Source organism: Rhizobium sp. GN54, from assembly GCF_021026345.1.
Taxonomy (GTDB): domain Bacteria; phylum Pseudomonadota; class Alphaproteobacteria; order Rhizobiales; family Rhizobiaceae; genus Mycoplana.
Genome location: NZ_JAJNCZ010000002.1, coordinates 114,777 through 171,122, shown reverse-complemented (window position 1 = coordinate 171,122; position 56,346 = coordinate 114,777). Strand labels below are relative to the sequence as shown.

Genomic DNA, 56,346 nt, shown 5'->3' with positions numbered 1-56,346 from the left:
GCTGCGATCTGTTCGTCGGGGAAGGCCGGCAGGCCGCCGGGATGGCCGGGATTGGCGATCTCGATGCCGATCGAGCATGAGTTGATGTCCGCCTCCCCCTTCCACTGGCTCCTGCCCGCATGCCACGCCCGGCAGTTCTCGGGCACAAGCTGCGACACGCGCCCGTCCTCATGGACGAAATAGTGGCTGGACACCTGGCTCTCTTCCGAACGGAGCCATTGGAGCGCCCCGTCGGCGCTCGGCATGCCGGTATAGTGCAGGAGGATCATGTCGGGCCGGCGCCCGCCGGCGCGCTCGCCATGGTTCGGCGACGGCGTCACCGCAGCACCCGGATAGTCAGCAGTGAATGCGGTCATGCCGCAACGCGCTCTTTCTCGATTTCGGCATAGGCGGCGTTGAGGACGGCCATGCGGTCGTTCGCGATCCGCTGGAATTCGGCCGGTACCCCGCGCGCGATCAGCGTGTCGGGATGGTTCTCCGAGGCGAGCACGCGATAGCGCTTGCGGATGGTGGGGAAGTCGTCCTGGGGCGACACGCCGAGCACCTTGTAGGGGTCGCGTCCGTCGACATGGACATGGCGCGCGGTGATCTGCTCGAAGCGCTCGACGGCCATGCCGAAGATCTCCGCCACCCGCGACAGGAACGCCATTTCCTTCTCGTGGATCAGCCCGTCCGCCTTGGCGATGTGGAACAGTCCGTCGATGATGTCTTCGAGGATTGGGCAGTTCCGCTCGCAGGAAACGCAGAGCGCCGCCATCTTCTCGGCATAGGCCTCGTAGCCGGCGACGTCCTGCCGGGCGAGATTGTAGAGGCGCGCGACATTGGCGGCCTGGTCGGCCGGAAACTTGAACACGTCGCGAAACGCGTCGACCTCGGCCGTCGTCACGATGCCATCGGCCTTCGCCATCTTCGCCGAAAGCGCGATCATCGCGACCGAAAACGCGACCTGGCGCCGCGTTTCCGGGTCGCCTTCCAGAAGCGTCCGCACGGCTTCGACAACGCTGGAGAGAGCGTTGCAGGCCGCGTCGGCGACCATGCTTAGCAGTCGATCCCAGATGGAAGGCATCAGCATCGGTCCGTGTGTGAGAACATAAAGTGATCTTGACCAGACATCTGCGGCGAAAGCAAGTCACCGCATCGTCATTTCCTGCTAGCATAACACAATTTTGATGGCCCTCAACAAGTGGACGCATTCCAATTCTTGATCGACCGATCACGTCATTCGAATTGACGCGGCCGCCGGCGGATGCGAGCACGGACGCCGAACAGTAGGCATTCGGGGGAAAATACGGTGCGCGTCCTGTCCAATCAGACGGCCGGCATGCTTTTGGGCCTGCTCGGCGTGACCATCTTCGGGGCCACGCTGCCGATGACGCGCATTGCGCTCGAAGGCTTCAGCCCGCTCTTCATCACCGTCAGCCGCGCCGCGATCGCGGCCACTGCGGCCGGTGCCGCCCTCGCCATCCTGCGCCGCCCCTTCCCGCGCGCCCACCTGCCCGCCCTCGCCGGCGTCGGCCTCGGCGCCGTCTTCGGCTTTCCGATCTTCTCCTCGATCGCCATGCAGACCATTCCGGCAAGCCATGGCGGCGTGGTGCTCGGCATCCTGCCGCTGCTGACATCGATCTTCGCAGCCCTTGTCGACGGCGAGCGGCCGGGCGCGCTGTTCTGGCTCTGCGGCGTCGCGGGCTCGGCTCTGGTCGTCGCCTTTTCGCTGCGCGAGGGCGGTTTCCATCTCGGCCCCGGCGACATCTGGCTGTTCTTTGCTGCCATCTCCGCCTCCTTTTCCTATGTCCTGTCCGGCAAGCTGGCCCGCGTCCTGCCGGGCTGGGAGGTCATCGGCTGGGCGCTCGTGCTCTGCGCACCGCTGACATTTGCCGGCACGATCCTGTTTGCCGGCAGCGGCATCCACGGCCCCGGTGCAGCGGAAAATGCCGCCCTGCTCTATCTCGGGCTGATGTCGATGTTCGGCGGCTTCATCTTCTGGAACGCCGGCCTGGCGCTCGGCGGCATCGCCCGGGTGGCGCAGATCCAGCTGTTCCAGACCTTCGTGACGCTGGCGGTCGCCGCGCTCCTGCTCAACGAGGCCGTCGGTCCGGAGACGGTCGGCTTCGCGCTCGCCGTCGCCTTCGTCGTCTGGCTCGGCCGCAAGGCGAAGATCGCCCGCGCCGTTCCCGCCGGCAGCCGCGCCTGATCGGCCAACTCCATCCGAACGCATCATTTCGTCATCCGCGACGGATAAAACCCGATCTGTGATTCCCCTGCCGGGGAATCTGGGCTAGACATCCGCCGACTGACCGGATCGCTCGGCGAGGAGGTAACATGACCAAGCAGAAAGTCGCGATGCTCACCGCAGGGGGCCTTGCGCCCTGTCTCTCTTCCGCAGTGGGCGGGCTCATCGAGCGCTATTCGGACATCGCGCCGGACATTGAACTCGTCGCCTACCGCTCCGGCTACCAGGGCCTGCTGCTCGCCGACCGCATCGAGATCGGCAAGGACATGCGCGAGAAGGCGTACCTGCTGCACCGCTACGGCGGCTCGCCGATCGGCAACAGCCGCGTGAAACTCACCAATGCGGCCGACTGCGTCAAGCGCGGCCTCGTCAAGGAAGGCGAAAACCCCTTGCGCGTCGCAGCCGAGCGCCTCGCCGCCGACGGCATCACCATCCTGCACACGATCGGCGGCGACGACACCAACACGACCGCGGCCGATCTCGCCGCCTATCTCGGCGCCAACGGCTACAACCTCACCGTCGTCGGCCTGCCCAAGACCGTCGACAACGACGTCGTGCCGATCCGCCAGTCGCTCGGCGCCTGGACGGCCGCCGAAGTCGGCGCCGGCTTCTTCGACAACGTCTCCAACGAGCAGAGCGCCGCTCCGAGGACACTGGTGGTCCACGAGGTCATGGGCCGCCATTGCGGCTGGCTGACGGCCGCGACCGCCCGCGCCTACATCCAGAAGACGTCGGCCGACGAATATGTCGAAGGCTTCATGATGAACGAGGCGCTGAAGAACATCGACGGCCTCTACCTGCCGGAACTGGCCTTCGACCTGGACGCCGAGGCCGACCGGCTGAAGAAGGTGATGGAGAAGAACGGCTTCGTCACCCTGTTCGTCTCCGAGGGCGCCTGCCTCGATGCGATCGTCGCCGAGCGCGAGGCCGCCGGCGAGACCGTCAAGCGCGACGCCTTCGGCCACGTGAAGATCGACACGATCAATGTCGGCAACTGGTTCTCCAAGCAGTTTGCCGCCCTCCTCGGCGCCGAGCGGGCGATGGTGCAGAAGTCGGGCTACTATGCCCGCTCCGCGCCCGCCAACGGCGACGACCTGCGCCTGATCCAGAGCATGGTCGACCTTGCGGTCGAGAGCGCGCTGAACAAGGTCTCCGGCGTCACCGGCCACGACGAGGGGCAAAACGGCAAGCTGCGCACCATCGAATTCCCGCGCATCAAGGGCGGCAAGCACTTCGATACCGGCGCCAAATGGTTCGGCGAGGTGATGGACGCGATCGGCCAGAAGTGGAAGCCGGCCGGCTGAGCCGTCTTCCCGGCCCGGCGCGCGCGCGGTCGCCGAAACCTGTTGACGGGGCGCCGCCCCCGTGGCTTGCTCCCCCGACGCGACCGCCTCGGGGGAGTTTTCATGTCGTTCGAACACTGGCTGGCCTTTGCCGCCGCATCCGCCATCATGCTGGCCATTCCCGGCCCGACCATCCTGCTGGTCATCTCCTATGCGCTCGGCCACGGCCGCAAGACGACGGGTGCGACGGTGGCCGGCGTCGCGCTCGGCGATTTCACCGCCATGACCGCCTCCATGCTGGGCCTCGGCGCGCTGCTGGCGACCTCGGCCACGATCTTCACCGTCCTGAAATGGGTCGGCGCCGCCTATCTCGTCTGGCTCGGCATCAAGCTCTGGCGCGCGCCGGTCGCAAGCGCCGGCGCCGCGGAGGGGGATGCTGTACCCGAGGAGCGGCCGTTCCGCATCTTCGCCCATGCCTATGTGGTGACGGCGCTGAACCCCAAGAGCATCGTCTTCTTCGTGGCCTTCCTGCCGCAATTCCTCGACCTGTCGCGGCCGGTCCTGCCGCAGATGGTGATCTTCGAGATAACCTTCCTGGTGCTGGCGACGCTGAATGCCACGACCTATGCGCTGATGGCGTCGGGAGCCCGCGGCACCATCCGCAAACCGGCCATCCAGAGGGCCGTCAACCGTGTCGGCGGCTCGCTCCTGATCGGCGCCGGGCTGCTGACGGTAGGCCTGCGCCGGGCCGCCGCCTGACCGGCGGCACAGCCGGCGGGTTGCCCGAACCCTGACGATAGGTTAATGGACGAAACACGGTCGAAGCGCCGTTGATTTGCAGCCGCGCCCGAATCCCTCGGATTTCAGGGCCTCCAGGCAAGACGAGAGCGACTGATGGCACACAGATTCCCGATCCGCGGCAGGCATGTTCTTTCCACGGGTTGCGCGATGGCGATGCTCGCCATCGGCGGCTGCGCGAGCGTGATCCAAACGCCGGCGGAAGAGATGGCGGCGGCCCGGACCGTGATGCCGATCGCCAAGCCCGGAACGGAAATGTCCGCCTACGCCCTGCCGGCGCCGGTCGCGGATCCCACGGCGACCGCAAACGGCGGAGCGCAGGCCCTTGCCGCGGTGGTGGAGACGACGCGAGAAACCGGTGCCGAGGCGGCGATCGCCGCTGCAGCGGCGCCGCAGGCGGCGGAGATCCAGGCGAGCGCCGTAGCGGCCGCGGCGTCCTCCGATCCCGGCTCCGCAAAGTTCATGCCGGCCTCCTTCGAGGCGGCGGTGATGGAGCCGGGCTTCGACACCGGCGAGCCGGAAGGCCTCGAACAGCTCGTCGCCACCCACCAGATCGTCCCCGTCGCCAAGCCCGCGTTCCAGGCCACCGCCTTTGCCGCAAGCCCGATGCGCACGGCGCCGTCGCAGGACAGCCAGACCTTCCAGAAGTCCGGCACCCCGATCGATGCGCTGGTCACGAAATATGCCGCCATCTACGACATCCCCGAAGTGCTGCTGCACCGGGTGATCAAGCGCGAGAGCGGCTACAATCCCAAGGCCTACAGCAAGGGCAATTACGGCCTCATGCAGATCCGCTACAACACGGCCAAGGGCATGGGCTATACGGGCACGCCGGACGGCCTGTTCGATGCCGAGACCAACATCAAATACGCTGCGAAATATCTGCGCGGCGCGTTGATGGTGGCCGACAACCAGCATGACGGCGCCGTGCGCCTCTATGCGAGCGGCTATTACTACACCGCCAAGCGCAAGGGCCTCCTCGAGGAGACCGGCCTGAAATAAGGCCTCGCCCCTCCCTCAGTCCTCCGTTGCAAGCGCGTCGACGACCCCGCGCACCAGTTCCTGCGGCCGGTAACCGAGCCTGGAAGGCGTGAGCCCCAGCCGGACCACGGCGATGTTGCGCGACGGGACGACCGCGATCGCCTGGCCATCATGGCCCAGCATCCAGAAGGTATCGTCCGGCAGGCCGTAGCGGGAATCGGGCTCCCGCCCCGGCCCGTCGATCCATGTCTGCGCCTGTCCGTAGGCGCCGCCGGATGCTGATGACGGCGTTCCCATCGCCGCCACATATCCCTCCGGCAACAGCCGCATGCCGTTCCATGTCCCGTCGTTCAGAAGCAGTTGCGCGAACCGCGCCCAGTCGCGCGTCGTGGCATACATGTAGGACGAGCCGACGAAGATGCCGGTCTCGTCGGTCTCCATCACCGCGCTCTTCATGCCGAGCGGCGCAAACAGCGCCGCCGCCGGATAGGCGAGCGCGCGCCAGCGGTCCCCGAGCGCGCTCATGAACACGCGCGAAAGCAGGATCGCCGTCCCGCTCGAATAGCTGAACGTCTCGCCCGGGCTGGACGACAGCGGGAACGAGGCCGCGTACCGGGCCATGTTGGGCTCGAGAAACAGCATTCGCGTGACGTCGGTGACCTCGCCGTAATCCTCGTTGAACTCCAGGCCGCTCTGCATCGCCAGGAGGTCGGCGATCGTGATCTTCGCGCGCGCGTCGCCGTTCCATTCCGCAAACAGGTTCGCCTGCGTCGGCGACAGCCGGTGGTCCTGCATCAGCCGGCCGAGCAGGGCGGCGTTGACCGTCTTGGAAACGGACCAGCCGAGCAGTGGCGTCTCTTCGGAAAAGCCATCGCCGTAGCGTTCACCGACGAGCCGTCCGTTGTGGATCACGGCCACGCCGCGGACGCCGGGACCGAGCAGGGCCGGATCGGCGAGGACGGCATCGAGGCGCGGATCGTAGCTTTCGCCCTTCCCCTCCGGCCAGGGGCGATCGGCCGGCGGCGCGGCCACGGGCGGCAGCGGCACATCCGCGACCGTCTGGCGCGCGGTGACGAAATCGCCGTCGGGAACGCCCGTGCAGCCGAACCCCTCGCGGTAGGCCGCATGGCCCGGCGCGAAAATGCCGAGCAGCGACGCCGTCACCGTCTTGTCCTCGTGGTCCACCGACTGGCGCATCAGCCGTAGCAGCGGATGCCCCGGCGCCTGCACGTCGGTCGCAAGCACGTCCTGCGGGTCGCGCCCGGCGAGAAAGACGTTCGAGCAGACGATCTTGGCCGCATATCCGGAACCGACCCTGAGCAGTTCGGGCGGGCTGACGATCAGCCAGCTGCCGGCAACCGCAAGGAAGACCGCGCCCCCGAGCACTGTCCTTGCAACGATCCGCAGATACCGGCCCATGCGTCTCCCCTGGTCGGCGACCTTTTCGTCCGGCCGCAGACAATCAGGAATCGGCCGGCAAGAAAAGTCCTTTCCATGTCATGGGTTTGTCATGTGTTTGTCACGGCGGCCCGGCCGCGGCCCCGTCATGAAGGCTGGATGACAATGCACAGTTCCGGTCATCAAACTGTTGCGCGACGCAGATATCTCCCCCGAAAGCCCTCGAAGGACGGAACGGTGTCATGAGCGAACTCGCCAGGAATGCAGGCTACGGACGCAACGAGAGACTGAAGTCGGCGCTGCTGCAGCACCGCGCGCTTTCGCTCGAGGGCCTGTCGGAACGCCTGTTCGGCCTGCTCTTCACCGGCCTCGTCTATCCGCAGATCTGGGAGGATCCGGCCGTCGACATGGAGGCCATGGAGCTCTGCGCCGGCCACCGCATCGTCACCATCGGCTCCGGCGGCTGCAACATGCTGGCCTACCTGACGCGCGCGCCGGAGAGCATCGACGTCGTCGATCTCAACCCGCACCACATCGCCCTGAACCGGCTGAAGCTCGCCACCTTCCGCCACATGCCCTCGCATGCCGACGTGGCGCGTTTCCTCGGCGGCGACAACATGGCCTCCAACCGCGAGGCCTATCAGCTGTTCCTCGAGCCGCGGCTCGAGGACGCCACCCGCGACTACTGGAACGGCCGCGACATGCGCGGGCGCCGCCGCATCGGCGTCTTCAACCGTAACATCTACCGCACCGGCCTGCTCGGCCGCTTCATCCTGCTCGGCCATGTGGTGGCGAGGCTGCACGGGCTGGACCCGCGCGACTTCGTCAAGTGCCGGTCGCTGCGCGAGCAGCGCCAGTTCTTCGACACCCGCATCGCCCCCCTCTTCGATCGTCCGCTGATCCGCTGGATGACCTCGCGCAAGGCCTCGCTGTTCGGCCTCGGCATTCCGCCGCAGCAGTTCGACGAACTCGCCAGCGTCAATGACGGCCGCTCGCTTGCTCCGGTTCTGCGCCAGCGGCTGGAGAAGCTCGCCTGCCATTTCCCGCTGAAGGAGAACTACTTCGCCTGGCAGGCCTTCGGTCGTCGCTATCCGTCGCGCTACGAAGGAACGCTGCCAGACTACCTGCGGGCGGAGAACTACGGCGCCATCCGCGACAACGCCGCCCGCGTTCGCGTCCACCACGCCAATTTCACCGAGCTTCTGGCCGCCAAGCCTGCCGCCTCCGTCGACCGCTACGTCCTGCTCGACGCGCAGGACTGGATGAACGAGGAGCAGCTGAACGCGCTCTGGACCGAGATCACCCGCACCGCGGCCCCCGACGCCGTCGTCATCTTCCGCACCGCCGCCGAAAAGAGCATCCTCGACGGTAAGGTCTCCTCCCGCCTGCTCGACCTCTGGACCTACGAGCGCGACCGTTCCGCAGCGCTCGGGATGAAGGACCGCTCGGCCATCTACGGCGGCTTCCACATCTACCGGAAGAAGCCCTGATGCGCCGGGAGCATCCCGCGCTCTCCGCAGCCGTGCCCGATGATATGCCCGACACGGCCCATGCCGAGAGGATGGACCGACAGTACCGCTACCAGCGGCACGTCTACGACCTGACGCGCAAATACTATCTCTTCGGCCGCGACCGGCTGATGGACGGGCTCGACGCGCGCGCCGGCCAATCGGTCCTCGAGGTCGGCTGCGGCACCGGCCGCAACATCGCCTGCATGGCAAGGCGCTACCCCGATGCCCGCTTCTTCGGCCTCGACATCTCCCGGGCGATGCTGGAGACGGCGGAGAAGAAGTTTGCAGCCACCGCCGGCACGCGCCCGGTCCTGCGTGTTGCCGACGCCACCGCCTTCCGGGCGGCCGAGTTCGGCGAAACCGGTTTCGACCGCATCGTCATCTCCTATTCGCTGTCGATGATCCCGGCGTGGCGGGACGCCGTCGAGCGGGCGCTCGACGCGCTCAATCCCGGCGGCTCGCTGCACGTGGTCGACTTCGGCCAGCAGGAACGGCTTCCCGCCGCCTTCCGCCGTCTGCTGCAGGGCTGGCTCGCCCGTTTCCACGTCACTCCGCGCCCGGATCTCATGAACGTGATCGCCGATGCGGCCGCGCGGCGTGGCGCAATTGTGGCTTCCGAGACGCCCTATGGCGGCTATGCCTGGCTCTCGATTGCGAAAATGCCCGGATAGCCGGCCTCCGCGGGGTCCGCGGCCCCTGCCCGATTTTGCTCGTCTTTCTATGAAACCTCTTGGGCGCTAAGGGGTTGTAACCGTGTCGGCTCCAAAGGGGTCGTGTCGACACGTTCGAAGCAGAAGGAAGACAACCATGAAATCAATCGCGCTCGGAGCGGCAGCACTTGCGATCGCAGCCTCTGCGACCGGCGTGCTCGCCGCCGACATGGCGCCGGTCGAGGCCCCCGTCGCGCCCGTCATCGAGGAAGTCTCCGGCATCTACGACTGGAACGGGTTCTACGTCGGTGCGCAGACCGGCTACGGCTGGGGCGATGCCGAGGTGGACGACGCCGGCATCTCCGAAAGCCCCGGCCTCGACGGATGGGCGCTCGGCGGCTACACCGGCTACAACTACCAGACCGGCCCCTTCGTCATCGGCCTGGAAGGCGACGTGAAGTACAACTGGAACGAGGACAAGTTCGACCTCGGCGGCATCCCGATGGAGCTGAAGAGCGACTGGAGCGGCTCGCTGCGCGCCCGTATGGGCTACGCCTTCGACCGCACGCTCGTCTATGCGACCGGCGGCTACGCCTTCACCAACGCCGAGCTGCGCGACCGCGAGACCGGCGACAGCGACAGCAAGACCTTGAACGGCTGGACGATCGGCGCGGGCTTCGAGCATGCCTTCACCGACAACTTCATCGGCCGCGCCGAGTATCGCTACACCGACTACGGCGATGCCGACCTGATGGGCGTGAACACCGACCTGAAGAGCAGCGACGTGATGCTGGGCGTCGGCTGGAAGTTCTGACCCGGACGCCTGCCCGGCCTTGAAATGCCGGACAGGCAGGGCTCGCACTTGCGCCGGGCATCGCCGATGCGCGGCGCAAGTGCCGTTCCGCCCTTTACCGAGCCCTGCCGGTGAGGCAGTATCGCCGCGCATCTTCTGCGCCGCGTCCGAGGGGGACGCGCCAAACCCGGGACACCCATGCGTCGGCTTCTTCTGGCTCTCCTGCCCCTTGCCCTTCTCGCGGCATCGTGCTCCACGACCGACTACGACTTCGTCTCGACGGCGCCGATCAAGCCGCGCTTCAAGGACAGCGATCCGCAGGATTTCGGCTACCGCACCCCGCATCATCACGAGGTCCATGGCATCGACGTCTCCAAGTGGAACGGCGACATCGACTGGCCGACGGTGAAGGCGTCGGGGGTCTCCTTCGTCTTCATCAAGGCGACCGAAGGCAAGGACCGGATCGACGGGGCCTTCGACGCCTACTGGCGCGGCGCCCGCGCCGCCGGCATCGCGCATGCGCCCTATCATTTCTACTATTTCTGCTCGACGCCGGACGAACAGGCCGACTGGTTCATCCGCAACGTGCCCAAGGCCGCAGTACAGCTGCCGCCGGTGCTCGACGCCGAATGGAACCCGCTGTCGCCTACCTGCCGCAAGCGCCCGCCGCCGGCGGAGGTCCGCGCCCTGCTGCAGCGCTTCCTCGACCGGCTGGAGGCGCATTACGGCAAGCGGCCGATCATCTACACGACCGTCGATTTCCACCGCGAGAACATGGTCGGCGCCTTCGGCAAGTATCCGCTGTGGCTGCGCGCCGTCGCCGATCACCCCGAAAACGTCTATGGCCGCAAATGGCATTTCTGGCAGTACACCAGCACCGGCATCGTGCCCGGCATCAAGGGCGACACCGACATCAACGTCTTTGCCGGCTCGCACCAGAACTGGAAGAGCTGGGTGGCGCAGGTCTCGCGCTGAGGGCCGCGGGAAGCGGGATTGACGAGGCATCCCGCCCCGCTCACGGCAGAGTGATGCGACCGGCGCGGGCACGGCATTTTTGCTTCTTGCTTCTGTCACATTAATTTGAGAAGCGGGGGCAACCGAATGAAAGGATCCCCGCATATGCAACCGCGATTCCTGCCGATTGGCGCCCTGGCGGCGCTTTTCCTCTCAGGCACGGCGCTCGCCCAACAGGCTCCGGCCCAGTCCCCCGCACAGGCAAACGCACCGGCCGTCGCCTGCGGCGGCGATCTCCCGGCCTTCCTCGACGGCGTGCGGGCGGAGGCGGCGGCCAACCAGATCCCGGGCGACGCCATCGACACGGCCCTTGCGGGTGCTGCGATCGACCCGAAGGTGCTCTCGCGCGACCGCGCCCAGGGCGTCTTCCGCCAGACCTTCCTCGAATTCTCGAAGCGGACCGTCAGCCAGTCACGTCTCGATATCGGCCGAAGGAAGCTGCAGGAACTCTCGAACGTCTTCCAGCGGGCCGAGCAGGAGTTCGGCGTGCCCGGCGCCGTCATCGCCGCATTCTGGGCGATGGAGACGGACTTCGGCGCCGTCCAGGGCGACTTCAACACGCGCAACGCGCTCGTCACCCTCTCCCATGACTGCCGCCGCCCGGAACTGTTCCGCCCGCAACTGATCGCGGCGATCCAGATGGTCCAGCACGGCGATCTCGACCCGGCGACGACGACCGGCGCCTGGGCCGGCGAGATTGGCCAGGTGCAGATGCTGCCGAGGGACATCATCGCCTTCGGCGTCGATGGCGACGGCGACGGCCACGTCAACGTCAAGAGCAGCGCCCCGGATGCGATCCTGACGGCTGCGAAGTTCATCCAGCACCTCGGCTTCACCAAGGGCCAGCCGTGGATCCAGGAAGTCTCGGTGCCCGAGGTCCTGCCCTTCGAGAGGACCGGCCTGCAGTCGGGCATGACCGCCGGCGACTGGTTCGCCCTCGGCGTCACGCCGCGCGACGGCAACACCGAATTCTCCGGCCTCGCCGCCTCGCTGGTGCTGCCGCAGGGCCGCAAGGGCCCGGCCTTCATCACCTATCCGAACTTCAACATCTACCTGGAATGGAACCAGTCGTTCATCTACACGACCTCGGCCGCCTATTTCGCCACCCGCCTCGCCGGCGCCCCGCCCTATCAGAAGGGCGAGCCGGAAGCGGGTCTCGACGACGGCGGCATGAAGGCGTTGCAGACGCGGCTTGCCGAACTGGGCCACGACGTCGGCAAGATCGACGGCATTCTCGGCTCGGGCACGCGGGCGGCGATCCAGAAGGAACAGCTCCGCCTCGGCCTGCCGGCCGACGGCTGGGCCACCCCGGCCCTGCTCGGCGCGCTCTGAACCGCCCCCGGCCGGAGCGGCCTTCCCGCTCCGGTCCCGGCAAGGCCGGCAATGCCTCTTGCCTTTCCTGCAGCGCCTCCCGCTTCACCGGGGCGCTGCCGCATCCGCCGATGCGACCGGATGCGGGATTCCCGTCGCTCGACACCGCACTGTCCCGGCGCCCATCGACCTCCCGTCGCCCCGATCCCTGATCCAGCGCCACAAATCGAGATTGCATCGTCGTCCTTGCCCGGCGACGATGCGAATCGGGTGGGCCGAGCCCGCGCGGTGCCCTATGCCGCGGCTCCAGAGCCGGAGCCTTTGAGCGAGGAGAGACACCATGAACGAGATGGCAACAGTGCAGCCGCAGACGATGACGGCAAGGACCTGGGCCATGCTGGTGTTTCTCGGGCTGATCTGGGGCGGATCGTTCTTCTTCGCCCGCATCGCCGTCCAGCATATCCCGCCCGTCACCCTCGTACTGCTGCGCGTCGCGATCGCAGCACTCGCCCTTCACCTCTACCTGCGCGGCCGGCACGGGCTCTATAAGACGTTGCGGCTGCGCTGGCGGGAGTTCCTCGCCATGGGGCTCCTGAACAATGTCATTCCCCACATCCTGATCTTCACTGGGCAGACGGAGATCGGCGCCGGGCTGGCGGCAATCCTGAACGCCACGACGCCCATCTTCACGGTCCTGATCGCCAACCGGCTGACCGAGGACGAGAAGATGACGACGGCGAAGATGGCCGGCTGCCTGGTCGGCCTGCTCGGCACCGCCGTCCTGGTCGGACCGCGCGCGCTCGCGCCCTTTGCCGGCGGCACCGACGGACCGCCGCTCTGGGCCCTGCTCCTGCCGGTCGCAGCCGCCGCCAGCTACGGGCTCTCCGCCACCTATGGGAAGCGCTTCCGCGGCGTCGCCCCGCCGGTGACGGCGACGGGTCAGCTCACCGCCTCCTCCGTCGTGCTCCTGCCGCTGGCTGCGATCGTCGACCAGCCCTGGTCGCTGCCGATGCCGCCTTTCGGCGTGGTGCTCGCCGTCCTGGCGCTGGCGCTCCTGTCCACCGCCTACGCCTATATCCTGTTCTTCCGCATCATGGCGGCCGCCGGCGCGACCAACACCTCTCTCGTCACCTTGCTCGTGCCGCCGAGTGCCATCCTCGCGGGCGTCGTTTTCCTCGGCGAAAGCATCTCGCTGCCGGTCGCCGCCGGCATGCTGCTCGTCTTGCTCGGCCTCGTCATCCTCGATGGACGGCTGCTGCGGTGGGCGAAGGCATAGCGACCGTGCCGGAATGGAACTGATTCTGCCCCGGAACCGTTCTTTGCTACGAAATCGTGATCACCGCCGTTAACCGAGGTGAAGATTTCGTGAAGGCCTGCGCAGGCCAAAATAGCTTTTAAGATCAGCTGTTTAGAATTGTGGAAAACCGACGGCAGATCCAGTGATGCCGCAATGCAACACACAAACAACTTTTCAAAACGGATTTTTCGGACCTATTATCGGCCCGCAACGCAAGGGAGGTCAGCCGATGGGTATCACACATTCCCTGAATGTTCTGATGATCAGTGCCGCGTTCCTCTTCGTCGCCAGCATGATTTTCATCTGACGGCAGCGTAGTCCTCAAGGACCAAAAAACGCAGAGACTATTTCTGGAAAACGCATGGCCCACAGTGCCATGCGTTTTTTCGTTGCCGGTCATGACCGGCGCCGGCGACAGGTGCGCTCAGGCTGCCGCGCCTTCCGCCCTCACCCGCTTGACGGCGTCGCCGCGTTCGAAGCCGGTGCTGTCGAGGACTGCCGACACCAGCGCGGAGCGGTTCATCGTGTAGAAGTGAAACTCCTCGACGCCGAGCGCGATCAGGCCGTCCACCTGCCGCGCGGCAAGTTCGATCGCCACCTTGGCCCGCTCCTCGGGACGATCGGCGAGCGGATCGAGGCGATCGGCCAGCCATTGCGGCACGCTTGCCCCGCAGAGCCCGGCGAACCTCTGTACCTGGGCGAGATTGTGGACCGGCAGGATGCCGGGCACGACCGGGATCTCGATGCCGGCCGCGCGCACGCGGTCGAGATAGCGGGCATAGTGATCGTTGTCGAAGAAGAACTGGGTCAGGGCGCGCGCAGCGCCGGCGTCGACCTTGCGCTTGAGCATGTCGATATCGGCTGCGACGTCGCGGCTTTCGGGATGCTTCTCCGGATAGGCCGACACGGAGATCTCGAAGTCGGCGATCGTCTTCAGGCCCGCGACCAGTTCGGCGGCGTTGGCATAGCCGCCCGGCGACGGCACGTAGGCGGCGCCGATGCCACCGGCGGGATCCCCGCGCAGGGCCACGAAATGGCGGACGCCCACCGCCCGGAACTCCTCGACCACAGCTGCGACCTCGGCCTTCGTGGCGCCGACGCAGGTCAGGTGTGCTCCGGCCGGAAGCGCGGTCTCGCGCAGGATCCGCGACACGGTGGAAAGCGTCGGCCCGCGGGTGGAGCCGCCGGCGCCATAGGTGACGGAGACGAATTCCGGCGCATAGGCGGCCAGTTCCGCGATCGTCTCGCCGAGCTGCTTCTCGGCCTCGTCGCTCCTGGGCGGGAAGAATTCGAAGGAGAGCTTAGGGGCCCTGCTGCGGCCGCCGTTGCTGGGGACAGGGGTCCTGGAAGCGGCGTTCGTGGCGATCGTCATGTCAGTGTCTCCGGCCGATGGCGATGAGGGGTTCGGCATGGTCCGCCGCGACGCGCTGGTCCCGTGCCAGCCAGATCGTCACCGTCAGCGCATCGGGCCCGGCGCCCGCAGGCCTCAGGTCGATAGCTTGTTCCGGCGACAGTCCGGCCTGCTCCAGCCACTCCTGCATCTGCTGGTGCGAGAAGCCCAGGCGCAGATGGGCGTGCTCGTCGCGCAGGTGCTCCAGCCCGTGCGGCGCAAGGTCGATGATGACCAGCCGGCCGGCCGGCTTCAGCATGCGCGCGGCCTCCGCGATCGCCGAGCTCGGCTCGTCGAGGAAATGCAGCACCTGATGGATCGTCACCACGTCGAACTCGTCGCGCTCGAGCGGCAGGTTGAAGATGTCGCCATGGCGGATGGAGGCCTTGGTGATGCCGGCACGGTCGAGGTTGGCACGCGCCACCGCCAGCATGTCGCGGCTGGCGTCGACGCCAACGCCGCGCCGGTACAGGCCCTCGAAAAGCTGCAGGATGCGGCCGGTGCCGGTGCCGAGATCGAGAAACGCCTCGACCGGCTCCTCGCCGATGAGCTCGAGCAGGGCCGCCTCCACCTCCGCCTCGCTGACATGCAGCCGGCGCAGTTCGTCCCATTCGGCGGCATTGCGGCTGAAATAGGCCTGCGCCTTCTCCGCCCGCGCCCGCTTCAGCACGTCCAGTCGCTCGGCGTCGCGCTTGAAGACGGGATCGGCCGCATCGGTCCGCTCCAGCAGCAGCCGCGCCAGCGCGACCGCGGCGCCGTCGTGGGCGAGCCGGAAGTAGGCCCAGGCGCCCTCCTGGTAGCGCTCGATCAGCGCTGCCTCGGCGAGAAGCTTCAGGTGGCGCGAAATGCGCGGCTGCGACTGACCGAGAATATCGGTCAGGTCGGTCACGGTCAGGTCGCCGCGGGAAAGCAGCGCCAGCAGCCTCAGCCGGGTCGATTCGCCAGCGGTCTTCAGAACCTCTACAATGTCGTCCAAGCCCAGTTTCGTCACATGCCCACCCGCGCCAATCAAGATATAAAGATATGTTTATGTCATGATTTAGAAGAGCGCAAGCCGTAATCTTTGCACGGGGCCAATTCCGCGACGATCGCCTCCGGAAACCTTCGTCCGAAAACACATCGGGCGCAGCATGCGGCCTGCATGCTGCGCCCGACGAATGGCGGTGAGGACGGCGCGTCAGCGCGTCAGGCGCTTGTAGGTGACGCGCTTCGGATTGACCGACTCCGGACCGAGGCGGCGGATCTTGTCCTGTTCGTAGTCCTCGAAGTTGCCCTCGAACCATTCGACCCGGCTGTCGCCCTCGAAGGCGAGGATATGGGTTGCCAGCCGGTCGAGGAACATGCGGTCGTGGCTGATGATGACCGCGCAGCCGGCGAAGTTTTCCAGCGCGTCCTCGAGCGCGCCCAGCGTCTCGGTGTCGAGGTCGTTGGTCGGTTCGTCGAGCAGGATGACGTTGCCGCCGGCCTTCAGCATCTTGGCGAGGTGCACGCGGTTGCGCTGGCCGCCGGACAGCGTGCCGACCTTCTGCTGCTGGTCGCCGCCCTTGAAGTTGAAGGCGCCGCAATAGGCGCGCGAATTCATCTCGTACTTGCCGAGCTTGATCACGTCGTTGCCGCCGGAGATCTCCTCCCACACGGTCTTGTCGCCGGCGAGTGAATCGCGGCTCTGGTCGACATAGCCGAGATCGACCGTCTCGCCGACGCGGATGTCGCCGCTGTCCGGCGTCTCCTGCCCGGTGATCAGCTTGAACAGCGTCGACTTGCCGGCGCCGTTCGGGCCGATGACGCCGACGATCCCGCCCGGCGGCAGCTTGAAGGTGAGGTTCTCGAACAGCACCCGGTCGCCATAGGACTTCGTCAGGTTCTCCGCCTCGATGACCACTTGGCCGAGGCGCTCGCCGACCGGGATGATGATCTGCGCCTCGCCGGGACGACGGTTCTCGGCGGCTGCCACCAGTTCGTCATAGGCGCGGATACGCGCCTTCGACTTGGCCTGGCGGGCCTTCGGCGAGGACGCGATCCATTCCTGTTCGCGCGACAGGGCCTTCTGGCGGGCGCCCTCCTCGCGCTCCTCCTGCGCCATGCGCTTGGCCTTGGCCTGCAGATAGGCGGAATAGTTGCCCTCGTAGGGGATGCCGCGGCCGCGGTCGAGCTCGAGGATCCAGCCGGTGACGTTGTCGAGGAAGTAGCGGTCGTGGGTGACCATCAGGATGGCGCCCGGATATTCGCGCAGGTGCTTTTCCAGCCAGGCGATCGTCTCGGCGTCGAGATGGTTGGTCGGCTCGTCGAGGAGCAGGAGGTCGGGCTGGCGCAGCAGAAGCTGGCAGAGCGCGACGCGGCGCTTCTCGCCGCCCGAGAGGTTGTCTACTGCCGCGTCGCCCGGCGGGCAGCGCAGCGCGTCCATCGCCATCTCCACCTGGCTCTCGAGGTCCCAGAGGTTCTGGCTGTCGATAATGTCCTGCAGCTTGGCGCCCTCTTCGGCCGTCTCGTCCGAATAGTTCATCATCAGTTCGTTGTAGCGGTCGAGGATCGCCTTCTTGTCGGCCACCCCTTCCATCACGTTCTCCATGACGGTCTTCGACGCGTCGAGCTGCGGCTCCTGCGGCAGGTAGCCGAGGCTCGCACCGTCGGCGAGCCAGGCCTCGCCCGTCCACTCCTTGTCCAGGCCGGCCATGATCTTCAGCACGGTCGACTTGCCGGCGCCGTTCGGACCGAGGATGCCGATCTTGGCGTCCGGATAGAAGGACAGGTGGATGTTTTCGAGGATCTTCTTGTTGCCATAGGCCTTGTTGAGCCCCGACATGTGATAGATGAACTGACGTGCCATACCGCGTGTACTCCGCATCGGAAGAAATTTGCCCGCTATGTAGGCGAATTCCCCGCCAGCGGCAATGCGGCGACCGCGCCTGCGAGCCGATTTGCCCGTCTTTGCCGGACCGGCCATCCGCCTTGCCGAACGCAACCGGCCGGGCCATACCTACGGCAGCACGGCGCCGGAACGGGCCACGTCGCCAGGAACGACCGCCGGGAAGCCCCGGCGGGTGTCTCCCGCCACCCGACCTTCGGTTCATCGGTCATCGGCCGGGGCCAGCAGGCCCGCGCCGCACTCCGACGTCGTGACCGAAGCGCCCTGGATCAGCGATCGCAGGTCGCCGTCCGCCGCCGAGAGCCCGATCGTCAGCCCGGTCACCACGGCCTGGCCGTCGACGGTCCGGCATCGCAGGCGGATCCGCTCGCCCGCACCCCTGCCGAAGGCGCTGTCAAAGGCGGCGGCGACGTCGGCCATCGTCACCGTCTCGCCCGCATGCGCCGCGAAGAACGCACCGACGGCCGACCCGTTGACCGTGTCCAGAAAGTCGAGCGAGCGGCCATAATAGTCCTCCGCGGTGGCGGCATGGCAGGTGCCGTTCATCAGCCACTGGTGGCGGTCAAGGCCAGAGGCCGTACCGGGCATGGCCATGGACAGCCGCTTCGCCGTCCGCTCGGCCAGGACGAGTTCCGGCAGGTCGCTCCATCGCCCGGAACGGTCGCGTCGCTTCAGCTCCGCATCGATGCCGCAGTAGCTCTTGCGCACCTGCCACAGCCCGTGCAGGGTCAGCCCGCCCGGCGCCGCTCCGCGCCCTTCCGGAGCGCATTCGGCAAGTGCGGGCCGGGTGAGGCAGAATCCCGGCTGCCACGTCAGCGCCAGGACATGGCGCGTCGTCCCGTCCCCGCTGGTCTCGCTCGCAGGCTGCTCCGGGAGCGTCACGGCAAGCGCCGGCGATACGAAGGCTCCAACGACAAGCGCGAAGGCGGCGAGATGGCATGCAAGTCTCGACATCATGGCGACACTCCAACAAGAACAAAACAGAAACATTAATCAACATAAGCGCGAAAAATGCAACCTGGAATTTTGCAGACTTTTCCGACTGTCCCTTGCTGGATGATCTCCCCCGGCGATGTGATTGCTATTCCAAGAGAAATCGATTTCATGGCCATCGACGCCCGATCCGCCGGAGACCCGCCCACGATGTTTTCCGAGATGCCGCCGCTCCAGAGCCCGACCGGCGCCCGCCTCGCCCTGCGCCACGCGACAGCCTCCGTCGCGCCCCTGGGCATCGTGCTGGTCAGCCACGGCCTGGCCGAGCATTCCGGGCGATACGGCGCCTTCGCCGGACACCTCGCGGCGGCAGGCTTCCACGTCTATGCCCACGACCATCGCGGCCATGGCCGGACGACCGCGCCCGACGCGCCGCTTGGCCGCTTCGCCACGCGCGACGGCCACCGGATCGCGGTGGAAGACATGCTGGCCGTTCGCCAGATGGCCGCCGGCCGCCACCCCGGCCTGCCGGTCATCCAGTTCGGCCATTCCATGGGCGGGCTCCTCGCGCTGTCCTTCGCCGAGGCCCACCCCGGCAAGATCGATGCGCTGGCGGTCTGGAATTCCAACCTCGCCCCCGGGCTGGCCGGCCGCGCCGCACAGGCGATCCTGCGCGCCGAGCGCATGCTGAAGGGGTCCGACGTGCCGAGCGCGCTGCTGCCGCAACTCACCTTCGGCGCCTGGGCGAAGACGATCCCGGACCGGCGGACGGACTTCGACTGGTTGTCGCATGACGAGGCCGAGGTGGCGCGCTACGTCGCCGACCCGCTTTGCGGCTTCGACGCCAGCGTCTCGCTCTGGCGCGACATCTTCGCCATGACCTACGAGGCCGCATCGCCGACGCGCATCGACCGCCTGCCCCGCGCCCTGCCCGTCCATCTCGTCGGCGGCGACGAGGACCCGGCGACGGATTTCGGCCGCGCCGTCGCCTGGATGGCCAGGCGGCTGAAGAAGAGAGGCCTTGCCGACGTGACCGGCGTCGTCTATCGCGGTCTGCGCCATGAAACCCTGCTGGAGCGGCAGGACCTGCGCGAAGGTCCCCTCGAGGACTTCTGCCGCTGGTGCCAGAGGGTCGCGCGCCAGAACCGGTAAAGAAGACATGACCACCCATCCGGCATCGCCGAAAATCGCCCCCCGCAACGAAGTCGGCATCGGCCTGGCGCTGATGGTCGTCTCCGTGCTGATCGCGCCGGTGATCGACATCTTCTCCAAGCTGGCGGTGGTCGACGTCCCCGCCACGGTGATCACGCTCTGCCGCTTCCTGTTCCAGACGCTGACCCTGGTACCGATCGTGCTCTGGCGCGGCACGCTGTTCGACCTCACCCGCCGGAAGGTGGCGCTGCATGCGGTGCGCGGCCTAATGACGGCGATCGTCATGATCAGCTTCGTCACGGCACTTGCCGTCATGGAGGTTGCCGATGCGCTAGCGATCTTCTTCGTCGAGCCGATCATCCTGACGATCCTCGGCGCGATCTTCCTGAAGGAGACGATCGGCTGGCGGCGCTATACCGCCTGCGCCGTGGGCTTCCTCGGCGCGCTGCTCGTCATCCAGCCGAGCCTGCAGGAAGTGGGTCTCGTCGCGCTGTTGCCGATTGTCTCAGCCTTCGCGCTGGCGGTCTATCTGCTCATCACCCGGCTCGCCGCGCAGAGCGAGGATCCCTGGTCCATGCAGCTTCACACCGGCCTGTGGGGCGCGGGCTTCGCCGGCCTCGCCCTTCTCGTCGGCGGCTCGCTCGGCTGGCCCGCCTTCACGCCCGTCCTGCCGCAGGGCGATGCGGCGTTCTACATCGTCGGCGCCGGCATCGCCGCGACCATTTCCGGCATCTTCGGCGCCTATGCCTACCGCAATGCGCCGGCCTCCGTGTTGGCGCCGCTGCAATATCTCGAGATCGTCTCGGCCACGGCACTCGGCTGGTGGGTGTTCGGCGACCTGCCCGATCCGCTGAAATGGCTCGGCATCTCGATCATCATCGGCTCCGGCCTCTACGTGATCTGGCGCGAGCACAAGCTGCGCAGGCGCGCCACGCTTCCCCCGCTGCCGCCGCTCGCCTGATCCCGGGCCGGGCGGCCGCGGAGCCGCCGGAATTGCGCAAGGTCAAGGGGGTAAGTCCCAAGGCTCATCAACCCATGCGGCCTTGGTGCTATCTCCGCGCCGGCCTTTTTGATATCCAGACGTCCTGCGTCGCAACCCAGAATCCGAAAAGGACGGCGGCGACGGCAAGGAGGATACCGATGGACGAGAAGAACCTGCCGCTTTCCGGCATCCGCGTCATCGAGCTTGCGCGCGTCCTCGCCGGTCCCTGGGCCGGCCAGATGCTGGCCGATCTCGGCGCCGACGTGATCAAGGTCGAAAACCCCGACGGCGGCGACGACACCCGCGCCTGGGGCCCGCCCTTCGTCACCGGCAGTGATGGCGAGAACCTCTCGGCCGCCTATTATCATTCGACCAACCGCAACAAGCGCTCGATCACCGCCGATTTCCGTTCCGAGGAAGGCCTTTCGATCGTCCGGCGGCTGGTGCGCACGGCCGATATCGTCATCGAGAACTTCAAGGTCGGCGGGCTGAAGAAATACGGCCTCGACTATGAGAGCCTCGCAGCCGACAATCCCAAACTCGTCTATTGCTCCATCACCGGTTTCGGCCAGGACGGCCCCTATGCCGCCCGCGCCGGCTACGACTACATCGTCCAGGGCATGTCCGGCTTCATGTCGGTGACCGGTGCTGCCGATGGCGAGCCGATGAAGGCGGGTGTCGCCATTGCCGACATCTTCACCGGCATCTATGCCGTGACCGCGATCCAGGCGGCCCTCATCCATGCGCTGCGCACCGGCAAGGGCCAGCAGATCGACATGGCGCTGCTGGACGTCCAGTCCGCGGTCATGGCCAACCAGAACATGAACTATCTCGTCTCCGGCACAGCCCCCACCCGGCTCGGCAACGCCCATCCCAACATCACCCCCTACGAGGTGATCGAGACGGCGGACGGGTACATGATCCTCGCCGTCGGCAATGACGGCCAGTTCCAGCGCCTCTGCGCCATTCTCGGCCTCGACGGGCCTGCCACCGACGAGCGCTTCGCCACCAACCGCTCGCGCGTCAGGCACCGCGATGCTTTGCGCCCGCTGATCCTGGAGCGCAGCCGGCAGTGGGGCAAGGCAGCACTTCTGGCGGCCTGCGAGGAGAACGGCGTGCCCGCCGGGCCGATCAATTCGATTGCCGAGACCTTCGACGACCCGCAGGTCAAGGCCCGCGGCCTGCGTCTCGACCTTGCCGACCGCGACGGCAACCGGATCCCCGGCGTGCGCACGCCGATCGTCTTCTCCGAGACGCCGCTGGTCTACGAGCATCCGAGCCCGCGGCTTGGTGAACACACGAACGAGATCCTGGCAGAGCTGGAAAGCATCGAAGCAGAAAGGAAATCCGCATGACGCAGCAAGAGGCAGGGCCTGCCCCGCAAGAAGGCAGGACCGGCGGACAACTGATCGTCGACGCGCTCGTCGCCAATGGCGTGAAGCGCGTCGCCTGCGTTCCCGGCGAGAGCTACCTTGCGGTGCTCGATGCGCTGCACGACACCGACATCGACGTGCTCGTCTGCCGCCAGGAAGGCGGAGCGGCGATGATGGCCGACTGCTGGGGCCGGCTGACCGGCGAGCCGGGCATCTGCATGGTTACCCGCGGCCCGGGCGCCACCAACGCCTCGGCCGGCCTGCATATCGCCCGGCAGGATTCGATCCCGATGATCTTGTTCATCGGCCAGGTCCAGCGCGAGGCGCGCGAGCGCGAGGCCTTCCAGGAGATCGAGTACCGCCGCGCCTTCACCGAGGTCGCCAAGTGGGTGGCCGAGATCGACGATGCTAGGCGCATTCCCGAGTTCGTCACCCGCGCCTTCGCGGTGGCGACGTCCGGGCGGCCGGGCCCGGTCGTGCTGGCGCTGCCGGAGGACATGCTGACCGACACGGTCGAGGCGGTGGCGGCAAAACCCTACGTTCCCGTAGAGGCCCATCCGGGCCCGGCGCAGGTCGCCCGCCTGGCGGCGTTGCTGGAAAAGGCCGAGCGGCCGATCGTCATCCTCGGCGGCACGCGCTGGGACGAGGAGAGCGTCTCAGGCATCGCGGCCTTCGCGGAGCGCTGGTCACTGCCCGTCGCCTGCTCGTTCCGGCGGCAGATGCTGTTCGATCACCTGCATCCGAACTATGCCGGCGATTCCGGCATCGGCATCAATCCGGCGCTGTCCAGGGAAATCCGCGGCGCCGATCTCGTGCTCATGCTAGGCGGCCGCTATTCCGAGATGCCGTCTTCCGGCTATACGCTGGTCGACAACCCCTACCCGCAGCAGACCTTCGTCCACGTCCATCCCGACCCGTCCGAACTCGGCCGCGTCTATCGCCCCGATCTCGCGATCTGCGCCAGCCCGGCGGATTTCGTCGATGCGCTGGCCGGGCTTTCGCCCGCCGCCCCGCCCCGTTGGGCGGACCGGACGAAGACGATGCACGCCGCCTACCGGGCCTGGTCGACGCCGCCCGCCGCCGGTCCCGGCGACGTCCACATGGGTCCGATCATGGCCTGGATCGAGGAGAACGTCCCGCAGGACGCGATCTTCACCAACGGCGCCGGCAACTATGCCACCTGGCTGCACCGCTTCCACCGCTTCCGCCGCTTCGCCACGCAGGCTGCCCCCACTTCCGGCTCGATGGGCTACGGCCTGCCGGCGGCCGTGGCCGCCAAGCAGCTCTTTCCGGAGCGGGAGGTGGTCTGCTTTGCCGGCGACGGCTGCTTCCTCATGCATGGCCAGGAATTCGCAACGGCAGTCCGCTACGGCCTGCCGATCATCGCGATCGTCGTCAACAACGGCATGTACGGCACGATCCGCATGCACCAGGAACGCGAATATCCCGGCCGCGTCAGCGCCACCGGGCTGACCAATCCGGACTTCGCGGCCCTTGCGGCCTCCTATGGCGGCCATGGCGAGACGGTATCGAGGACCGAAGAATTCGCCCCCGCCTACCTGCGCGCCCGCGCAAGCGGCAAGCCCGCGATCATCGAGGTCAGGCTCGACCCGGAGGCAATCACGCCCGCACGCACGCTGTCGCAGATCCGGGATGGCAATGGGCGGGGATAGACGTCGCGGCTGCCGGGCACAGCCCGACAGCCGTCAGCCGCCGGATCGGGACGTTGATATGGCGGTGGCGTGGTCGGATGCCCGGCTCAGGACCAGGCATGACGGCCGCGGCGATGGCGCGGCGCAATGTTCGGCCTGTCGAAGCTCATCCCCGCAGGTGCTGGGTCTGGCCGTAGATGTTGGTCGAGCGGGCGCCCGAGCGGCAGTAGCCGAGCATCGGCCGCGACAGTTCGTCGAGCGCATCGACCATGGCGGTGACGGCATCGGCGGTGACGCCCATCGGGCCGACCGGGATGTGCCGGATCTCCAGCCCGAGTTCCTTTGCACGCGCCGCGATCGCGGCGAACTCCGGCTGGTCCGGGCTCTCGTGGTCCGGCCGGTGGCAGACGATCGACTTGAACCCCATCGCCTTGATCTCGTCCAGTTCGTCGACTGCGATCTGGCCGGAGACCGAGTATTCGTCGTTGATCGGGCGGATATCCATGACGCGAACCCTTCGGAAAAAATTGCCGGCTCCGGTGTAGGCCGCGCGGTGCCGGGCGTCAATCGCCGGGCAATACGACAGAAGGCGGCAGCGGCGTGACGGGCCCGCTACCTGAGCTCGAAGGACAGGCCGTAGCTGACCGCTTCGCCGGGCGCGAATTCCGTCATCTCGCCGGACGCGATCAGGTCCGCCCGGCCGGCCAGCCGGTGCGAGACCGGCTCGATCCCGAGCACATGACAACCGGGCGACTGGTTGCGCCAGACCTGCAGGTGCGAAAGCGTATCGGTGCGAAAGCGCACATGCAGGGTGCGCCCGCCGAGTGCCGCGATCGGGCCGATCGCGACGTCCGCCCAGCCGTGCTGCGATGTCTCCTTCGCGGGAACGCAGAAGATCGTCATGTCGCCCTCGCCGAAGCGCCAGGGCAGGCTGCCGCCCTCGATCATCGCGCCGGTCAGCCGCGTGCCCGCGTCGAACAGCCGCGTGTTGAAATTGATGTGGTACATCGCAACCGGCGGCCAGGCGCGCGCGCCGGTATTGGTCACGACGTCGTCGAGCGTGATGTGGCCGGTCTTGCGGTCGGCCCGCCAGTGCCGCTTCATCTCCGCGCTCTCCCCGTTCGCGAGAGACACCGGGATGCGCGCCGAGCAGACGACCTCGCCATCGTCCTCTTCGTAGAGGATGTCGGTCGCGGGATGGGAAGAGAGCGAGCCATGCAGCGGATAGCGCTGTCCCGCAGCCCCGCCCTCCACCGGCTCCGGGTGGCGGATATGGTCCGGTCCGCAGGTGAACATGAAGCCCGGCAGCGCCCGGTCGATGCGCGGGTCGCCATCCGAGGGGATCGCCGTGCCCGGCGCCAGGTTTATGCCGAAAAAGATCGCGTCTCTGAGATCGAGCGCGGACTGCGAATCAAGCGCGATGTCGAAGCTGTGCGCTCCGTTCTCGGCGGTCAGGGCGAGGGTCATGTCTTCTCCGGGAATCGTCTTTCGTGCGATGCTAACCGAGGCCCGAAGATTCCGATACCGGTTTCGGCGGCCGGTCCCGCACGGCGTGAGCCGGGTAACTGCTTGCAAAGGCTGCGGAACCGGAGAAATCCCCGGGCGTTATGCTGTCGACCGGCGCGGCGGGCGGGACCTCGCAGGCCGGCCGTGGAGAACGCGAGAGGTGGCGGTTAGCGATCCTTTAACCATCGTTTCACATTTTCCATATTAACGTCGAAATTGAGTGCCACGTCCGAAACTTAGCGCTGACGACAGGTTGAACCCGTGAATTCCGTTTTGAAAACAAGTATTTCCCTGCTCACCCTGACGGCATTGCTGGCGGCCGCGCCGGCGGCCGCGCAGACGTTCCAAGGCGGCGGGGACGGGCGGACGGTGCTGGTGACCCCGCAGGGCGATTTCCTCGACTATATCCCTGCCGACGGCAGCGTGCGTGCCGCCCGCGACCGCCAGGGCCGCCGGATCTATATCGATGCCTGGGGAAACCTGGTCGCCACCGAAATGCAGGTCCAGCGCGACTATTCCGGCTACGACCGGCGCGACATGCGCCGCAACCGCTACCGGCAGGTCGAGGGCTATCCGGAAACCTCGCCGGACTATTTCCCGCCCGCGCCGGGCGGCTTCGACGACGACGTGACGACGGGGGCCGTGCCCGACTACCGCGACCGTGCGCCGGGCGCCGTCGACCGGTCCGACCTCCCCCAGCCGATGCCGGGCGAAGCCTATCCGGAACAGCCTCCCCAGGGTTATGGACAGAGCTTTGGCATGGACGACATGGCCGCCCTGCCCGAGGCGCCGATGGACGGGCAGGAATTCGTGCCCGGCCCGCAGTTTCCGCCGGCAACCGCGATCGGCAAGAAATCCTCGGCCGAAGTGACGGCCCTGCAGGTCTTCCTCGACCGCGAGGGCTTCTCGCCCGGCGTGATCGACGGCAAGAAGGGCTCCAACGTGACCAAGGCGATCGAGGCCTGGCAACTCGCCAACGGCGAGACGCTCGATCCGAACGATACCGATTCGATCGTCGAACGGCTGCACCTGAACGGCGGCATGCCGTTCACCACCTACGAGATCACCGCAGCCGATGCCGCGGGCCCCTACGTGGCGTCGATCCCCGACGACTACGCCCACAAGGCAGCCCTCCCCGCGCTCTCTTACACGTCCACGAGCGAGGCGCTGGCCGAGCGTTTCCACATGGACGAGAACTACCTGAAGGAGATGAACCCGGGCGTGGACTTCACCATTCCCGGCACGATCATCAAGGTGATCAACGTCGGCGAACCGAAGAAGGGCAAGGTCGCCCGCATCATCGCCGACAAGGGCCGCAAGCAGGTGCTTGCCTATGACGACATGGGCGCCCTGATCGCCGCCTACCCGGCCAGCATCGGCTCGTCCGACACTCCGTCCCCCTCCGGCACGGTGACGGTGGAGCGGATCGCCTTCAATCCGAACTATACCTACAATCCGAAGATCAATTTCCAGCAGGGCGCCAATGACAGGGTGCTGACCCTGCAACCCGGCCCGAACGGCCCCGTCGGCACCATCTGGATCGCGCTGTCGAAGCCCACCTACGGCATCCACGGCACCCCCGATCCCTCCAAGATCGGCAAGACCCAGAGCCACGGCTGCATCCGCCTGACCAACTGGGACGCCACCGAACTCGCCAAGATGACCTCGAAGGGCGTCACGGTCGAATTCGTCGACTGATCGGCCGGCTGGCCGCCATGAAACGGCACGCCGGCGCGCCCGTTTCCTCGCCGGAGGTTTTCCGGGCCGGCGAAGGCCGTCGCCGGCGCCCGACGCCCCGGAACTCTATGCCCGGTCGGCGCGGAAGCCGGCAGACCTGCGCTGCGGCTGGCGCGAATGGGACGCCGCGCGCAGGAGCCTGCGGAATTTCGGGCATTCCATATGGCTTTCCGCCGGGCACTCGGCCACGTGCCGCAGCGCGTCCTTCAGCGTCATCAGCTTGCGGATCTGGATCTCGAGCTTGTCCGCCCGCGCATGGAGGGCCGCGCGGGGCAGTTCGGCAACCCCGTCCCTGCCGAACACGCCCCTGATCTCGTCCAGGCTGAACCCCGCCGTCTTGCCGAGCGATATCAGCGCCAGCTGGGTCAGCGCCTCCGGCCCGTATTGGCGTCGCAAGCCGTGTCGTCCGAGCGAGACGATCAGCCCGATTTCCTCGTAGTAGCGCAGCGTCGAGGGCGGCACGCCGCTTCTTTCCGAGAGCACGCCGATGTCGAGAAGTTTCATGCTTGACCTCAAGTTGACTTGAAGTGGCAGAGTAGCAGCCACTCGAAACTCCAACAAGAGGAACTGCCATGAAAGCCATTAATCGAATGAAGGCGACACCGCCTGCACTGACGGCCCTTGCGGGGGCGATGCTGCTGTCATCGCTCGGCATCAGCATCGCCACCATCGCCCTTCCGGCCCTGGCGCGGGACTTCTCCGCACCCATCTCCGCCGTCCGCTGGGTCATCCTCGCCTATCTCGTCGCAGCCACGGTCGCCATCGTCCTGGCGGGGCGGTTCGGCGATCTCCTCGGTCACCGCCGGGTGCTGCTCGCGGGGCTCTCCCTCTTTGCCGCAGCCTCCGTCCTGTGCGCGGCGGCACCCACGCTCGACCTCCTGATCGCCGGCCGGATCGCCCAGGGGATCGGCAGCGCCATCCTGATGGCGCTGCCGGTCTCGCTCATCCGCGAGACGGTCCCGCGGGAGCGCACCGGATCGGCGATGGGGCTGCTTGGCACGATGTCGGCGATCGGCACCGCGCTCGGACCGTCCGTGGGCGGCATGCTGGTCTCCGGCTTCGGCTGGCGCGCGGCCTTCGTGGCGCTGGCCACGGCCGGCATCGTGGTGCTCGGCCTTGCCGCGCGCACGATCCCGCAGATGCCCGCCACGCGCAGGCCGGACGGACGGATGGACTGGCCGGGCGCCGCCCTGCTGGCGCTGACCCTGACCCTTTATGCGCTCGCGACGGCAGGTGGAAAGGCGGGAGCGACGGCCGGCGCGTCCCTGCTTCTGACCGGCGCCGCCCTTGCGCTTGTGTCCTTCGTCATCGTCGAGGCCCGCTCGGCCTCACCGCTGGTGCCGGTGTCGATCCTGCGCGACCGGACGACCGGAACGGCGCTGGCCATGAGCCTTCTGGCCGCGACCGTGATGATGGCAACCCTGGTGGTGGGGCCGTTCTTCCTGTCCTTCGGCCTCGGCCTGAACGAGGCGCTGGTCGGCCTCGTCATGGCGGTAGGTCCGGTGACGGCGGCTTTTTCCGGCATCTTCGCCGGGCGTCTGACGGACCGCTTCGGCGCCCGCCCCGTGCTGGTCGTCGGCCTCGTCGAGACGACCCTCGGCCTTGTCTGCCTGGCGCTCCTGCCCCGCACCCTCGGCGTCATGGGCTATGTCGCCGCGCTGATCGTGCTGACGCCAGGATTCCAGCTGTTCCTCGCGGCGAACAACACCGCCGTGATGAATGCGGCACGCGACGAGCAGCGCGGACTGCTGTCCGGACTGCTCGGCCTGTCGCGAAACCTCGGCTTCATGACCGGCGCCTCGGTGATGGCGACGCTGTTCGCCACTGCGGTCGGGCCGGGAGACCTCGCCGCAACCGCTCCGGAGACCGTTGCCCGCGCCTTCACCACGACCTTCCTCGTCGCAGCCGGCCTGCCCCTCGCCGCCCTCGCCCTCGCGCTCCTCGGCCGGTCGGCGGCACAGGAACGGGCCGAGGCGCTGTAGCCCGCCGCCCCTCAGGCCGCGCGGACGTAGCCTGCGGCCGGTGCGGCCGCCGCCTGCCCGCTGGTGCGGAACGCGCTTAGCCGCTCCGCGATGGTCGCCGCATCCTTGGAGAGCGCCTGGCTGGCCGCATTGGCCTGCTCGACCATCGAGGCGTTCTGCTGGGTGATCTGGTCCATGGCGCCGATCGCCTGGTTGACCGCCTGCAGGCCCGTCGCCTGCTCGGCCGTGCTGGCGCGGATCGCCGCGAAGACGGAGCTGACCTCGACCACCTGCGCCACGATCTGGCGGAGCGACTGGGCAACCTCGTTGACCGAGCGGACCCCGCCTTCCACCTGTCCGTGCGACTTGGCGATCAGGTTCTGGATGTCCTTGGCCGCATCGGCACAGCGCTGCGCCAGGGCGCGCACCTCCGAGGCGACGACGGCAAACCCCCGCCCGGCCTCGCCGGCCCGCGCCGCCTCGATGCCGGCGTTCAGCGCCAGAAGGTTGGTCTGGAAGGCGATCTCGTCGATGACCTCGATGATGCTGGCGATGCTCGCCGAGGACTGCTGGATATCCTCCATCGCGGCGATCGCCTGCGCGACCACCTCGCCGCTGCGCTCTGCATTTCCGCGCGCAGCCGTCACCAGCGCATTGGCGTCGTCGGCGCTCCTGGCCGTCTGGCTCACCGTCGTGGTCACCTCCTCGACGGCGGCCGCGGTCTCCTCGAGATTGGCCGCCTGCCGCTCGGTGCGTCTGGCGAGGTCGTCGGAAGCCGCCGCGATCTCCTGGACGCTGACATTGATCGAGCCCACGCCCGAATGGATGCCGCCGATCGCCTGCGACAGGGCGGAGACGGCGTGGTTGAAGTCCTGCCGCAGCGTCTCGTAGGCCTCCGGCAGCGCGCCGTCGATCCGCACGGTCAGGTCGCCTTCGGAGATCCGCTTCAGCGCCGCGCCGAAATTCCGGCCGACGATCTCGCGCTCGGCCGCCACCGCACGCTCCTGTACAGCCTGCTGCTTGCTGGTCTCGGAGGCGTCCATGTAGACGGAGATCGACAGGTCCATGTCGAGGAAGACGGCCTTGACCAGGCATGCGAGCTTCTGCGCCACCTCGTCTGCGCCGTATTCGGATCGGGAGAACAGGCCAGGCTTCGGCCACATCTCCTTCAGGGCCGCCGCCAGCAGATGCTCGACGATCAGCGCATAGCCGCCGATGTACCAGCGTGGCTCCAGGCCGATCCGCGCGTGGACCTTTCCGATCGTCAGCACCTTGTCGGCATAGTCGGAACCGAAGTCGCCGTTCCAGATGTTGGCCCAGTGGCCAAGCTGCGCCTTCTTCGCGCCGGCCATGTGGGCGTCGCTGGAGAAGAGATGATTGACCTCCGGGCTGTTGCGCACCACGCCGTAGAAGCGATCCAGCGCCGGCGCGAGTTCGCCCTCGAGCAGCGGCTTCAGGGAGCGCAGGTTGTTCACGGCCCTGGCGTCGATCCCGAGATAGTCGAGACGGCGGGCGAGATCGGTGTTGTTGCTTGAGGTCGGGGATGCAGCGCTCATCGGAATTTCCATGCCATTGGGGGCAGTTTGCGGGAGGTGGGCGATCTTCGTGGACGGCCCCGCAGCGCTCCGGGAGGAGCCTCGTGAGCAATCGCGCCGGTCATGGCGCCCGGAACGGGCCGCATGCCCGCGCCTCGAAGTGGCTGCCGTCATCTAACGCCACACGTGGTAAATGCTTGGTTATGAAATGCCAGTTTTGGCAGGGCCGGGACGCTGGACTTTCGTCGTGGCCGACCTGCGCTCGGTTCGGCCGTACAAGTGCAATGCCTCCGGTGCGCACGCAGCGGAGGCTTGCAGGACGGAAGACGCGGACCTCGGGCCGGAGAGTGCCCGTCAGGCCGCGCGGACCCGGGTCTCGAGCGCGCTGCGACATGCCGCAAGCGCCCCGCGGCGGACCGGCACGAGGCGCAGGACCTCTTCGGCAAAGAGCCGGGCGTTCTCGCGCGCCTTGTCGAGGTTGGAGATACGCTGCGGATCCATCGTCCGCAGCGTGCCGCCGCAATCGAAGATGTCGCGGAAGGCGACGCGCTCGGCGATCGGCGTGTCTAGAACAGCGACGCCGCGCTCGGACAGGAGCTGCTTGATCGCCGCCATGGCGCGGGTGGTCACCACCGCACTCATCCGGGTCAGGACGACCGAATGGGCGACGCGCACGCCGGCGCGCTTGTCGAGCTGCTGCAGGAGTTCGAGGATCTGTGCGCCGCCCCGCGCATCCATCGCACAGCCCTGGATCGGGATCATCACATGGTCGGAAAGTCCGATCGCGGTCGCCACCAGCGCATCGCGCGCGCCGGCCAGGTCGATGATGAAATAATCCGTCTGGTCGCGGTTCTCGCGGATATGCGACTGCAGCGACCCCATCGAGACTTCGGAGATGACCGACAGGTTGCGCTGGACGCCGGAGAGTTCGTGCCAGCTGGTGATCCAGCGCTGGGGATCGGCGTCGAGAATGGTGATGCGATGGCCCTGGGCCGCCAGCTCCGTCGCAAGAATCAGCGCTGCGGTGGTCTTCCCCGCTCCGCCCTTGGCATTGGCGAAAGTTATGACTGGCATTTCAAATTCCTCATGATCGGCGGCACGAGCCCCTCATCGCTCTTTGACGGGCGCGAAGCGGGAATGGCGCCTTGTTAACCAACCTTTCAGAACATGGTTAACGAATTGCAAACGCGGGCTCCGCAAACGGCCTCGACACGGTGCCGGCAAACCGTCCGCTGCCCCTGCGAAAAGCCGTTCAGCTGCCTTGGAAGATCCGGCGTACCGGCCGGTCGTCGTTCGCGCACGGCTCTTCCGCCGCGAGGCCGTGCTGGTAGCACAGGGACGCAAACGGGCCGTGCGCATCGCGCCCGCCGTGGTCGATGCGCGCCATCACGTCACGCGCAAAGGCCTGCATGTTCGCCTGTGCCCGGCCGAGATTGGGCACCTGGCGCTCATCGAGCGTATAGAGCGTTCCCGGCCGTTCGAACATCGCGCGATAGGCCGCCCGTTCGACCACGGGCGTCTCGATCATCGCCATGCCGCGCAAGAGGAGCAGGTCGCGCACGGTGCGCAGCGATCGCGTCGCCACCAGCGGATTGACGCGCGACAGCACGACGGCGCGGTTGATGTTCGCGCGTGCATTCGCCTCGATGCACTGGATCAGTTCCAGCACCTGGATGGCGCCCCGGGCATCGAGCGCGCTGCCCTGCACCGGGATCAGCGCAAGGTCGCAAAGCCCGAGCGCCAGCGCCATCAGCGTGTCCCGCGCGCCGGAGAGGTCGGCGATGATATGGCGATCCGGCCTGTTCAGCCGCCGCAAGTGATCGGCGAGCGTGCCGGCGGTGATGTCGGCAATGGCGGCGATGCCGCTTTCCGGGCCGCACCGGCCCGCCCAGTCCGCTGCGAGGCCGAGCGGATCGCAGTCGAGAACGACCACCTCCGCGCCCGACCGGGCGAGTTCCGTCGCCAGCAGCGCCACCGCCGTCGTCTTGCCGGATCCACCCTTCGCATTTGCAACTGCTATGACTGCCATTGGCCTCCCAAATCCCACATGCAGCCCGCCACGAGCTTTCATGAAGAACGTTAAGGAATCACTCCGATTCGTGCCGGAACGCTACGAATTGTGACAGACCGGTGACAACAGCCCCCCGCGGAAATGTCGCCGCCGCAGGCGGGATCTGGAAATCCAGGTGCCCTCCTCCTCGAACGGGCAACCTGAAGGAACCGTGATGCCGGCCGCCGAGCCGGCATCCGGCGTGCGCAAGTCCTTGCGCGCAGGAGATTCTTTCGCGCTGCAGACGCGGCGCTGCTGAACGGACGAGCGGAAGAAAGGGGAGAACCCGGCAAGAGTGGGTCTGCCGTCAACAGAACCCGGCGCAAGGGCGCCGGGTTCTGGAGGACGGAAATGTGCAATCGATACGTTTCAGATGCACTCGACGAACAGCGTCTTTGCCGCGTCCAGCGTCAGTTCCACCGGATTGCCGCCGGCAGTCGGGTCAACGATCGCCATCGCCGCCATATCGTCGATCCGGTCGGTGCCGACGCCGAGCGCTGCGAGCTTGTCCGGCACGCCAAGTTCGCTGCGCAGTTCCAGCACGTAGTCGTAGAAGCCGTCGAAGCCGCCGGCAATGCCGAGATAGGCGGCGGCGGCGGCGATCCTGTCCTCGATCACCGGACGGTTGAAGCGGAGCACCGGCGGCATGACCACCGCATTCGTCATGCCGTGGTGGGTGTTGTAGATGGCGCCCACCGGATGCGACAGCGAGTGGATGGCGCCGAGCCCCTTCTGGAAGGCGACCGCCCCCATGGCGGCCGCCGACATCATGTTGGCGCGCGCCTCGATGTCGGTTCCGTCCTTGTAGGCGCGCGGCAGGTATTCCTTCACCAGCCGCATGCCCTCCAGCGCGATCCCCTGGCTCATCGGATGGTAGAAGGGCGAGCAATAGGCCTCCAGGCAATGGGCGAACGCATCCATGCCGGTGCCGGCCGTGATCACCTTCGGCATGCCGACCGTCAGTTCCGGGTCGCAGATCGTCACCGCCGGCAGGAACTTCGGATGGAAGATCACCTTCTTCGTATGGGTCTCGGAATTGGTGATGACCGAGGCGCGACCGACTTCGGAGCCGGTGCCGGCCGTCGTCGGAACGGCGACGATCGGGGCGATGCCGTCCACGGAAGCACGCGTCCACCAGTCGCCGACGTCCTCGAAGTCCCAGACCGGCCGCGTCTGACCGACCATGAAGGCAACCGCCTTGCCGAGATCGAGGCCGGAGCCGCCGCCGAAGGCGACGACGCCGTCATGGCCGCCCGCGCGGAACGCCTTCACCCCGGCCTCGAGGTTGGCATCGTTCGGGTTCGGGTCGACCTCGGCGAAGATCGCCCGCCCGAGCCCGGCAGCCTCGAGGACGTCGAGCGCGTTCTGCGTGATCGCCATCGGCGCGAGCCCGCGGTCGGTGATGAGCAGCGGCTTCTTCATGCCGGCCGCCTTGCAATGGTCGGCGAGTTCCTTGATACGCCCTGCCCCGAACTTGATGGCGGTCGGGTAGCTCCAGTTGGCGGTGATGGTCATGCGAATGCTTTCCTGAGGTGATAGGATTTCGGGCGGGTGAGGTTGTGGAAGCCGATGACGGAGAGCGAGCCGCCACGGCCGGTCTCCTTCACGCCGGTCCAGCACAGCGCCGGATCGAGGTAGTCGGCGCGGTTCATGAACACGGTGCCGGTCTCGAGGTCACGGCCGATCCGGGCCGCCCGGTCGGCATCCTTCGTCCAGAGCGACGCCGTCAGGCCGTATTTGCAGTCGTTCATCAGGCCGAGCGCTTCCTCGTCGCTCCTGACCTTCATGATGCCGACCGCCGGGCCGAACGTCTCCTCCGTCATGAACGCCATCGAATGGTCGACGTCGACGAGCACCTGGGGGGCGAGATAGGCGCCGCCGTCATCGGCGGGAAACAGCTTCGGATCGATCAGGGCCCTGGCGCCGCGCGAGACCGCGTCGGCGACCTGCTGGCGCACGGTTGCGGCAAAGCGCTTGTTGGCCATCGGTCCGAGCGTCGTCTCCTGGTCGAGCGGGTTGCCGAGCCTATAGTTGGAAACCCAGGCGACCGACTTCTCGACGAAGGCATCGTAGAGCTTCTCGTTGACGTAGATGCGCTCGATGCCGCAGCAGCACTGGCCGGAATTGTAGGTCGCGCCGTCCATCAGCGTGTCCACGGCAGCGTCGAGATCCGCGTCCTCCATCACATAGCCCGGATCCTTGCCGCCGAGTTCGAGCCCGAGCGGGGTGAACGTGCCGGCCGCCGCGCGCTCGATCGCGCGCCCGCCCTCGACCGAACCGGTGAAATTGACGAAGTCGAAGCTCTTCGCCGCGATCAGCGCCGAGGTCGTGTCGTGGTCGAGGAAGATGTTCTGGAACACGTCCTCGGGAACGCCGGCCTCGACGAAGCCGCGCACCATGCGCTCGCCGACGAGCAGCGTCTGCGCGGCATGCTTGATGATGACGGTGTTGCCGGCCATCAGCGCCGGCGCGACCGTGTTGATCGCCGTCATGTAGGGATAGTTCCACGGCGCGATGACGAAGACCACGCCGTGCGGCTCGCGCTCGATGCGGCGCTCGAAGCGCTCGCTGTCCTCGATCACCAGCGGCGCCAGCGAGGATGCCGCGATGTCGGCCACATAGTTGGAGCGCTCGTTGAAGCCCTTGAATTCGCCGCCATAGCGGACCGGCCGGCCCATCTGCCAGGCGAGCTCGGGCACCACCTCGTCGGCCATCTCGTTCAGCCGGGCGACACCCTTGAGGACGAGCTGGACGCGGTCCTCCAGCGGCCGCCGCGCCCAGGCCTTCTGCGCCTTGCGCGCCCGCGCGACGACGTCCTTCGCCGCCTCCAGCGGCATCGCCGGCCGCTCGGCGTAGACCGAGCCGTCGACGGGCGAAATGCATTTGATCACTTGCGTCATTGTCTTCTCCTTGGGCCCCCGGGCGCCTCCGCCTAGCAGGCCAACACCTTCACATGTCCCGCCGCGCCATAGGCCAGGACGGCCCGGTCGCGGGTGATGATCGTCAAATCGTGCTCGCGCGCCGTCGCGATCAGGATGCGGTCCGCCGGATCGGCATGCAGCGGCTCCGGCAGGAAGGACGCGGCGACGAGGATGTCCGGTGTGGCGTCGAGAACGCCGGCCGCCATCCTGTGAGCCGCCTCCTGAAACCAAATCAAGGGCGGCTTCGTGATGTTCAACCGGCCCTTGGCCACCAGCATGCCGATCTCCCAGGCAGAAAAAGCAGACACGAGGACGCAATTATCCAACGCAGGCGTCGCCCGCAGCATGGCCATCGCACGCTCGGAAATCGCTACGTCATGGGCTATGTAGATGAGCGCGCAGGTATCCAACAGATACCGTTCAGTCGTCGTCATAGACCTTTGCCCATTCCGGATCCGTTGGCTCAGTCAGGTCGACGCCCGGCGCGATCGTCACCGTTCCCTTCATGCACCCCCGTACCCGGTCGTAAAAATTGTCCGTCGCCGCGGCATGTCCGGCCTTCCCGCCGACCGCGCCTCCGCCTTCCGGCGCGGACGCCGAGTTGCGACCCGCATCCGTCTTGAACGCCTCCTGCCCTTCCTCGGCAAAGCCGCGCCCCTCCCCGCGCCGCCGCGCCGCGACGTCGAGGAGCGACACGCCGAAATAGGCGGCGATGCCGTCCTGCTCGTCCGCCGTCATCTTGCGCTCGCCGCGCAGCATGCGCGACACGGAGCTGGGATCGAGCCCGAGCGCCCGCGCCATCGCGCGCAGCGACCGGCCGTCCTTCTCGAGCTGCTGATAAAACCACGCACTGTCGATCATGAGGCACCCTCCGACTGTTGCGATTTTACCATCGTGTTGACCCTGCATCAACAAACCCTCAGGCCCGCTCGAACCCTCTCGCCACCTCCCAGTCCGTCACCCGTCGATCGTATTCCTCCTGCTCCCACTCGGCAGCGCGCGTGTAGTGGTCGATCACATCCTCGCCGAAGGCCTCGCGCAGCATCTTCGACGTCGTCATGAACTCGGTCGCTTCCCGCAGCGTCTTGGGGATCTCGCGGATGCCTTTACCGCCATAGGCGTCGCCGACGAACGGCGCCTCCAGTTCCAGGTTGCCCTCGATCCCGGCGATGCCGGCGGCGAGCAGGGCGGCCATGGCGAGATAGGGGTTGAGGTCGGAGCCGCCGACGCGGCATTCGATGCGGATCGCCTTGGTCCCCTCGCCGCAGAGCCGGTATCCGGCCGTGCGGTTGTCCTTGCTCCACACCGCCTTGGTCGGCGCGAAGGTGCCGGCCATGAAGCGCTTGTAGGAATTGATGTAGGGCGCGAGGAAATAGGTGATCTCGCTCGCATGGTTCAGGAGCCCGGCGACGTAGCTGCGCATCATCTCCGACATGCCGTACTGCGCCTCGGCATCCTGGAACATCGACGTCTTGCCGTCCAGGCTCCAGAGCGACTGGTGGATGTGGGAGGACGAACCGGCGGCGGAATAGTGCCACTTGGCGAGGAAGGTGATCGCCTTGCCGCGCTGCCAGGCGATTTCCTTGCAGCTGTTCTTGATGATCGCGTGCCGGTCGGCCATGGCGAGCGCATCGGCATAGCGCACGTTGATCTCCTCCTGGCCGGCCGAGGCCTCGCCCTTGGAGTTCTCCACCGGAATGCCGGCGCCCTGCAGGCCGTTGCGGATCGCCCGCATCACGTCCTCTTCCTTGGTCGTCTGGAAGATATGGTAGTCCTCGTTGTAGCCGCTGACCGGCCTCAGGTCGCGATAACCGCTCTCGCGGGCGTCGTCATAGGTCTGGTCGAACAGGAAGAACTCCAGCTCGCTCGCCATGTAGGCCTTCAGCCCCATCGCCTCCAGCCGCTTGACCTGCCTCTTCAGGATCGCGCGCGGCGAATGCGGCACCTCCTTGTGGGTGTGGTGGTCGAGCACGTCGCAGAGCACCAGCGCCGTCCCCTCGAGCCAGGGCACCTTGCGCAGCGTCGAAAGGTCCGGCTTCATCGTGTAGTCGCCATAGCCCGCGGCCCAACCGGTCGAGCGATAGCCGGAGACGGTCTCCATCTCCATGTCGGTGGCGAGCAGGTAGTTGCAGCTGTGCGTCTCCTCGTAGGCGCCGTCAACGAAGAACCGGGCATGAAACCGCTTGCCCATCAGGCGGCCCTGCATGTCCACGAGGCATGCGAGAACGGTGTCGATGCGCCCTTCGGCGACATCCTTCTTCAGATCGTCAAAACTGTAGGTCATGGTCATCGAGGCGGTCCTGGGGGTTGCCGTTTCATGCCGGGCCGGGCGCATGGGCCCGACCCGGATTGGTGCGGTTCACATCAGCCGTTGACGTAGGGCGGGCCAGCCTTGTTGATGATGGCGTTGTAGTCCTCGAAGATCTTGACGACCTTGGCGGCCGTCTCGCCTTGCTCGGCGATCTCCTTCCAGAACACCTTCGCAGCGTCTTCCACCGGCTTCCACTCGGCCGCCGGAATGCTGGTCAGCTTCAGCTTCGTGCCCTCGGCGCGCAGCTTCGCCTCGCCGCCCCAGTACCACTGGTCGCGGTAGTTGTTGCCGGCCTCGATCGCCGTCAGGACCAGTTTCTTCAGATGCTCCGGCAGCTCCGCCCACTTCTTCTCGTTGACGAAGAAGGAGCCGATCCAGGCGCCCGAGATGTTGTTGGTCAGGAAGTGGTCCGTCACGTCGGCCCAGCCGACAGTGTAGTCCTCGGTGATGCCCGACCAGGCCATGCCGTCGAGTTCGCCGGTCTGCACGGCGACCTGCGCGTCCTCGTAGGGGATCGTCACCGGCACGACGCCGAACTGGGTGAGGAAGCGACCCGCCGTCGGGAAGGTGTAGAGGCGCAGGCCCTGCAGGTCGGCGAGCGTGTTGATCGGCTTCTTGGTGTTGAAGTGGCACGGGTCCTGCCCGGAGGACGACAGCCACACGACGCCGCCGACCTTCTCGTAGGCCGAGCGCCAGATATCGGCGAGACCGTACTGCTTGAAGAGCACCGGCACGTCGAGGATCTGCTTGGTGGCGAGCGGGAAATAGCCGCCGAAGGTGGCGACTTCCGCCGGCGAGGCCATGGAGTCGTCGTCGGAATGCACCGCGTCGATCGTGCCGGCCTGGAGCGCGCGGAAAAGCTCGCCGGTCGGAACGATCTGGTCGGCGTAGTAGAGTTCGATCTCGAGTTCGCCCTTGGCGGCGGCATTGATCGCATCGATGATCGGCTTGGTGACGTGTTCGCCGAGCGCTGCGCCCGCATAGGTCTGGAAACGCCACTTGATCGCCGTCTGGGCCTTCACGATGGCCGGCGTGGCAAGCGTTGCCGCACCTGCTGCCCCGATCGTCACAGCGCCTGCCCTGCTCAGAAATTGCCGTCTGTTGGTCATATCTCAATCCCTCTGGTTACACTCTGGTTTTGCCGGGAACGGCCGTTCATCCCGGTCGGTCAATTGTCTTTTCTTCTGTCGGCCTCGTTTCGTCCGGCAAAATCCCGGTGGCCTCCGCCGCCGGGAGATCCGGTCATTTGGTGTAGTAGGTGTTCGGCAGCCACGTCGCGACCTCCGGGAACACGCCGATGATGATCAGGCTCGCCAGCATGATGCCGACGAAAGGCCAGATCGACTTGTAGATGTCGGTCATGCCGATGCCGGGCGGCGCCATGGCGCGCATCATGAACAGGTTGTAGCCGAACGGCGGGGTGATGTAGGCGATCTGGCAGGTGATCGTGTAGAGCACGCCGTACCAGACGAGGTCGAAGCCCAGCTTCTGCACCAGCGGGATGTAGAGCGGCGCCACGATGACGAGCATCGCCGTGTCGTCGAGGAACATCCCCATGACCAGGAACGAGACCTGCATCAGCACCAGCACCTGCCACGGCTCCAGCCCGAGGTCGCCGAGGAAGAAGCGCTCGATCGACTTCACCGCGCCGAGACCGTCGAAGACGGCGCCGAAGCAGAGCGAGGCGATCAGGATCCACATGAACATGCAGGTGATGCCGAGCGTCTTCTGCAGGACGTCGTTCCAGAGTTTCGCGCTGAGACGGCCGCGCTGCCAGGCGACGAGCGCCGAGGAGATCGCGCCGACCGCCGAGGCTTCCACGAGGCTGGCGATGCCACTGAGGAACAGCCACATCATCAGCGTGAAGATGCCGAGCGGCAGGAGGCCGGCCGTCAGCAGCTTCAGTTTCTCGGCCAGCGGCACGGTGCGCTCTTCCGCCGGCAGGGGCGGACCGAGCGACGGATTGAGGCGGCAGCGCATATAGACGTAGATCGCCATCAGCAACGCCATCAGGAGGCCCGGGAACACGCCGGCGAGCCAGAGCTGACCGACCGGGACGCGAGCGATCATGCCGTAGAGCACGAGCACGATGCTCGGCGGGATCAGGATGCCGAGCGTCGATCCTCCCTGGACGACGCCGGTCGTCATCACCTTGTCGTAGCCGCGGCGCAGGAGTTCGGGCAGCGCGATGGTGGCACCGATCGCCATGCCGGCGACCGAAAGCCCGTTCATGGCGGAAATGATGACCATGAGCCCGATCGTACCCAGCGCGAGGCCGCCGTTGATCGGCCCCATCCAGACGTGGAACGCCTTGTAGAGGTCTTCCGCGATGCCCGATTCCGAAAGCATGTAGCCCATGAAGACGAACATCGGCACCGTCAGCATCGGGTACCACTTGACGAGCTTCATGGCCGAGGCGAAGCCCATTTCCGAACCGCCCGTGCCCCACAGCAGGAAGGCCGAAATGACGCCGACGAACCCGATGACGGCAAAGACCCGCTGCCCGGTGAGCAGCAGCACCATCATCGCGGAAAACATCATGATTGCGATGAACTCGTAACTCATGCGATCGGCCTTCCCCGCAACTCGGCGATATCCTTGAAGAGCGAAGAGGTGGCCTGCGCCAGCATCATCAAGATGCCGAACGTCATGATGATCTTGATCGGCGCCATGTAGGGCGCCCAGGCGGTAAAGCTCTTTTCCTTGAACTGGATGGCATAGGTCGTGCTGGTGATGCCTCCGTAGAGCATGAAGCCGAGGAAGACGATCAGCGCGATCGCCGTCACGAGATCGAACGCCGCCCGCCTGGCGGGTGACCAGTTGCCGTAGAACAGGTCCATGCGGACATGGTCGTCGGTCTGCATCGCAAACGCGCCGCCCAGCATGTAGTAGGCAGCCATGGTGAACTGCGCCGATTCCAGCGTCCAGCTGGCCGGCAGGTGGAAGGCCTTGGACACCGAGGAATAGAGCAGGATCGCGAACATCGCGAAAATGAGATACATCGCGAAGAGGCCGACGCGCCTGTTGAAGCGGTCGACCGCGCGGACATAGGCCTTGACGAACTCAGGCATCACCCGGCCTCCCGGCGCCGGATGCATTCAATTGCCGAACGACCCTCCCGGCATAGCAACGAACCCATATGACATCTCTTTCTTCTTCACGGTTGTGTCCTTGTCTCCGCGGACGTGCCGTCCCCTGGGATCTTTCTTGTCAGCTTGCGCCGGGCAGGCTCTCCAGGAGCAGCCCGGTCAGATAGTCGGCCACGACCCCTTGGCCGGCTTCGTCCCTGACGAGATCGTTGCGGATCTCGATCATCACGTTGAGCAGACCGTTGGCGAGGCCGTGCTCCTTGAGCGTATGCGTCACGCCGTCCTCCGGCCCGTAGGGCTCGTTCCGGCGCACGTCGTAGAGGCTGGTGCCGCCTGCGGCGGCCGCGAGCACGGCGTCGGCGAGCCGGCTGTCGCTGTCATGGAGAATGCCGATTTCCACGGCCCGCGGCTTGCCGAAATAGACCGGCGTGAAACTGTGGACCGTCACGATCACCGGCGCCCTGCCCTCGGCGAGGCGCCGGCGCACAAGGTCCGCGATGCGGTCCCGAAAGGGAAAATAGAGCGTCTGCGCCCGCTCCAGGCGCGCCTCCGGCGAGAGCGCGGCATTGCCCGGCACCGGATAGACCTCGCTCGTTTCCGGCATCGCGCCCGGCGAATCCGGCGGCCGGTTGCAGTCGTAGACCAGGCGGGAGAAACGTTGATGGACCAGGGTCGCGTCGAGACTTTTCGCCATCATGCGCGAGACCGCGAGCGCGCCCGGGTCCCAGGCGATATGGCTCTCGAGCGCCTCGGTCGAAAGCCCGAGCGTGCCGAAATGCTCTGGTATCCGCCGCGAGGCATGCTCGCAGACCAGGATGAACCGGCTGCGGCCTTCGGCGTTCTCGACGGCGACCGGATCGCCTTCCTGTGCGTTCAAGATTCCCATGCAGCCGGTCCCCTCGATCGGCCAGTGTTTTCTTGATGAAGAGAATTCTTCACCTATCCCACCATGTCAACAGGGAATGAAATTTTCTCTTCAAAAAATCATTTGACTCGAAATATGACAGCGATGTTTAATTTTCTTCAAGGCCGCCACAGAGCGGCAGACAGGGGAAGAGTTTGACGTTGAATCAGGCGACCACCACGGTGTCGGACGTGATCAACGCCCATTTCGACGCACTCACGCGCGCCGAAAAGCAGCTGGCGGCATCACTTCTCGACAACTATCCCGTATCCGGCCTCGGCAGCATCACGACGGTCGCCGAGAACGCCGGCGTGTCGACGCCGACCGTCGCGCGCATGGTCCAGAAGCTCGGCTATCGCGGCTTCCCTGATTTCCAGTCGCACCTGCACCATGAACTGGAAGCGACGCTCTCCAACCCGATCGCCAAGCACGACCGCTGGGCGGCCAACGCGCCGGGCACGCATATCCTCAACCGCTTCGCCGACGCCATCATGAACAACCTGCGCCAGACCCTGTCGCAGGTCGAGATCGCCGACTTCGACGGCGCCGCCGCGCTGATCGCCAACCGCAAGCGCAACATCTATCTCGTCGGCGGCCGCATCACCAAGGCGCTGGCGGACTATCTCTTCACCCACCTGCAGGTCATCCGGCCGAACGTCACGCAGCTCGCCTCCAATCCCAGTTCCTGGCCGCAATACGTCCTGAACATGAAGGCAGGCGACGTCATCGTCGTCTTCGACATCCGCCGTTACGAGCAGGAAATGGAGACCTTCTCCCGCGTCGCCCGCGCCCGCGGCGTGGAGATCGTGCTGTTCACCGATCAGTGGGCGTCGCCGATCGCCAAGCTCGCCACCCACACCTTCCGCATCCAGATCGAGGTGCCGTCCGCCTGGGATTCGTCCGTGGTCACGCTGTTTGCCGTGGAGGCGCTGATCGAGGCCGTGCAGAGCGCCAACTGGGGCGAGACGCGCGACCGGATGAAGTCGCTGGAAGACCTGTTCGAGGCAAGCCGGCTGTTCCGCAAGCCGCGGTGAATGCAACCGTATGGATAATGCCCGGGAAATCCGGAAAAGCATGTAAATACTGTCACATAAGCTTCATGCCGCACCAGTATCAGCTTCGCCGAAGCTGACTGACACACCAAAGGAGAAACCCGTGATGTCACGCACCCGCCGCCTGCTCTCGCTCACCACGGCCATTTTCGTGGCCACCACGGCGGTTGCCGCCGCCGAGCCGAGCGCCGAGCTCGTCGAAGCCGCCAAGAAGGAAGGCAAGCTGACCACGATCGCCCTGCCCCACAGCTGGTGCGGCTATGGCGACATCATTGCCGGCTTCAAGGCCAAGTATCCGGAAATCACGGTCAACGAACTGAACCCGGATGCCAGCTCCGGCGACGAGATCGAGGCCATCAAGGCCAACAAGGGCAACACCGGCGACCAGGCTCCCGACGTGATCGACGTCGGCCTGTCCTTCGGCCCGTCCTCCAAGGCCGAGGGCCTGATCCAAGCCTACAAGGTCGCGACCTGGGATTCGATCCCCGACAGCGCCAAGGACGCCGAGGGCTTCTGGTACGGCGACTATTACGGCGTTCTCGCCTTCGTCGTGAACACGGACATCATCAAGGACGTGCCGAAAGACTGGGCCGACCTGACCAAGGCCGACTACGCCAACGCCGTCGCACTCGCCGGCGATCCGCGCGGCTCCAACCAGGCCGTGCAGGCCGTCTATGCCGCCGGTCTCGGCAAGGGCGAGACGGATGCGACCAAGGCCGGCGAAGCCGGACTGGGTGTCTTCGCCGAGATCAACAAGGCCGGCAACTTCGTGCCCGTCATCGGCAAGTCCGCCTCGCTGGCCCAGGGCTCGACCCCGATCGTGGTCGCCTGGGACTATAACGGCCTGTCCTGGCGCGACACGCTGAACGGCAACCCGCCGCTCGAGGTCGTCGTTCCCGAGACCGGCGTCGTCGCCGGCGTCTACGTCCAGGCGATCTCCGCCCACGCGCCGCACCCGAACGCTGCCAAGCTCTGGATGGAGTACATCTACTCCGACGAAGGCCAGCTCGGCTACCTGAAGGGCTATTGCCACCCGATCCGCTTCAACGATCTCGTCAAGAACGGCAAGGTTCCGCAGGAGATGCTTGATCGCCTGCCGCCGGCAGCGGCTTACGAAAAGGCCATCTTCCCGACGCTCGAGGAGCAGGAAGCCGGCAAGACCGCGATCACCACCAAGTGGGACAGCGTCGTCGGCGCCAACGTCCAGTAAAACCGGACATGCGTGCCTCCCGTCATCTGACGGGAGGCACCGACCGCCTTCATTGCCCATCATGTCCGGACCCGTCTCGGACATCTGAAAACCGCGCCCGGCCTCTCAAGGTTTTGAGACGGGCTGGCAGATCCTCGGCACAGGACCGGGGATGTCGACGCGGGCGTTGGGGAGGCGCATCGGCGCCCAGCCTTTCGCGAAGGGCGCTCTTTCATCTGTACCTGCGCGGATTGCGTCCGTCGCATTTCTGTCTAAAGTCTTAGTTTCTCGCCATTTTCCGGACGTTGCCCGATCCATGAGCCATTCAGCCCTGATAGACCGCCGCACCGTCATCGATTGGCTCGGCATCGCGCCGTTCATGATCTTCGCGCTGCTGTTTTTGATCCTGCCGACGCTGTATCTCGTCACCGGCGCCTTCTTCAATCCGCAAGGCGAGTTCACCTTGAAGAACATCGCCGACCTGTTCTCCCCCAACATCCTCAGCGCCTACTGGATCAGCATCAGGGTCTCGTTCGCCTCCTCGCTCGGCGGCGCGGTGATCGGCTTCTTCCTGGCCTGGGCGATCGTCATGGGCGGCCTGCCGCGGCCGATCCGCTCGGGGCTCTTGACCTTTTCCGGGGTCGCCTCGAATTTCGCCGGCGTGCCCCTCGCCTTCGCCTTCATCGCCACCCTCGGCCGCACCGGCCTCGTCACCGTGCTGCTGCGCGACATGATCGGCTTCAACCTCTATTCGACCGGCTTCAACCTCCTGTCGTTCTTCGGCCTGACGATCACCTACATGTTCTTCCAGATCCCGCTGATGGTCTTGATCCTAACGCCGGCGCTGGACGGCATGAAGAAGGAATGGCGCGAGGCCTCCGAGATTCTCGGCGCCTCCACCTGGCAGTACTGGCGGATGATCGCGCTGCCGATCCTGTGGCCGAGCCTGCTCGGCACGACGCTCCTGCTCTTCGCCAATGCCTTCGGCGCGATCGCCACCGCCTACGCGCTGACCGGGTCGTCGCTGAACATCGTGCCGATCCTGCTCTACGCGCAGATCCGCGGCGACGTGCTGCACAACCCCAATCTCGGCTACGCGCTGGCGCTCGGCATGATCGTCATCACCGGGCTGTCCAACGTCCTCTACATCTGGCTGCGCTCCCGCGCCGAACGGTGGCAGAAATGAAGTCGACCCGCCTCCTCGCCTGGCTCGCGATCGCCATCGGCGCCATCTATTTCATCGTGCCGCTGATCGGCACCTTCGAATTCTCGCTGCGCATGCGCCGCGGCGAATATTCCTTCGACGCCTACCAGTCGGTCTTTTCCGACATCCAGTTCCGCACCACCTTCGGCTTCTCGATGCTGATGGCGCTGTTCACCATCATCTTCGGCATGCTGCTGGTGGTGCCGACGGCCTACTGGGTGCGCCTGCGCCTGCCGAAGATGCGGCCCGTCGTCGAGTTCATCACGCTTTTGCCGCTGGTCATCCCGGCGATCGTCATCGTCTTCGGCTACCTGCGGCTCTACAACTCGTCGTCCTTCCTGCCGCTGACCAACTCCACCTCCGGCACCAACATGCTGCTGGTGTTCTCCTACATGACGCTGTCGCTGCCCTATATGTACCGCGCCGTCGATACCGCCATGCGGATGATCGACGTCGGCACGCTGACCGAGGCCGCCGAAAGCCTCGGCGCCAGGTGGCCGACCATCCTGTTCCGCTGCATCTTTCCGAACGTCATGAGCGGTGTCCTGTCCGGCGCCTTCATCACCTTTGCCATCGTGATGGGCGAGTTCACCATGGCCTCGCTGCTCAACCGGCCGGCCTTCGGCCCCTATCTCCAGCTCGTCGGCGCCAACAAGGCCTATGAACCCTCCGCGCTCGCGATCATCGCCTTCGCGATCACCTGGCTCAGCATGGGCCTGCTGCAACTCGTCTCCCGCTTCCAGAAAACCGCGCCGGTCAAGGCCTGAGGACTCATTGCATATGTCGTTTCTTTCACTCAGCCATATCCAGAAGTCCTTCGGGACGGTGCAGGTCGTGCGCGATTTCAACATGGAGATCGAGAAGGGCGAGTTCGTCTCCTTCCTCGGCCCGTCCGGCTGCGGCAAGACGACGGTGCTGCGCATGATCGCCGGCTTCGAAACCCCGAGCGGCGGCACGATCACGGTGGCCGGCAAGAACCAGGCGGGGCTGAAGCCGAACCAGCGCAACATCGGCATGGTGTTCCAGGCCTATGCCCTCTTTCCCAACATGAACGTGGCCGACAACGTCGCCTTCGGCCTCAAGGTCGCCGGCCGCCCGAAGGAGGAGATCGACGCCCGTGTCAAGGAGATGCTGGGGCTGATCAAGCTGGAACATCTCGCCGACCGCTTCCCCTACCAGATGTCCGGCGGCCAGCAGCAGCGCGTGGCCCTCGCCCGCGCGCTCGCACCCAAGCCGCAGGTGCTGCTGCTCGACGAGCCGCTGTCGGCGCTCGACGCCAAGATCCGCGTCTCGCTGCGCGAGGAAATCCGCATGATCCAGCAGCAACTCGGCATCACCACCGTCTTCGTCACCCATGACCAGGAAGAGGCGCTGTCGATCTCCGACCGGATCGTGGTGATGAACGCCGGCTGCGCCGACCAGATCGGCACGCCGGCGGAGATCTACAACCGCCCCGCCACCCGTTTCGTCGCCTCCTTCGTCGGCACCCTCAACCTGATCGAGGCGAAGGTGCTCGATCCCGCCGCCAACCGCGTCGCGATCGGCGACCAGGGCGTGACGCTGCGCGAACCGCTGGGGGCGGTGAAGGCCGGCGACACCGTCTCACTGGCGCTGCGCCCCGAGGCAGGCTCGATCGCCGAAGGCGCCAAGGGCGATACCGCGCTTTCCGGCGAAGTGGTCAGCAGCAACTTCCTCGGCTCGGTGATCCGCACCCGCATGCGCGTCGGCCCCAGCGTCATTTCCTTCGACATGTTCAACAGCCCCGGCCTGGTGCCGCCGGCCGCCGGCGAAACGGTGACGCTGCGGTTCGTCGCCTCCGACCTGCTGGTGATCCGCGACTGATCCATCGGCCCGGGTACCGGCCCTGAGCATCGCTCCGGAAAAAATGTTTCCCTCAGCGCCTCGATTTGGCGCTTTCAGCATTTGCCCGCGCTGCTGCATTGCAATATCGTTGTCTTGTTCTCAGGGCGGGGCGGAATTCCCCACCGGCGGTATCGGGCTTCGCGCCCGGAGCCCGCGAGCGCCTTCGCCGCCCGGCGAAGGGTCAGCAGATCCGGTGCGATGCCGGAGCCGACGGTCGATAGTCCGGAAGAAAGAGAGCAAGCAGGGTTGCCCGGCGACAGGGCCGGCAGACCTGCGTGTTCGCCCAAGGGGATCATTGAAAAATGGCTCAACCCTTGAAAGGCCAAGACTGACATGAACATCTCCGCCAAACCTTCCGCCAGGATCGCCGTCATCCGCGCCCGCTGGCACGCCGGCATCGTCGACCGCTGCGTCGACAGCTTCGTGGCCGAATGGACGGCTCTCGGCGGTCGCGCCGAAGACGTCGACGTCATCGACGTTCCCGGCGCGCTCGAGATCCCGCTGCACGCCCAGCTTCTGGCCCGCACCGGCCGCTACGCGGCGATCCTCGGCGTCGCCTTCGTCGTCGACGGTGGCATCTACCGCCACGACTTCGTCGCCGGCACCGTGGTCGACGCGCTGGTGAAGGTCGGTCTCGACACCGACGTGCCGGTGCTCTCGGCCGTGCTGACGCCGCACAATTTCCAGGAGAGCGAGGCGCACATCGCCTTCTTCCGCGACCACTTCGTCGTCAAGGGCAAGGAAGCCGCCCGTGCGGCCTCGCAGATCATCGCCGCAAGGACGCAGGCGGCGCTGGCGACGGTTGCCTGAATCTCCGTCTCAACGGCCGGAATCAATCCGTCAGGAAGGGACCACAAGCCTTTGAAACAAAGAGGAAAGCCCGGCAACTGTGCCGGGCTTTTCTTCTGACAATGATGCCATGTCGGGATGGCGGCCTGTTTCGCGGGAGATGGCCGGCGGGCAGGAATGCGCCCTACACAAAGATCAGCATCAGCCCCGTCGCCGCCAGAACCAGCGTCCAGGCGAGATCGACATTGATCCAGCCGCTGCGCAGGATGCCGAGACCGACGAAGCGGTAGACGGCGAAGGCGGCGAGCGCGGTCGCAGCCAGCATCGCCGCGGTGTGGACGCCGACGGCCGCGAGTGCCGTCAACGCCGACCGGCCGGCATCGAGCCCGGCGAGCGGACCATCAGCGAGGCAGAGCGGCATCAGCGCCGGCAGCACCATCAGCCCCGCCCCGTGCACCGTCGCCATCAGGAACGACCAGGCGGCGAGCCCCAGAAGTCCCGTCGTCATGCCGATGCGCACGCGGCGCCGGTGCCCGTAGAGAGCGTGCGCGATCGCCCAGGCGACGAGCGCGCAGCCGGTGGCGATCCGCAGCCGGCCTTCGTCGACCGCAAGCCCGGCCGTGACCAGTGCGCCCGCCACCGCCGCCACGGAGGCCGCGTGCCCGATCGCAATCGCCGGCACCGCCCGTGCGACGGCTGCCCCGCTTTGGCGGTGCACCCCGAGCGCCACGGCGAACAGCCAGCCCATCGCCGGATTGAGGCCGTGGAAGGCGCCCAGTCCCACAAGCATCAGCCATGGCCACAACTCGCTCATGCCCGCCTCGCCCTCCAAGGACGCATCCTCACGGATAGCAGTAGGAATCCGACGAGCAATCGCCGCCCTGCAGGCGCACCTGGTGCGGCCGGTGCGATCTCGGCCATTCGACGAAGAATTTCTCGTCGAAGGCGATGCCGCCGTCCGGCCTGGCATCCAGCTTCACCATCCAGCCGTCGATGCCGTCCGGATAGAACTGCTCGTCGATCGCGCCGTAGAGCGAATTGGTGAAATAGACGCGCTTGCCGTCGCGGCTGATCTCCACCATCTGCGGCCCGCCGTTGAGCGCGCCGTTCTTCGCCCCCGGATGGCTCGCCCGCGAGACGATGCCGCCGATCCGCACCTTGCCCGTCTGCTTCGGCCTGAACGGGTCGGAGACGTCGAACTGCAACAGGTCCCCGGTGCCCCAGCAGGAGACGTACAGGAACCGGTCATCCATGGAGAGGTCGATGTCGGTGACGAGCGGCGGCACCGCCTTGAAACCCTTCAGCATCGGCGGCAAGAGGTCGGGATCGGCCGGCTCGGCCGGAATGTCGATCACCTTCGTCACCGCCCATTTGTCGCCGTCGCGGTGCCAGACCCAGATGGAGGAGGAAAGATCCTCCAGGCACAGCACCGTATTGACGAAACCATAGGCCCTGGTCGGATCATGGGCGGGGCGAAGCTCGAAGACGAGCTGGTACTTGTCGCCGAAATCGATCGTCTGCAGGTGCTTGCGCTTGTGCAGGTCCCAGAAATGCAGCCGCCTTCCGTATTTCACCCCCAGCAGGATCTCCGGCACCAGTCCGTTCTCGAACGTATCGGGCGTTCCCCATTCGCTGGTCACCAGCGTATCATGGCCGAGGTGCCACCAGACGTCGTAGGAGAGCTGCTGCGGTCCGCGGTCCATCTCCCAGCGGCCGCGCACCTCGAAGGTCTCGTGGTCCATCAGGAACACCCCGCCCGGTGCCTTGCCTTCCGCATTGCCTAGGGCCGCGACATAGATGCCCTCCGGTCCGCAATGAACAGTGTGCGGGCGCGTATAGCCGGCCCGCTCGGCCACCGCGGCAGGCTCGACCACCTTCGCCATCGAGGGACGACGGGGGTCCGGCTTCGTGTCGACGATATGGATGCGCGACGATTTCAGCCCGGGCACCAACAGATAGCGCCGCTCGGCATGCGGATGCGGCGCATTCGGGCAGAGGCAGGACGAGCAGGCGTTCCAGCCGAAATGATGCAGCTCGTCGCCGACATTCGGCATCGCCAGCGAATGGACGATCTGCCCGTAGCTGGGCGATTTCGGATCGACGTCGACGACGGCGAGCGCGTCCGGCACCGTCCGCGTCGGATCGAAGGCCGCGACATAGGCGAGCGTCTCCGGCTCGGCCTTCATCGCCATGCGCGGCGACGGATAGAAGCTCGGATCGGGTTTCCAGGTTCCAAGATGCGTTGCCATGTGAAGTGCTCCTGCGTTGCTGGACGACTTCAGATGTCTGTGCTTGCGGGCCGGCGACAGTCTCGCTGCCGGCGGAGGGGCGCAGATCGGGTCCTGCGACGGGAACGGCGGGACGCCGTTCGGCGGGCGACACACGGGCCGGCCGCCTTTCTTCCCCACCACGCAATTCTGTCAGATATCGGCCGGTCTGTGCAGCCCCATTCTGCCGGCGCCGCCGGCGATTGCGGGCATGTCCCGGACGAGGTCCTCGCGCCGCTACTTCGCCTCCGGCACGACCAGCACGCCCACCGTCGCCTTGCCGTCGGTGAAATAGCGGTCGCCGCCGCCGTTGCGGCCGTCCTGCGTCGGGCCGATGCCGTCGATCTCGTAGGTGGACGACAATTGTCCGGCGGTCTGCAGGTCGCCGATGACGAGGTTGCGCTCGGCGTCGATGTCGGGGCCGATATGATGGGTGATCTGGCCGGTGTCGTGGCTCAAGCCCACGCCGCGGTCGAAGCTGGCCGATCCCAGCCACAGCGGCCGTCCGTCCTCGCCCGTCTTTTCCGTCTGCCAGAAGCGCACATGGTTGCGCTGGTCGGCGCTGTGGCCGACCGGCTTTTCGAAGGCGAGGTCCTGCTTGCGGCCCTCGAACAGGAGCGGGCTCACCGGGGCGTCCAGATCCGGCCGGTCGAGCACGACGGAAAGGCCGATGTCGACGGAGGACCGCAGCGTGATCCTGTCGGCCGGATCCCAATGGGCGGCAGCGAAGCCGCGGATCACCTCTTCCTTGGTCCCGACGAGGCCGACATTGATCGGATCGCCCGGAATGTCGTCGTCGGTGACCGTGACCATGCTGCTGAGACTGCCGATCTTTTCGGAATCCCGGAAGATCCAGATCTCCGGCAGCACGAAATAGGCGACGAACAAGTAGAGCCCGACCAGCACCGTGATGCTGCCGACTGCCAGATGCGATTTCCTGCGGATCATCCTTCCCGTCCCCCTCTCCCACGCCGCTCACCGGAAGGGGCGGCAGCCGCCATGTGCCCTGAGGGCATGAGGCCGCGGTGGAGACTAGCACAGCACCGGCGGCATGGCAGCGGGGGCAACAAGGGAGACCGGCTTCCGCTCGAAGAGCCCGGCTTCAGTCATCCACCACGCCGTACCTTTGAAAAGAATCGAACTTGACGTTCGCCGTCAGGTGATTTTTCCCAAGTCTCCCCTAGATCCTTGCGCAGCGACGTTTCCCGGGGGACCGACGATGGCGAAATGGCATGCGAATGTTGCACTGGTCACATCCGCGTTGGCGGCGGCCGCACTCCTTCAAAGCCCGACCCATGCCCAGGACACGAAGGCCCCGCCGCTCGTCGAGCAGATCGGCAATGGAAAATGGCTTCCAAGGGAGGAGGCTGAATCTTTGCGCGACGAGCTTTTCTACCAGACTGCAATCCAGTCCTACATCCTGACGATCCCCATTCTGAACACCATCGGCATGCGTGACGGATCGGAGTCGACGTTCGGGAGCGGCTACAACGTTCTCCCGATCTGGAAGGACCGGATGGACAGCCGCACCTGGGTGCCCACGCCGAACGCCGATGTGATCTATTCGATGAGCTATCTGGACCTCAAGAAGGATGGTCCGCTCGTTGTCGCCGCTCCACCGAACGTCATCGGCATGTTCACCGATTTCCAGCAGCGTACGATCACCGACGTTGGTGCAGTCGGTCCGGATCGCGCTCGCGGCGGCCTCTATCTGCTCCTGCCCCCCGACTATGATGGCGAGGTCCCCGGCGGCTATTTCGCGTTCAGATCGGCAACCAACAATGTCTTCCTGTTCTTCCGCACCATCATGACGCAAGGCGAGAACGGACCTGATCCGGCACCCGCGGTCGCCAACGCCGAGCAGACGCGCGTCTATCCGCTCTGGACGCCGGAAAAGGATGTGAAGCCGATGGACTTCCCGAACGCCAGCGGCAAGCGCGTCAACATGATGTACCCGACCGACAGCACCTATTGGACCAAGCTTAAGGCCTATGTCGACTACGAGCCCGTCGCTGCGATCGATCCGGTGACGCGCGGGATGCTCGCTGCCGTGGGCATCGTCAAGAACCAACCATTCGAACCGACCGAAAAGCAGCAGGAGCTTCTGCAAAAGGCGGTCACCACCGCGCCAAGGATGATCATGGCAGCGCGCCAGCTCGGTCGCGCCGACAAGCGCAACCTCTACTACAAGGACCGCCAATACGAAAACACGTGGGCAGGCGGGACCGCGGAGTGGAACCAGGGAACCTATCTGGACATCCTGCAGCGGGCCTCGTTCTTCCAGATCGCGTATTCATCGGCACCAGCCATGGTCATGCACACGATCGGCGCCGGTTCCAAATACCCCTTCACGGTCCGGGATCGCGATGGCGATTTTCTGGACGGCTCGAAACGCTACAAGCTGCACCTGCCCCCAAATCCGCCAGCCTCGCTCTTTTGGGCCGTGACCGCCTACAACATTACCGACGGGACGATGCCCGAGACGGAGCAGTTGCTGCCGTCGATCAACGGCTTCAACAAGGTGACGACGAATGATGACGGCTCCATCGATCTTTATTTCGGCCCGAGCCTGCCGGACAACGTGGACAGGTCGAACTTCATCCAGACCGTTCCGGATCGCAATTTTCTCGCGACCGTGCGCCTCTACGGCACAGGTGCAGCGTTTTATGACCAGACGTGGAAGCCGGACGATCTGGTGAAAATGCCGTAACGATCCCGACGCTCCGGGTGTCGTAGCATCGAGGGTCGCCGACATCTGCCGACCTTCACCCCACGGGAACGTGCCCGATCCCTTTCGCCGCAATCTCGTCGAGGGACTCCTCGTACCCCGCGTCCGCATAGCGGATCACGCCGAGCGCCGTATCGTTGGTCAGCGCATGCTCCAGCCGCTCGGCCGCCGCGTCTGTGCCGTCAGCGATGACGGTGACGCCGCAGCTCGTCATGTAGCCGGCATAGCCGCCGCCGCCGGAATGGACGACGACGAGATCGGCCATCGACGATGACAGCAGCATGGCGTCGAGCAGCGGCCAGTCGGCGATAGCATCCGAACCGTCCTTCATCCGCTCGGTCATGATGTTGGGATGGGCCATGGCGCCGGCGTCGAGGTGGTCGCGGGAGAAGGCAACCGGCCCTTTCAGTTCACCGTCTTCCACCAGCCGGTTAACCGCCAGCGCCAGCTCGGTGCGCTCGCCATGGCCGAGCCAGGCGATCCGCGCCGGAAGCCCCTCGAAGGGGACGTTGTCGCGCGCCAGCCGGATCCAGTTGGTGACGATGCGGTTGTCCGGGAACATCGACAGCAGCAGGTCGTCGATACGGGCGATGTCGCTCTCCTCGCCCGATAGCGCCATCCAGCGAAACGGGCCGATCGCGCGGGCAAACAGCGGCCGCAGATAGGCTTCGGTGAAGATCGGGATGTCGAAGGCGTTCGATACCCCGCCCTCGCGCGCCTGGGTACGGATCAGGTTGCCGTTGTCGAACACCTCCGCACCCTTCCGCTGGAAATCCAGCATGGCGCCGACATGCTCGACGATCGAGGCGCGGCTGGCCGCCATCAGTTGCCCCTGCCCGTCCTCGCGCAGGGATCGCACCTGATCGATGCTCATCCCCTTCGGCACGTAGCCGTAGACGAGATCGTGCGCCGAGGTCTGGTCGGTGACGATATCAGGCACGATGCCGCGCCGCGCGATTTCCGGATAGACCTCCGCCGCGTTGCCGACCAGCCCGATCGAGGTGGCGCGCTTCTCCTTTACCGCCGCATCGATCATCGCGAGCGCCGTATCGAGATCGGGCGCCACGTGTTCCAGGTAACCGACTGCCTTGCGCTTCTCCGCCCGCTGCGGGTCGATGTCGACGCAGAGGATCGCAGCGCCCGCCATGCGGCCGGCGAGCGGCTGCGCCCCGCCCATGCCGCCGAGGCCCGCCGTCAGGATGAAGCGGCCGGCGAGCGAGCCTTCGAAGCGCTTCTCGGCGATACGCATGAAGATCTCGTAGGTGCCCTGGATCACGCCCTGGCTGCCGATATACTGCCAGGCGCCGGCCGTTAGCCCGCCCCAGCAGATCAGCCCCTTGCGCTGCAGTTCATAAAACACCTCCGCCTTCGCCCACTGGCCGACGATGTTGCAGTTGGCCATGATGACGAGCGGCGCCCTGGTATGTGTCCTGAGCAGCCCCACCGGCTTGCCCGACTGGATCAGCAGCGTCTGGTCCTCCTCCATCTCGCACAGCGCCCTGACGATCGCCCCGTGCGAGGCCCAGTTGCGCGCCGCCTTGCCGAGTGCGGCATAGACCACGAGATTGTCCGGATCCTCGCCGACCGAGAGCACGTTTTCCAGAAGCCGCAGCAACGCCTCCTGCCGCCAGCCCTTCGCGCGCAGCACCGGGCCGCCGGGGATGGGGAAGTTCGGATGGCGGGGATTGGGTGTGGGCATGGTGTATCCTCTCGACATGTGCTTCTGTTTTGCGCCGCGCCTGCCGCACGCTCCCTCTTCTCCCCTCGGGGAGAAGGTGGCCCGAAGGGCCGGATGAGGGGGGCTCCGCAGCCCCGTCCGCCGTCTCACTGCGGAGACACGCCCCGTCCCCCTCATCTGCCCTGACGGGCATCTTCTCCCCGAGGGGAGAAGAGAATTCGGTGCATCACGCCAACCCCGGCACCCGGCACGGAGCCTCCCCCTCAAGAGGAAGGTGAACCCAGCGCATACCGTGCCAACTCGATCCCCATCGCCTTCTCCACCGGCGGATAGACCGTCGGGTCCAGCACGCTCGACGCCAGCGGAATGACCGTCTTCGGCACATGCAGCACGAAGACCCGCATCCCGACCTCGAGCTGGCCGACGCTCAAGGGTTCGCCCTCCGGCGAGAGCGTCGTGATCACGTCCGGGAAGGTCGCAAGCCGCACGCCGCCGGCGGACGCCACCGCCATGTACTCGTTCATCACGTGCAGGATGACCGCGTTGTCGCCGCGACCGAGCGTCACCGTGCCGATGTCGAAGGCTTCCTTTGTGTAGGTAACCGACTTCTCCGTGATCGTCCCCACCGACAGGATCGCCCCGCCGGTGGTGGTGACGATCGCGTCGATCACCGCTGTCCCGCCGCGCGCCTCGGCCGCCAGGATCGCCTCGCCGAGCTTCAGCGCCAGCGAGATGCCGCCGAGGGCTGCGTTGGCGCGCACATAGGAGGCCCGGAGCGGATTGCGGCACGAGGCGATGAAGCCGCCGGACTGGTCGGCGGCGGTGCGCAGAACCGGCGAGACCTTGGCGGTCGCGCCGCGCACGACGAGCTCGATATAGCGGCTCTCCTCGCGGTTTCCGCCGGCCGCCGTCTGGATGACAGGTTCGGGCGAGCCGGCCATGCCGATCGATCCCATGTCGCCGGTGGGGTGCGCCCGCATGTCGCCGACCGCGTCCAGTACCTTGGTGCCGAGGATCGCCGACGGCAGCCAACCGTTCAGCGTCGACGACTTGCCGTTCTGGCCGACCATCAGCGCCGCCACCTTCTCGCCCAGCGCCTCCTGCAGCAGTTCGACCGCCCTGACGTAGTCGACGCCGCGCATCTCCCACGGCGTCGTCGAGGCCGGCGCGCCGATCGCGGCAGCGGTTGCCACCCAGTCGTCATCGGCGAGCTCGTCGATGCCGATCAGCTCCGGCCTTCCGATCGATACCGCGGCATGGCCGAGCATGCGGCCGTGATCGGCCCATCCGCCGCCGCCGGCGGCATAGACGGAGCCGCCACGCACGGCTGCCTCGACGTCTTTCTCCTTTAAAATCCGCCCCATCAGCCGCTCTCCTGAATCACATTGCGAGGTTCCTGGCCCGACGGATCATGATCCTGAAGGTCGCGGTCCAGCTGCATCACGGCGTGAAGAAGCACCGCCGCACCCATCGCGATGTCGTCGTTCTCCGCCCATTCCTCCGGCGCGTGGCTGCGCCCGTCGCGGCAGGGAACGAAGATCATCGCCGAACGCGTCGCCCGCGCCATCCAGGCGGTGTCGTGGCCCGCGCCGGACACCATGCGGCGGTTGCTGGCGCCTGCGGTGACGCAGGCCGCATCCAGCACGCCCACCAGCATCCGGTCGGCCGGCGTCGGCGGGTTGTCGGAGATGCGGCGCGGGGCGGCGATGGTCGTCTTCGTCTCGCGGGCGATCTCTCCGGCCAACTGGTCGAGCGAGTTGGCGAAGAGCTCCATCATCGTCCGTTCCTCGGCGCGCGCATCGATCAGAAGCCTCGCCCGCGAGGGAACGACATTGGCGGCATTCGGCTCGATCGAGAATTCGCCGACGGTGGCGGTGAAGTGGAAGCGGCCGCCGGCAAGGGATTTAGCCAGCGCCTCCACCCCCGTCACCAGCCGTGCCGCGGCGGC

The 56,346-nt window shown here is 66.4% G+C and carries 51 protein-coding genes and 1 riboswitch (2 of these 52 running past the window's edge); of the genes, 23 read left to right on the top strand and 28 right to left on the bottom strand.

The window, feature by feature from the left end:
- Both LQK81_RS06855 and LQK81_RS06850 read right to left on the bottom strand, forming a co-directional pair.
- Positions 1-356, bottom strand: the beginning of a protein-coding gene (locus LQK81_RS06855; protein WP_230804739.1) for an N-acetylmuramoyl-L-alanine amidase. 421 nt of this gene lie to the left of the window's left edge; only the first 356 of its 777 coding nucleotides appear in the window; the start codon lies at positions 354-356; the stop codon falls past the left edge of the window.
- Complete coding sequence (locus LQK81_RS06850; RefSeq protein WP_230804737.1) at positions 353-1,066, bottom strand: J domain-containing protein; 714 nt, start codon at positions 1,064-1,066, stop codon at positions 353-355. Before LQK81_RS06850 ends, LQK81_RS06855 begins: the two co-directional genes overlap by 4 nt.
- Before the next feature lie 225 nt (positions 1,067-1,291).
- Between LQK81_RS06850 and LQK81_RS06845 the strand changes: the two genes are divergently transcribed.
- The 4 genes from LQK81_RS06845 (at position 1,292) to LQK81_RS06830 (ending at position 5,313) form a co-directional block, all read left to right on the top strand.
- Positions 1,292-2,191: a DMT family transporter gene (locus tag LQK81_RS06845; RefSeq protein WP_230804735.1), complete on the top strand. Its 900-nt coding sequence runs from the start codon at positions 1,292-1,294 to the stop codon at positions 2,189-2,191.
- 128 nt (positions 2,192-2,319) lie between these two features.
- Positions 2,320-3,534: a pyrophosphate--fructose-6-phosphate 1-phosphotransferase gene (locus LQK81_RS06840; RefSeq protein WP_230804733.1), complete on the top strand. Its 1,215-nt coding sequence runs from the start codon at positions 2,320-2,322 to the stop codon at positions 3,532-3,534.
- 102 nt (positions 3,535-3,636) lie between these two features.
- A complete protein-coding gene (locus LQK81_RS06835) occupies positions 3,637-4,272 on the top strand; it encodes a LysE family translocator (RefSeq protein ID WP_230804723.1) in 636 nt (211 codons plus the stop codon).
- A 135-nt stretch (positions 4,273-4,407) separates the two neighbouring features.
- Positions 4,408-5,313: a lytic transglycosylase domain-containing protein gene (locus LQK81_RS06830; RefSeq protein ID WP_230804721.1), complete on the top strand. Its 906-nt coding sequence runs from the start codon at positions 4,408-4,410 to the stop codon at positions 5,311-5,313.
- A gap of 15 nt (positions 5,314-5,328) precedes the next feature.
- Here the strand turns inward: LQK81_RS06830 and LQK81_RS06825 are convergent, their stop codons facing one another.
- Complete coding sequence (locus LQK81_RS06825) at positions 5,329-6,711, bottom strand: serine hydrolase domain-containing protein (RefSeq protein WP_230804720.1); 1,383 nt, start codon at positions 6,709-6,711, stop codon at positions 5,329-5,331.
- Between the two features lie 221 nt (positions 6,712-6,932).
- On the opposite strand from LQK81_RS06825, the gene LQK81_RS06820 reads away from it, so the two are divergent.
- The 6 genes from LQK81_RS06820 to LQK81_RS06795 all read left to right on the top strand — a co-directional run bounded on the left by LQK81_RS06820 (position 6,933) and on the right by LQK81_RS06795 (position 13,245).
- On the top strand, positions 6,933-8,180 hold the full coding sequence (locus LQK81_RS06820; protein ID WP_230804719.1) for a DUF3419 family protein: 1,248 nt from the start codon (positions 6,933-6,935) through the stop codon (positions 8,178-8,180).
- Positions 8,180-8,872, top strand: coding sequence for a class I SAM-dependent methyltransferase (locus LQK81_RS06815; protein WP_230804718.1), 693 nt, complete (start codon positions 8,180-8,182; stop codon positions 8,870-8,872). Before LQK81_RS06820 ends, LQK81_RS06815 begins: the two co-directional genes overlap by 1 nt.
- A gap of 136 nt (positions 8,873-9,008) precedes the next feature.
- Positions 9,009-9,665, top strand: a complete 657-nt coding sequence (locus LQK81_RS06810) for an outer membrane protein (protein WP_230804717.1) — start codon at positions 9,009-9,011, stop codon at positions 9,663-9,665.
- Positions 9,666-9,842: 177 nt separating this feature from the next.
- Positions 9,843-10,619, top strand: coding sequence for a glycoside hydrolase family 25 protein (locus LQK81_RS06805; RefSeq protein WP_230804716.1), 777 nt, complete (start codon positions 9,843-9,845; stop codon positions 10,617-10,619).
- Between the two features lie 144 nt (positions 10,620-10,763).
- Positions 10,764-11,990 carry a lytic murein transglycosylase gene (locus LQK81_RS06800; protein WP_230804715.1) on the top strand — a complete coding sequence of 409 codons (1,227 nt, stop codon included), beginning with the start codon at positions 10,764-10,766 and terminating at the stop codon, positions 11,988-11,990.
- 319 nt (positions 11,991-12,309) lie between these two features.
- Positions 12,310-13,245 (top strand): DMT family transporter, encoded by a 936-nt coding sequence (locus tag LQK81_RS06795; RefSeq protein ID WP_230804714.1) that lies wholly within the window; start codon positions 12,310-12,312, stop codon positions 13,243-13,245.
- 445 nt (positions 13,246-13,690) lie between these two features.
- On the opposite strand, the gene metF is transcribed toward LQK81_RS06795, so the two are convergent.
- The 4 genes from metF to LQK81_RS06775 form a co-directional block, all read right to left on the bottom strand.
- A complete protein-coding gene (metF, locus tag LQK81_RS06790) occupies positions 13,691-14,638 on the bottom strand; it encodes a methylenetetrahydrofolate reductase [NAD(P)H] (protein WP_230804713.1) in 948 nt (315 codons plus the stop codon).
- Between the two features lies 1 nt (position 14,639).
- Entirely contained in the window at positions 14,640-15,638 is a 999-nt protein-coding gene (locus LQK81_RS06785; protein WP_230805610.1) for an ArsR/SmtB family transcription factor, read from the bottom strand.
- Positions 15,639-15,833: 195 nt separating this feature from the next.
- Positions 15,834-17,483, bottom strand: a complete 1,650-nt coding sequence (ettA, locus tag LQK81_RS06780; protein WP_230804711.1) for an energy-dependent translational throttle protein EttA — start codon at positions 17,481-17,483, stop codon at positions 15,834-15,836.
- A gap of 240 nt (positions 17,484-17,723) precedes the next feature.
- Positions 17,724-18,476, bottom strand: coding sequence for a ribonuclease T2 family protein (locus LQK81_RS06775; protein WP_230804709.1), 753 nt, complete (start codon positions 18,474-18,476; stop codon positions 17,724-17,726).
- Between the two features lie 189 nt (positions 18,477-18,665).
- On the opposite strand from LQK81_RS06775, the gene LQK81_RS06770 reads away from it, so the two are divergent.
- From LQK81_RS06770 to LQK81_RS06755, 4 genes are all read left to right on the top strand, one after another.
- Positions 18,666-19,607 carry an alpha/beta fold hydrolase gene (locus LQK81_RS06770; RefSeq protein ID WP_230805608.1) on the top strand — a complete coding sequence of 314 codons (942 nt, stop codon included), beginning with the start codon at positions 18,666-18,668 and terminating at the stop codon, positions 19,605-19,607.
- Positions 19,608-19,614: 7 nt separating this feature from the next.
- The gene (locus LQK81_RS06765) at positions 19,615-20,568 is read left to right on the top strand and encodes a DMT family transporter (RefSeq protein WP_230804707.1); all 954 of its coding nucleotides are present in this window, start codon (positions 19,615-19,617) and stop codon (positions 20,566-20,568) included.
- Between the two features lie 179 nt (positions 20,569-20,747).
- The gene (locus LQK81_RS06760; protein ID WP_230804705.1) at positions 20,748-21,944 is read left to right on the top strand and encodes a CaiB/BaiF CoA transferase family protein; all 1,197 of its coding nucleotides are present in this window, start codon (positions 20,748-20,750) and stop codon (positions 21,942-21,944) included.
- Entirely contained in the window at positions 21,941-23,635 is a 1,695-nt protein-coding gene (locus LQK81_RS06755; RefSeq protein WP_230804703.1) for a thiamine pyrophosphate-binding protein, read from the top strand. Before LQK81_RS06760 ends, LQK81_RS06755 begins: the two co-directional genes overlap by 4 nt.
- A 145-nt stretch (positions 23,636-23,780) precedes the next feature.
- Here the strand turns inward: LQK81_RS06755 and LQK81_RS06750 are convergent, their stop codons facing one another.
- Together LQK81_RS06750 and LQK81_RS06745 are read right to left on the bottom strand one after the other, a co-directional pair.
- Complete coding sequence (locus LQK81_RS06750) at positions 23,781-24,119, bottom strand: TIGR01244 family sulfur transferase (protein ID WP_230804701.1); 339 nt, start codon at positions 24,117-24,119, stop codon at positions 23,781-23,783.
- 107 nt (positions 24,120-24,226) lie between these two features.
- Positions 24,227-25,081: a DUF4432 family protein gene (locus LQK81_RS06745; protein WP_230804699.1), complete on the bottom strand. Its 855-nt coding sequence runs from the start codon at positions 25,079-25,081 to the stop codon at positions 24,227-24,229.
- 408 nt (positions 25,082-25,489) lie between these two features.
- Here LQK81_RS06745 and LQK81_RS06740 point away from each other — a divergent pair, with 408 nt between their 5' ends.
- Positions 25,490-26,818: a L,D-transpeptidase family protein gene (locus tag LQK81_RS06740; RefSeq protein ID WP_442967099.1), complete on the top strand. Its 1,329-nt coding sequence runs from the start codon at positions 25,490-25,492 to the stop codon at positions 26,816-26,818.
- A gap of 105 nt (positions 26,819-26,923) precedes the next feature.
- On the opposite strand, the gene LQK81_RS06735 is transcribed toward LQK81_RS06740, so the two are convergent.
- Entirely contained in the window at positions 26,924-27,361 is a 438-nt protein-coding gene (locus tag LQK81_RS06735) for a helix-turn-helix domain-containing protein (protein ID WP_230804695.1), read from the bottom strand.
- 68 nt (positions 27,362-27,429) lie between these two features.
- Between LQK81_RS06735 and LQK81_RS06730 the strand changes: the two genes are divergently transcribed.
- Positions 27,430-28,839: an MFS transporter gene (locus tag LQK81_RS06730; RefSeq protein WP_230804694.1), complete on the top strand. Its 1,410-nt coding sequence runs from the start codon at positions 27,430-27,432 to the stop codon at positions 28,837-28,839.
- Between the two features lie 11 nt (positions 28,840-28,850).
- Here LQK81_RS06730 and LQK81_RS06725 read toward each other — a convergent pair whose 3' ends face one another.
- From LQK81_RS06725 to LQK81_RS06670, 12 genes are all read right to left on the bottom strand, one after another.
- A complete protein-coding gene (locus LQK81_RS06725; protein WP_230804692.1) occupies positions 28,851-30,374 on the bottom strand; it encodes a methyl-accepting chemotaxis protein in 1,524 nt (507 codons plus the stop codon).
- A gap of 333 nt (positions 30,375-30,707) precedes the next feature.
- Positions 30,708-31,427 (bottom strand): ParA family protein, encoded by a 720-nt coding sequence (locus LQK81_RS06720; RefSeq protein WP_230804690.1) that lies wholly within the window; start codon positions 31,425-31,427, stop codon positions 30,708-30,710.
- Positions 31,428-31,605: 178 nt separating this feature from the next.
- A complete protein-coding gene (locus LQK81_RS06715; protein WP_230804688.1) occupies positions 31,606-32,382 on the bottom strand; it encodes a ParA family protein in 777 nt (258 codons plus the stop codon).
- 390 nt (positions 32,383-32,772) lie between these two features.
- Complete coding sequence (locus tag LQK81_RS06710) at positions 32,773-33,918, bottom strand: iron-containing alcohol dehydrogenase (protein WP_230804686.1); 1,146 nt, start codon at positions 33,916-33,918, stop codon at positions 32,773-32,775.
- Positions 33,915-35,303 (bottom strand): aldehyde dehydrogenase family protein, encoded by a 1,389-nt coding sequence (locus LQK81_RS06705; RefSeq protein WP_230804684.1) that lies wholly within the window; start codon positions 35,301-35,303, stop codon positions 33,915-33,917. The genes LQK81_RS06710 and LQK81_RS06705 overlap by 4 nt, the downstream gene beginning before the upstream one ends.
- Before the next feature lie 32 nt (positions 35,304-35,335).
- Positions 35,336-35,758, bottom strand: a complete 423-nt coding sequence (locus tag LQK81_RS06700; RefSeq protein ID WP_230804682.1) for a type II toxin-antitoxin system VapC family toxin — start codon at positions 35,756-35,758, stop codon at positions 35,336-35,338.
- Positions 35,745-36,185 carry a helix-turn-helix domain-containing protein gene (locus LQK81_RS06695; RefSeq protein WP_230804680.1) on the bottom strand — a complete coding sequence of 147 codons (441 nt, stop codon included), beginning with the start codon at positions 36,183-36,185 and terminating at the stop codon, positions 35,745-35,747. Before LQK81_RS06695 ends, LQK81_RS06700 begins: the two co-directional genes overlap by 14 nt.
- 58 nt (positions 36,186-36,243) lie before the next feature.
- On the bottom strand, positions 36,244-37,608 hold the full coding sequence (locus LQK81_RS06690) for a glutamine synthetase family protein (protein WP_230805606.1): 1,365 nt from the start codon (positions 37,606-37,608) through the stop codon (positions 36,244-36,246).
- 80 nt (positions 37,609-37,688) lie between these two features.
- Entirely contained in the window at positions 37,689-38,744 is a 1,056-nt protein-coding gene (locus LQK81_RS06685) for a TRAP transporter substrate-binding protein (protein WP_230804678.1), read from the bottom strand.
- 133 nt (positions 38,745-38,877) lie between these two features.
- Entirely contained in the window at positions 38,878-40,200 is a 1,323-nt protein-coding gene (locus LQK81_RS06680; RefSeq protein ID WP_230804676.1) for a TRAP transporter large permease, read from the bottom strand.
- Positions 40,197-40,706, bottom strand: coding sequence for a TRAP transporter small permease subunit (locus LQK81_RS06675; RefSeq protein WP_230804674.1), 510 nt, complete (start codon positions 40,704-40,706; stop codon positions 40,197-40,199). The genes LQK81_RS06680 and LQK81_RS06675 overlap by 4 nt, the downstream gene beginning before the upstream one ends.
- A 139-nt stretch (positions 40,707-40,845) precedes the next feature.
- The gene (locus LQK81_RS06670) at positions 40,846-41,610 is read right to left on the bottom strand and encodes an N-formylglutamate amidohydrolase (RefSeq protein ID WP_230804672.1); all 765 of its coding nucleotides are present in this window, start codon (positions 41,608-41,610) and stop codon (positions 40,846-40,848) included.
- 179 nt (positions 41,611-41,789) lie between these two features.
- On the opposite strand from LQK81_RS06670, the gene LQK81_RS06665 reads away from it, so the two are divergent.
- The 6 genes from LQK81_RS06665 to LQK81_RS06640 all read left to right on the top strand — a co-directional run bounded on the left by LQK81_RS06665 (position 41,790) and on the right by LQK81_RS06640 (position 47,746).
- Entirely contained in the window at positions 41,790-42,662 is an 873-nt protein-coding gene (locus tag LQK81_RS06665; protein WP_230805604.1) for a MurR/RpiR family transcriptional regulator, read from the top strand.
- Positions 42,663-42,786: 124 nt separating this feature from the next.
- Positions 42,787-43,890 (top strand): ABC transporter substrate-binding protein, encoded by a 1,104-nt coding sequence (locus LQK81_RS06660; protein ID WP_269064728.1) that lies wholly within the window; start codon positions 42,787-42,789, stop codon positions 43,888-43,890.
- A 295-nt stretch (positions 43,891-44,185) separates the two neighbouring features.
- On the top strand, positions 44,186-45,055 hold the full coding sequence (locus LQK81_RS06655; protein WP_230804669.1) for an ABC transporter permease: 870 nt from the start codon (positions 44,186-44,188) through the stop codon (positions 45,053-45,055).
- Positions 45,052-45,840: an ABC transporter permease gene (locus tag LQK81_RS06650; protein ID WP_230804668.1), complete on the top strand. Its 789-nt coding sequence runs from the start codon at positions 45,052-45,054 to the stop codon at positions 45,838-45,840. Before LQK81_RS06655 ends, LQK81_RS06650 begins: the two co-directional genes overlap by 4 nt.
- Positions 45,841-45,853: 13 nt before the next feature.
- A complete protein-coding gene (locus tag LQK81_RS06645; protein ID WP_230804667.1) occupies positions 45,854-46,915 on the top strand; it encodes an ABC transporter ATP-binding protein in 1,062 nt (353 codons plus the stop codon).
- A 112-nt stretch (positions 46,916-47,027) separates the two neighbouring features.
- Positions 47,028-47,178: riboswitch (FMN riboswitch) on the top strand.
- A gap of 91 nt (positions 47,179-47,269) precedes the next feature.
- Positions 47,270-47,746: a 6,7-dimethyl-8-ribityllumazine synthase gene (locus tag LQK81_RS06640; RefSeq protein ID WP_230804666.1), complete on the top strand. Its 477-nt coding sequence runs from the start codon at positions 47,270-47,272 to the stop codon at positions 47,744-47,746.
- A 163-nt stretch (positions 47,747-47,909) separates the two neighbouring features.
- Here LQK81_RS06640 and LQK81_RS06635 read toward each other — a convergent pair whose 3' ends face one another.
- The 3 genes from LQK81_RS06635 to LQK81_RS06625 form a co-directional block, all read right to left on the bottom strand.
- On the bottom strand, positions 47,910-48,539 hold the full coding sequence (locus LQK81_RS06635; protein WP_230804665.1) for a hypothetical protein: 630 nt from the start codon (positions 48,537-48,539) through the stop codon (positions 47,910-47,912).
- Between the two features lie 28 nt (positions 48,540-48,567).
- The gene (locus tag LQK81_RS06630) at positions 48,568-49,974 is read right to left on the bottom strand and encodes a selenium-binding family protein (RefSeq protein WP_230804664.1); all 1,407 of its coding nucleotides are present in this window, start codon (positions 49,972-49,974) and stop codon (positions 48,568-48,570) included.
- Positions 49,975-50,229: 255 nt separating this feature from the next.
- A complete protein-coding gene (locus tag LQK81_RS06625; protein ID WP_230804663.1) occupies positions 50,230-50,940 on the bottom strand; it encodes an LssY C-terminal domain-containing protein in 711 nt (236 codons plus the stop codon).
- A gap of 271 nt (positions 50,941-51,211) precedes the next feature.
- On the opposite strand from LQK81_RS06625, the gene LQK81_RS06620 reads away from it, so the two are divergent.
- Entirely contained in the window at positions 51,212-52,702 is a 1,491-nt protein-coding gene (locus LQK81_RS06620; protein ID WP_230804661.1) for a DUF1254 domain-containing protein, read from the top strand.
- Between the two features lie 55 nt (positions 52,703-52,757).
- On the opposite strand, the gene LQK81_RS06615 is transcribed toward LQK81_RS06620, so the two are convergent.
- From LQK81_RS06615 to LQK81_RS06605, 3 genes are all read right to left on the bottom strand, one after another.
- Entirely contained in the window at positions 52,758-54,419 is a 1,662-nt protein-coding gene (locus LQK81_RS06615; protein ID WP_230804659.1) for a urocanate hydratase, read from the bottom strand.
- A 242-nt stretch (positions 54,420-54,661) separates the two neighbouring features.
- Positions 54,662-55,762, bottom strand: a complete 1,101-nt coding sequence (locus LQK81_RS06610) for a DUF917 domain-containing protein (RefSeq protein WP_230804657.1) — start codon at positions 55,760-55,762, stop codon at positions 54,662-54,664.
- Positions 55,762-56,346, bottom strand: the final stretch of a protein-coding gene (locus tag LQK81_RS06605) for a Zn-dependent hydrolase (RefSeq protein ID WP_230804655.1). The gene runs 726 nt beyond the window's last position; only the last 585 of its 1,311 coding nucleotides appear in the window; the start codon falls outside the window, past its right edge — the gene reads right to left on this strand; it ends in the stop codon at positions 55,762-55,764. The genes LQK81_RS06610 and LQK81_RS06605 overlap by 1 nt, the downstream gene beginning before the upstream one ends.

What these genes read in the sequence shown, in the direction of transcription:
- LQK81_RS06650 (WP_230804668.1), top strand. Translation starts at nt 45,052, where the DNA reads ATGAAGTCGACCCGCCTCCTCGCCTGGCTCGCGATCGCCATCGGCGCC.
- LQK81_RS06765 (WP_230804707.1), top strand. Translation starts at nt 19,615, where the DNA reads ATGACCACCCATCCGGCATCGCCGAAAATCGCCCCCCGCAACGAAGTC.
- LQK81_RS06800 (WP_230804715.1), top strand. Translation starts at nt 10,764, where the DNA reads ATGCAACCGCGATTCCTGCCGATTGGCGCCCTGGCGGCGCTTTTCCTC.
- LQK81_RS06705 (WP_230804684.1), bottom strand. Translation starts at nt 35,303, where the DNA reads ATGACGCAAGTGATCAAATGCATTTCGCCCGTCGACGGCTCGGTCTAC.
- LQK81_RS06730 (WP_230804694.1), top strand. Translation starts at nt 27,430, where the DNA reads ATGAAAGCCATTAATCGAATGAAGGCGACACCGCCTGCACTGACGGCC.
- LQK81_RS06735 (WP_230804695.1), bottom strand. Translation starts at nt 27,361, where the DNA reads ATGAAACTTCTCGACATCGGCGTGCTCTCGGAAAGAAGCGGCGTGCCG.
- LQK81_RS06815 (WP_230804718.1), top strand. Translation starts at nt 8,180, where the DNA reads ATGCGCCGGGAGCATCCCGCGCTCTCCGCAGCCGTGCCCGATGATATG.
- LQK81_RS06635 (WP_230804665.1), bottom strand. Translation starts at nt 48,539, where the DNA reads ATGAGCGAGTTGTGGCCATGGCTGATGCTTGTGGGACTGGGCGCCTTC.
- LQK81_RS06760 (WP_230804705.1), top strand. Translation starts at nt 20,748, where the DNA reads ATGGACGAGAAGAACCTGCCGCTTTCCGGCATCCGCGTCATCGAGCTT.
- LQK81_RS06755 (WP_230804703.1), top strand. Translation starts at nt 21,941, where the DNA reads ATGACGCAGCAAGAGGCAGGGCCTGCCCCGCAAGAAGGCAGGACCGGC.
- LQK81_RS06645 (WP_230804667.1), top strand. Translation starts at nt 45,854, where the DNA reads ATGTCGTTTCTTTCACTCAGCCATATCCAGAAGTCCTTCGGGACGGTG.
- LQK81_RS06775 (WP_230804709.1), bottom strand. Translation starts at nt 18,476, where the DNA reads ATGTCGAGACTTGCATGCCATCTCGCCGCCTTCGCGCTTGTCGTTGGA.
- LQK81_RS06670 (WP_230804672.1), bottom strand. Translation starts at nt 41,610, where the DNA reads ATGGGAATCTTGAACGCACAGGAAGGCGATCCGGTCGCCGTCGAGAAC.
- LQK81_RS06640 (WP_230804666.1), top strand. Translation starts at nt 47,270, where the DNA reads ATGAACATCTCCGCCAAACCTTCCGCCAGGATCGCCGTCATCCGCGCC.
- LQK81_RS06620 (WP_230804661.1), top strand. Translation starts at nt 51,212, where the DNA reads ATGGCGAAATGGCATGCGAATGTTGCACTGGTCACATCCGCGTTGGCG.
- LQK81_RS06850 (WP_230804737.1), bottom strand. Translation starts at nt 1,066, where the DNA reads ATGCCTTCCATCTGGGATCGACTGCTAAGCATGGTCGCCGACGCGGCC.
- LQK81_RS06690 (WP_230805606.1), bottom strand. Translation starts at nt 37,608, where the DNA reads ATGACCTACAGTTTTGACGATCTGAAGAAGGATGTCGCCGAAGGGCGC.
- ettA (WP_230804711.1), bottom strand. Translation starts at nt 17,483, where the DNA reads ATGGCACGTCAGTTCATCTATCACATGTCGGGGCTCAACAAGGCCTAT.
- LQK81_RS06820 (WP_230804719.1), top strand. Translation starts at nt 6,933, where the DNA reads ATGAGCGAACTCGCCAGGAATGCAGGCTACGGACGCAACGAGAGACTG.
- LQK81_RS06825 (WP_230804720.1), bottom strand. Translation starts at nt 6,711, where the DNA reads ATGGGCCGGTATCTGCGGATCGTTGCAAGGACAGTGCTCGGGGGCGCG.
- LQK81_RS06630 (WP_230804664.1), bottom strand. Translation starts at nt 49,974, where the DNA reads ATGGCAACGCATCTTGGAACCTGGAAACCCGATCCGAGCTTCTATCCG.
- LQK81_RS06710 (WP_230804686.1), bottom strand. Translation starts at nt 33,918, where the DNA reads ATGACCATCACCGCCAACTGGAGCTACCCGACCGCCATCAAGTTCGGG.
- LQK81_RS06680 (WP_230804676.1), bottom strand. Translation starts at nt 40,200, where the DNA reads ATGAGTTACGAGTTCATCGCAATCATGATGTTTTCCGCGATGATGGTG.
- LQK81_RS06685 (WP_230804678.1), bottom strand. Translation starts at nt 38,744, where the DNA reads ATGACCAACAGACGGCAATTTCTGAGCAGGGCAGGCGCTGTGACGATC.
- LQK81_RS06750 (WP_230804701.1), bottom strand. Translation starts at nt 24,119, where the DNA reads ATGGATATCCGCCCGATCAACGACGAATACTCGGTCTCCGGCCAGATC.
- LQK81_RS06715 (WP_230804688.1), bottom strand. Translation starts at nt 32,382, where the DNA reads ATGGCAGTCATAGCAGTTGCAAATGCGAAGGGTGGATCCGGCAAGACG.
- LQK81_RS06660 (WP_269064728.1), top strand. Translation starts at nt 42,787, where the DNA reads ATGTCACGCACCCGCCGCCTGCTCTCGCTCACCACGGCCATTTTCGTG.
- LQK81_RS06675 (WP_230804674.1), bottom strand. Translation starts at nt 40,706, where the DNA reads ATGCCTGAGTTCGTCAAGGCCTATGTCCGCGCGGTCGACCGCTTCAAC.
- LQK81_RS06830 (WP_230804721.1), top strand. Translation starts at nt 4,408, where the DNA reads ATGGCACACAGATTCCCGATCCGCGGCAGGCATGTTCTTTCCACGGGT.
- LQK81_RS06835 (WP_230804723.1), top strand. Translation starts at nt 3,637, where the DNA reads ATGTCGTTCGAACACTGGCTGGCCTTTGCCGCCGCATCCGCCATCATG.
- LQK81_RS06695 (WP_230804680.1), bottom strand. Translation starts at nt 36,185, where the DNA reads ATGATCGACAGTGCGTGGTTTTATCAGCAGCTCGAGAAGGACGGCCGG.
- LQK81_RS06615 (WP_230804659.1), bottom strand. Translation starts at nt 54,419, where the DNA reads ATGCCCACACCCAATCCCCGCCATCCGAACTTCCCCATCCCCGGCGGC.
- LQK81_RS06745 (WP_230804699.1), bottom strand. Translation starts at nt 25,081, where the DNA reads ATGACCCTCGCCCTGACCGCCGAGAACGGAGCGCACAGCTTCGACATC.
- LQK81_RS06700 (WP_230804682.1), bottom strand. Translation starts at nt 35,758, where the DNA reads ATGACGACGACTGAACGGTATCTGTTGGATACCTGCGCGCTCATCTAC.
- LQK81_RS06720 (WP_230804690.1), bottom strand. Translation starts at nt 31,427, where the DNA reads ATGCCAGTCATAACTTTCGCCAATGCCAAGGGCGGAGCGGGGAAGACC.
- LQK81_RS06840 (WP_230804733.1), top strand. Translation starts at nt 2,320, where the DNA reads ATGACCAAGCAGAAAGTCGCGATGCTCACCGCAGGGGGCCTTGCGCCC.
- LQK81_RS06805 (WP_230804716.1), top strand. Translation starts at nt 9,843, where the DNA reads ATGCGTCGGCTTCTTCTGGCTCTCCTGCCCCTTGCCCTTCTCGCGGCA.
- LQK81_RS06770 (WP_230805608.1), top strand. Translation starts at nt 18,666, where the DNA reads ATGTTTTCCGAGATGCCGCCGCTCCAGAGCCCGACCGGCGCCCGCCTC.
- metF (WP_230804713.1), bottom strand. Translation starts at nt 14,638, where the DNA reads ATGACGATCGCCACGAACGCCGCTTCCAGGACCCCTGTCCCCAGCAAC.
- LQK81_RS06625 (WP_230804663.1), bottom strand. Translation starts at nt 50,940, where the DNA reads ATGATCCGCAGGAAATCGCATCTGGCAGTCGGCAGCATCACGGTGCTG.
- LQK81_RS06610 (WP_230804657.1), bottom strand. Translation starts at nt 55,762, where the DNA reads ATGGGGCGGATTTTAAAGGAGAAAGACGTCGAGGCAGCCGTGCGTGGC.
- LQK81_RS06810 (WP_230804717.1), top strand. Translation starts at nt 9,009, where the DNA reads ATGAAATCAATCGCGCTCGGAGCGGCAGCACTTGCGATCGCAGCCTCT.
- LQK81_RS06795 (WP_230804714.1), top strand. Translation starts at nt 12,310, where the DNA reads ATGAACGAGATGGCAACAGTGCAGCCGCAGACGATGACGGCAAGGACC.
- LQK81_RS06725 (WP_230804692.1), bottom strand. Translation starts at nt 30,374, where the DNA reads ATGAGCGCTGCATCCCCGACCTCAAGCAACAACACCGATCTCGCCCGC.
- LQK81_RS06655 (WP_230804669.1), top strand. Translation starts at nt 44,186, where the DNA reads ATGAGCCATTCAGCCCTGATAGACCGCCGCACCGTCATCGATTGGCTC.